This window comes from Kitasatospora sp. NPDC059146, from assembly GCF_042786665.1.
GTDB lineage: Bacteria > Actinomycetota > Actinomycetes > Streptomycetales > Streptomycetaceae > Kitasatospora.
Genome location: NZ_JBHZCY010000061.1, coordinates 1 through 52,809 on the forward strand (window position 1 = coordinate 1; position 52,809 = coordinate 52,809).

The window sequence follows — 52,809 nt, forward strand, 5'->3', positions numbered from 1 at the left end:
CGGACGAGGCCGACAGATCCGGTTGAGGACCCGAGGTCAGTCAGAGGTTGAGTCAGACCTGCCCGGGAACCGCTCATGAACATCCTCACTGTCAGATGTGCTCGATTCCCAAAGCCCCCTTGGTAGTTGTGTTGCTTTACCAATCGGTTCGGGGGCTTGGACGAAGATCGCCCCGGTTCGTATCCTCAGCCCGTTCCGTCATGTCCCCGGCACTCAGGGAGTGGGTGTGCGCGTCCGGCTGTTGGGCCGAGTCGAACTCCGTTCCGAGCAGGGGCGCCCCGTCGCCCTGGCGGGTGCGCGCCGCAGAGCGGTGCTCGCCCTGCTCGCGAGCGAACTCAACGACCACGTCACCGTCGAGCGGCTGCTCGACACGGTGTGGGAGGGCGCGCCGCCGCCCACCGCCCGCGCCGCCCTGCACGGGCACGTCTCCGCCGTCCGGCGCAGCCTCGGCGAGGGCCTCACCCTGCTCACCCGCGCCCAGGGCTACGTCCTCGTCGGGGACCCCGAACTGGTCGACGCCGAGCACTTCCAACGGCTGACGGCCGCCGCCGAGGAGACCGCCGACGCCGTACGGGCCGCCGCCCTCCTGCGTGAGGCCCTCGACCTCTGGGACGGTCCCGCCCTCACCGACTCCGGCTCGCTCACCCTGACCGCCACCACCGGCCGACGGCTCGACACCGCCCGTACCCACGCGGTCGAGCGGCTCGCCGATCGGCTGCTGAGCCTCGGCCGGGGCGCCGAGGCCCTCGACGACCTCCGGGCCGTCGTCACCGCCGACCCCCGGCGCGAGCCCGCCGCCGCCCTGCTGGCCCGCTGCCTCCGGCAGGCCGGGGACGGCCGTCTCGCAGATCCCGTCTCCATTCCCGCCCCCGTGCCTGCCTCCGTCCCCGCCTCCGGCCCCGCCGCCGGCCCCGGCGACGCCCTGCCCAGGTCCGGCACCGCCCTGGTCGGGCGCGCCGACGACCTGCGCCGCCTGGACGACGCCGCCTGCCGCGCCGACGGCCGGCCCGTGCTCGTCACCGGAGTCGCCGGGGCCGGGAAGAGCAGCCTCGTCCTGCACTGGGCCCATGCCAGTGCCGACCGCTTCCCCGACGGCCGGATCCACCTCGACCTGCGCGGCTTCGGCGAGGAGGAACCCCTCACCCCGGCCGCCGCCCTCGCCCTCCTGCTCACCCGCCTCGGCGTCCCGCCCGCCGAGGTACCCGAGGACCGGGCCCGGGCGGGCGCCCTGCTCCGGCGGCTGACCGAGGGTCGGCTGCTGCTGATCGTCCTCGACGGCGCCCGCTCCGCCGAACAGGTCGAACCGCTGCTGCCCGGCGCCCCCGAACCCGTCGTCGTGGTCACCAGCCGCTCCCGGCTCACCGACCTCGTCGTCCGCGAAGCCGCCATCCCGCTGCCCGTCGGCGGCCTGCCCGAGGACGAGGCCGTCGACCTGCTCGGCCGGATCGCCGGCCCCGAGCGGGTCGCCGCCGACCCGGCCGCCGCCCGCCGGCTCGCCGCGCTCTGCGACGGGCTGCCCCTCGCCCTGCGGGTGGCCGGCGCCCGGCTCGCCTCCCGGCCCGCCTGGTCCCTCGACGACCTCGTCCACGAGATGTCCGACCGGACCACCGGACTCGCCGCCCTCGCCACCGGCGGCACCCTCGGCATCGCGGCCGCCCTCGGCCGGACCGTCCGCGCCTTGCCCGCCGAGGCCCGTCGGCTGTTCACCCTGTCCGGACTCCACCCCGGCGGGACCCTCGACAGCGCCGCCGCAGCCGCCCTCGCCGGTGTCCCCCGGGCCCGCGCGCGCGAACTCCTCGCCGAACTGGACGCGGCCCACCTCGTCCAGGAGGCCTCGCCCGGCCGCTTCCGCGGCGACCGCCTGGCGGGCCTCTACGCTGCCGAACTCGCCGCCGAACTCCCCGCCCACGACCGGGCCGAGGCGACCCGCCGCCTCCTCGACCACGCCGTGGACGCGGCCGCCGCGGCCCTCGAACGCCTCACCACCGCCGTCCCCACCCCAGTGCCTCTCCGCGCGCGCCTTCGAAACCGCCGACCAGGCCCTGGAATTGGCCCGCGGCCTGGTCACCGGCCTGGCCCGGCAGCTGACCGAACGTCCGGGCCCGGACCGGGTGGCGGACGGCGGGCCGGAGCGCATCCTCGACCGGCTGAGCCGCACCCTCGCCGAAGCCTGCCGCGGACCGGCCACCGGGCCCGCCCCGACGGAGCCGCCCCACGGCCACACCCACACCGCCCCCGAGGGCGCTGAGGGCGCCGACCCCGGGGAGTGCGCCCTGATGGACCGCCTCCTCGCCGACCTCCTCCGCACCACCCCGGTGGTCCGACGCACCGAGCCCCCCGGTGCGGGCCCGGCCCCGGCCCCGGCCGTCCCGGCGGACGCGCGGGCACCGGGGCCGAGGCCGGGTCCGAGGCCGGGCTGAACCTCGGGTACGACGGCTCGCTACGGCCGTCCGCCCCGAGGCCACCCCTGGGCGTCGAAGACGGCGACCGGGTCGAGGTAGTCGCGCCAGTGCTTCACCTTGCGGTCCTCGACGGTCAGCACGGAGACGAAGTGGTTGTCGTAGGGCCGCCCCGTCGGAACCGACCTGCCGTGGACCGCGTACTCCAGCACCACCACCGAGGTCTCGCGGTCCCGGTGCACCCGGAGGCCGTCCGCGCCGTGCAGCTCCACGTAGTCGCCGTAGTCGCGGTACAGGTCGACGATCCCCTGGCGCCCCTCGACCCGCCGCGGGTACTCCGGGACGGTGATCACGAACTCGAAGACCACGTCCTCGGCCAGCAGGTCGTAGAAGTCCTCGCCGTCGACCAGGCCGTCCAGTCCCTCCTTGACGATCCGGAAGAACGGGCTGTTCGCCCCCACCAGGGGGGTGTCGTCACCGACGGTCCTGCTCATTTCGCCTCCGGGGGCCGGGTACGGGCGTGGTTCACGGCTCCATGCTCGCGGCTCGGGGGAGGTCTTCCCGGCGCGAATCGCCCGGTTTCCGGCGGGCGGCTCGCGCGGGCCCGCCGCGATCAGCGGCCTGGCCCGGCGCCCGCACGCCCGTGGCCGTCAACCGGTGGCGGGCGCCAGGTCGTGCACCAGGAAGTGGAGCTGCCCGTCGTCCGTGGACTCCGCCCACAGCCCGTCGGCGTCCAGCACGGACGCCGCGACCATCCGGGCCTCGGCGACCAGCTCGGGACGGTGGTCGAAGCCCGGCCACGGCAGGACGGGGAAGTCGTTCTCCTCGCCGTACCGCCGGACCCGCTCGATGTCGCCGAGGACCGCGCGCGGCAGCGAGTCGTTCGCCCAGGACCACAGCCAGGACTGCTGGGCGAGGCTGACGCTGCCGATCATCGTGAGACGGCCGGCGAGGAACACCTTCCCGGCGCGCGACCAGGTGATCCGCGCATCGTCCAACGACCAGTGGTACTGCACGTCACCCGACGGCCCGAAGCGGTCGACCATGAGGGCCTGCCGGGCGCGGGCACGTTCGCGGGCCGCGAGTACGACCTCCTCCCAGTCGGAGTGGTCATGCTTCGAGCGGTCGTTCACGGTGTCTCCTCGTACAGAACTTTCGGCGAGATCCTCTCATCCGGCGGGCGGGGGAGGAGGTGTCAGTGGTCTGCGGTTGACTGGTGCGATGGACGAACTCGCCGACCACCTCCACCGCGTCGACGCCCTGCTGGCCCGTCCGGCACCGGGCCTCGCCCGCCTGCCGGTGGCGACCGGTGGCGACCTGGACGCCGCCCTGCGCCGCCTGGTCGAGGCGCTGCGCCCCCGCTGGGGGTCCTCGCGCACCCTGGCCACCGGCGGCTTCGTCGACCCCACCCTCGACGAGGGCCGCGGGCTGCCGTTGGTCTCAGCGTTCCCCGGGGGCGTGGTCGACCTGTGCGGGTGGGCGGTGGGCGGGCGCTGGGTCGGCTGCGGGATCGTCCGGCCGGACGGCGGGAGCGGCGAACCGCAGCTCCTCGTGCTGACGGCTCCCCGGGCGGACCCGGCGGAACTCGCCCTTCCCGCCGACTACTTCGAGGAGGACGACCGGGCCGAAGGGTCGGGTGCCCGCTGGGTGCGACGGCTCGCCGCGGTGACCGGCCGGCCCCGGCCGCGGCAGTGGTCCGTCGACTGGCCGTCGGCCGAGGCCGGGCTCGGCACCGCCCTGCCCGCCGACTACCGGCACTTGGTGGAGCACTTCGGCCCCGGCACGTTCGCGGGTTTCCTCGACATCTTCCTGCCCGGTCCCCAGCCCGGCTCCGACGATCCCTCCTGCCTGGTGAGGAACGCCCGAACCCTCGCCGACCTCGCCGCCGCCCACCCCGACATCGCCGCGGTCTACCACCCCTACCGGCTCCACCCCGCCCCCGGCGGGCTCCTGCAGTGGGCCGGCTCCGTCCAGGCCGACCAGTTCTACTGGCTGACGGAGGGCCCGGACCCGGACCGGTGGCCGGTCATCGCCCGCAACGAGGACGGCGACCACGAGGCCCGCTTCGACGGCTCCACCGCCGAGTTCGTCCACCGCCTCCTCACCGACCACCGGCACCCCTTCTCCATCGCGGAGCTCCTCGACCACCGCGACTTCGAGCCGTACGAACCCCACTCCTCCTGCGAGGACGAGTGACGGACGCAGGCCCGCCGCCCCGGCCCGGGCGTGCCGTCAGGCCGGGAGGGCGTCGAGCCATTCGGTCAGCAGGCGGTTGACCTCCGCGGGCCGCTCCTGCTGGATCCAGTGCCCGCAGCCGTCGAGGAGGTGGGCGGCCGCCAGGCCGGGCAGGGTGGTGGGGAAGGCGGCGATCGCGTCGGCCAGCCAGGTCGTGGAGGCGTCCAGCGCCCCGCCGATGAACAGGGACGGCTGCTCGATCGGCGCGCCGCGGTACGGGGCGAGGTCCGCCCAGTCGCGGTCCATGGCGCGGTAGCGGTTGAGCGCCCCGGTCATGCCGGTGCGCTCGAACTCGCCCGCGTACACGTCGAGATCCTCCTCGGTCAGCCAGCCGGGGAGCGCGCCCCGGGGGAAGCGGTCGCGCAGGCGGCCGCCGGCGCGGGCCAGGAAGTGCGGGTCCGGCTCGTCCCGGCCCGGCATGGTGTCGGCGGACAGGGCCGCGTAGAAGCCCGCGAGCCAGCCCCGGAGGTCGGACTCCATCTCCGCCTCGGCCCGGCCGGGCTCCTGGAAGTACGAGACGTAGAACTCCTCCTCCTCGCCGCCCAGTTGGGCGAGTACCTCGCCGGGGCGGGGGCCGCCGGGCGGCGCGTAGGGGACGCTCAGCAGGGCGACGGCGCGGAAGGCCCCGGGGTGCAGCAGGGCGGAGGTGGCCGCGATCCCGGCACCCCAGTCGTGCCCGACGACCACCGCCCGCTCCTCGCCGAGGGCGCGGACCACGGCGACGTTGTCCGCCGCCAGGTCCACCATCCGGTAGGCGTCCGGCCCGGCCGGCGTGCAGGACCGGCCGTAGCCGCGCACATCGAGTGCCACGGCCCGGTACCCCGCCGCGGCGAGGGCCGGGAGCTGGTGGCGCCAGGAGTACCAGGACTCGGGGAAGCCGTGCAGGAGCAGCACCAGCGGTCCGCTGCCCTGCTCGACCAGGTGCAGGCGCCCGGCGGGCCCCTCGACGGTGCGGTGGTGCGGTTCGGCGGACGGCAAGGGGCGGTTCATCGCAACTCCTCGGTGAACGGGCGGGTGCGGCTGCCCACCGATCATGCGGCGCCGCGCCCGCCCGGCGCGAAGATCCTTGACATCCTGGCAAACTGGCAGGACAGGGCGTCGGCGAGGGTACGACCGGAGGGGGCGGGCAGCGGTGACGGACGACCGTACGGCCGACGTGCTGGCGAGCATCGGCCCCCGGCTGCGGGCCGCGCGCGAGCGGCGCGGGGCCACCCTCACCGGCGTCAGCCGCGCGACCGGGATCGCCCTGAGCACGCTGTCGCGGATCGAGACCGGCCGGCGCCGACCGACCCTGGAGGTGCTGCTGCGGCTCGCGCAGGAGTACGGCGCCTCACTCGACGAGCTGGCCGGCACCACTCCCGCTCCCCCCGCCGGCGCGACGACACGGCGGCGGCGCCCCGACGCCACCGACAAGTCCGTGCTGCCGCTGACCCGCTACGTGGGTGGCCTGCACGCCCACAAGCACGTCCTGCCCGCCGCCACCGCCGCCACCGCCGACGCCGACGCGCCACCGGCCCGGCCCCGGCAGTCCTCCCACGACGGGTACGAGTGGCTCTGCGTCCTGTACGGGCGGCTCCGGCTGGCCCTCGGCGACCAGGACCTGATCCTGGTCGCCGGTGACGTCGCCGAGTTCGACACCCGCACCCCCCACGGCGTCGCGAACGCCGGGACCGACGCCCCGGTCGAGTACCTGGTCATGTTCGGCCCCCAGGGCGAGGTCCTCCGCCCCCGCACCCCGCCCCTCGGCCGCACCACCCGCTAGCGGAGCGGCCTCCCGGCGGGCAGGTGCCGAGCGGGCAACGGCAGTTGCCGGCCCCGACCGGCAGGCGGGCAGGCGGGCGGGCGGGCAGGCGGATGCCGGGGCCGGGTGGGTTCGGTGCGATCATCCTCGGATGCGAGAGATCGACGAGTTGACCGAGGTGGACGATCCGGCGTGGCCCGAGCTGGCGGCGACGATCGCGGCGGTGGCCGTGCCGGTGGAGGTGCTGCCGGTCGACCAGGAGGAGGGGCGCCGCTGCCTCCTGCAGTTGCAGGTGACGGCGCGGTCGGTGCTCGGCGCCCTGGTCCTGAACACGGGCGGGCTGCTGCTGGACGACGGGTGGGTGCGGGTGTTCGGCGGCGGTGCGGCCGGGGACGGGGGCCTGCCGAGCCTGGGCCGGGTCAACGGGTTCCCGGCGGCCTTCGAGTCCGCCTGGCATCCCGCGGACGGTCTCGTCGTCGGCCACGACGCCGTGGGCGGGGTCTTCGCGCTGAACGGCCACGACCCCGCGGCGGCGGGCCGTCCGGGCGCGCCGGGGCAGATCACCTACTTCGCTCCCGACACCCTGGAATGGGAGGCCCTGGAGATCGGCCACTCGGCCTGGGTCTCCTGGCTGCTCTCGGGAGGTTCGGAGAGCTTCTACGACGGTGTGCGCTGGCCCGGTTGGCGGGCGGAGGCCGCGGCCCTGACCCCGTCCCAGGGGATCACGGTGTTCCCGTTCCTGTGGTCCGAGCAGGCCCAGGCGGACCTGGCGGCCACCAGCCGCCGGGCGGTGCCGATGCACGAGGTGCTCGGAGTGGCGGCCGACTTCGCCGGGCAGGCGGGGCTGACCGACCCGGGATTCCTCGGCGAGGTCTGAGGCGACGCGCCCACCTGCGCCGGCGGGCGTGAAGACGCCGCGGCCACATCCCCTTCGCACCGCACGAACCGCACGAGGAGCTGCACATGGACCATCGGGACGTCGACACGGCCCTGGCGGAGTCGCTGAAGGTCCTGGGACCGCATGCCGACGAGGACTGGACGGTGTCGGCCGGTCCGCTGGAGTGGAGCTGCTGGGAGACGGCGGCTCACATCGCGCACGACCTGCTGGCCTACGCGGGGCAGGTGGCGGCACGTCCCGCCGACTCCTACCTCCCGTTCGACCTGACCGTCCGCCCCACCGCCTCCCCGGCCGAGGTGCTCCGGACGGTCGCCGCCTGCGGCCGCCTCCTCAGCTCCGCACTGGCCGCGGCCGGTCCGACCTCGCGTGCCTGGCACTGGGGTCCCTGCGATCCCGGCTTCGCGGCCATGGGCGTCGCTGAAATCCTGCTGCACACGCACGACATCACCCAGGGGCTGGCCGTGGACTGGCAGCCGCCCGCACCGTTGTGCGCGGCCGTGCTCGGTCGGCTGTTCCCCGACGCTCCTCCCGGAGACCCCGTCCAGGTGCTGCTCTGGTGCACCGGCCGCCAGGAACTGGACGGCCTTCCCCGTCGAACCTCATGGGTGTGGAAGGCGGCGCGCTCCGACTGACCGCACCCACCCGGCGAGCCTTCTCGGTCACGGCACGGGCTGGTCGGTAGGGCGGCGGTCGGTAGGGCCGGTCGGTGGGGCGGCGGGCGGCGTCGGTGCGAGGGCACCGGCGCCGCCTTCGCGTTCCGGGGGCCCGGGGGCCGGACCCCGGGGTCATTCCTCGACCGGCAGCCCGGCCTCGCGGGCGAGCACACCCAGGGCCCGGCGGAGGGACTCGCGTTCGGCGGGGGAGAGGGCGGCGGCCAACTCGTCGTCGACGGCGTGCGCCAGGGCGGTGCACTCGTGGAGCAGGGCGCGGCCGTCCGCGGTGAGGGTGAGCGTCTGGCGGCGGCGGTCGGCGGGGTCGCGCTCGCGGGCCACCGCGCCCAGCGCCTGCAACTGGTCGGCCAGGCTGACCACCAGGCTCGGCGCCACTCCCATCACCTGGGCCAGCTCCAGTTGGGAGGCGGCGGCACCCGCGTCGAGGGTGGCGAGCAGCGCGACGTGCTTCGGCTTTAGGCCGCGGCTCTCGACGGCGGCGGTGAAGCGCGCGGTGGCGACGGTGCCCAGGGTGCCGAGGCGGAAGGCGAGCGAGGAGGTCAGCGAAGGGGGGTTGACGGCGTCCATGGCGGCGATAATATCTCCACAGAATCATTCAGGGCTCGAATCATTGGAGGTGCGCTTGATATGCGGGGGACGATGACGGACTCACCGCCGCTCGGGGCCGGCGCCCTGGCGCTGCCGCACCTGGCGACGGCGCGGCGGGCCACCGGGGGCGCACGATGACCGCGGTGCTGCGCACGGCCGACGACGCGCTCGCCTTCCTGCTCGAACTCGCCGTCTACGCCGCCGCCGTACGGTTCGCACTCACCCGGCGCACCACCCGGCCGGCCCGCTGGGCACTCGCCCTCGCCCTGCCCGCCGGGTACGTCGCGGTCTGGGCCCTGTTCGGCGCACCGGGCGCGCAGGTGCCGCTGCACGGGGCGGCCCGGGCGGTGCTGGACCTGGTCTGGTTCGGCAGCGCGGCCGTCCTGCTCCGGGCAACGGGGCTGCGCCGTACGGCGGTTGTCTTCGCGCTGGGCTACCTGCTGACCACGGCGGTGCACCTGGCGCTGAGCTGAGGCGGGCCGAGGTGGGCCGTGCCGTGCGGCGGGGCGACGGCCGACCGGGGGAGCGGTGAACCGGAGCGGGGCGGCGGGCCGTATCCCCCGGCGAGAAATCCCCGTGGGCGGCGGCGGACCCGGGACGGGCCGGGTGTCGGCCGGCCCTGACTCAGGAGAGCGACCGCCATGCCCAAACACCGGCTCAGCCGCCGTCGGCGGATCGCCGCCGCTGCCACCGTGATCGCGGCCGGCGGCGTCCTGATCGTCGCGCAGAACGACGCCCCGGCCGCCGCCACCGACCCGGTCGGCCTCAACGCCGCCTACGAGTACCTGGGTTGGGGCGACGCCCAGGACCCGGTCGCGGTGATGAAGGCGACCGGGCTCAAGCAGTTCACCCTCGCCTTCCTGCTCGCCGGCCAGGGCTGCGACCCGCGCTGGGACGGCAGCCGTCCGCTGACCGGCGGGGACGACCAGGCGAAGATCAAGGCGATCCGCGCGGCCGGCGGCGAGGCGGTGGCCTCCTTCGGCGGCTGGGACGGCGCCAAGCTCGGCGAGAAGTGCGCGGACTCCACCCAACTCGCCGCCGCCTACCAGAAGGTGATCGACGCCTACCAGTTGAAGGCGATCGACATCGACATCGAGTCCACCGAGCTGACCAGCGCCGACGCCCGGCAGCGAGTGGTCGAGGCACTCGGGGCGGTCAAGGCGAAGAACCCCGGCCTGCGGGTCTACGTCACCTTCAGCACCGAACTGAACGGCCCGGACGCCGACGGCGCGGACCTGATCGCCCGGGCCGCCAAGGCCCGCGTGGAGGTGGACGGTTGGGTGGTGATGCCGTTCGACTTCGACAGCCACCCCGGCACCATGGTCGACGCCACCGTCTCCGCCCTGACCGGCCTCCAGCAGGCCCTCGTCCACGCCTACGGCTACGACGCGGACACCGCCTGGCGGCACACCGGCCTGTCCTCCATCAACGGGCACTCCGACAGCAAGGACGAGGTGGTCGGCCCGGCGGACTTCCGCGCCATGCGGGACTTCGCGGCCGCCCACCACCTGGCCCGCTTCACCTACTGGGCCGTCAACCGGGATCGCCCGTGCGGCGGGGAGTTCACCGCGGAGAGCGCCTCGGTCTGCGGCGGGATCCAGCAGGACCCGTACGCGTTCACCAGGATCGTGGCCGGCTACCACGTCGACTCCACCCCCGGAGGACCTGTCGGCACCAGCTCCCACTGCCCGGACCCCGAGCCCGCCAATCCCGATCCCGCCACCGGCGTGACCACCACCGCGAAGCCCGCGGCCGACGGCGGGCCACCCGCTCCGACGGGCACCCGCAAGCAGACCCGGCGCGCGGCGACCGAGGCCACCGCCGCCACCGGGATGCCGGCGGACGACCACCAGCCGCCGGAATCGGGCGCCTCACCGTCGCCGACGGCCACCCGGCAGCAGGAGCGGCGCGCGGCGAGCACCGCCACCGCCACGGCCGGGGAACCGGCCGGTCCGACGGACGACGGCTCCGACGGGCCCACGGCGAGCCCGAGCGCGAGCCGGACCAAGCACGGGACGCCCAGGGCCACCGCCTCCGCCGCGTCCCCCACCGAGTCCCGCGCCACGAGCACCCGTACGGCCCCCGCGACGCCGACGGCGGACTGCACCACGGTCTCGGCCCCCGCGCCCGGCCCGACCACCCCGACCGGTACCGGTACCGGCACGGGCAATGGAACGGCTCAGCCGAGCCGGACGCCGGCGCCCACCGCGACCGCGACCGCCCCCGCCTCCGACACCGACCCGGCGCCGACCGACGAGCCCACCACGGCGCTCCCGGCCCCGACCCCGACCCAGTCCTCCGCCCCCACGACGTCCCCCAGTCCCGCCGCCCCCGCCCCGGCGCCCACCACCGAAGCGGCCTCCGGTACGGCCTCCGGCACGGGCTCCGGCACCGGCCAGGCCCTGGCCCACACCGGCGGCGGCGACGCCACCGGCATCCTGATGGAGGGCGCCGACGCCCTGCTGCTGCTCGGCGGCGCCTTCGGCATGGTCGGCACCCGCCGTCGCCGCGAAGGCGAGCGCGCCCGGTAGCGGGCACCGCCCCGGGCCGAGCGGCCGACCGCCCGGCCCGGGGCGGGGTGAGGGTCCGTGAGGTGACCGGGCGCATGGCGGCCCGCGCGGCGGAGGACGCGCGGGACGGTTTCCCGGGATGCGGGCCGGGACGTCACGGATTCCCCGGTGGCCGAGGGCTGCGGCGGACGCCGTCCTTCCGTCCGTCGGCCCAGCTCAACGGCTGCGCCCGTTGGGTGCCGTACCCGGGTGGCGGCTCGTCCCATCGGCCGGGCGGGTGCCGTGAGACGCGGCCGTCCGGCGGATGGGACGGCGTACCCCTCCCGTACGGGTGGCCGGGTGAGGCAGAGTTCTGACGAATCATCATGGATTTGGAGACCCCTGTGAACACCGTCCTCCCCACCCGGCGCCGCTTGTCGCTGGGCCTGGCCCTGGCGTCCGTGCTGACGGGCGTCGGCGCCTTCACCGCCTCGGCGGCCTCCGCCGCGACCGTGCCGGCCCCGATACCGATCACCTCTCCGTCCTGCCCGGCCAACCTCCAGAAGGGCGAGGTCGACGGCTGCGTCACCCAGCTCCAGCTGGAGCTCAACCAGACCGGCGCCCACCTCACCGTGGACGGGCAGTTCGGCTCGGGTACGGACACGGCGGTGCGCGACTTCCAGACCGCGCACTCCCTGGACGTGGACGGCATCGTCGGCCGGGCCACCAAGGCGGCCATAGACGCGGCCGCGGCGGCCGCCTCCGGCACGGTCGACCTGCGCACCCAGTGCGGGGACCTGCAGAAGGGCGCCACCGGCGCGTGCGCCAAGACCCTGCAGTCCATGCTGAACACCTTCAACGCGGGCCGCCTCACCGTGGACGGGCAGTTCGGCCCCGCCACCGACACGGCGGTGCGCAACTTCCAGGCCGCGCACGCCCTGGCCATCGACGGCATCGTCGGCACGGCCGTCAAGAACGCCCTCTACGGCAGCAAGCCCGTCCCGCTGCCCAGCGGCCCGATCGACTCCACCAAGGTCCTGAACGCGGCCAAGTCCTACCTGGGCGTCCCGTACGTGTGGGGCGGCGGCCACTCGCTGCGCGGCGAGGGCCCCGGCCCGTCGCTGGGCACCTGCGACGGCTACACCGGTTCGATCCAGCCCTGCCCGGCCGACACCACCGTCGGCGTGGACTGCTCGGGCCTGGTCCGCGCGGCCTTCTGGTTCGGCGCCGGCATCGACCTCGCCAACGGCGGCGACACCACCGAGCAGACCCTGGACAAGCACCTCACCCCGATCACGGAGTCCCAGCGCCGCCCGGGCGACGTCGAGTACTTCGGCAACGGCCCGCACGACACCCACCACGTGGTGATCTACGCCGGCACCGACTCCGCCACCGGCGCGGACATGATGTACGAGGCCAAGGAGACGGGCACCAATGTCCACTACGCCGGTCTGCGCACCGGCGGGTACTGGTACCGCGTGACCGCCTGACGGTCCGACGGTCTGACAGCAGGCCCGGACGGGCGCTCGCGCGGGTGACGGTTGCCGTCACCCGCGCGTCGCGTCACCCCTGGCAGGTGACCCGGATCGCGGCGGCCGCGAGGTGGGCGTGGGTGGCCCGGCCGGAGCCGGTCCAGTCCTGGCCGCGGTTGTGGAGGCGGACGGTCAGTGGTCCGGCCTGGGCGCGGAAGGTGCCGGCGTCCACCCAGCTGCCGCGGTGGGAGACCTGGTCGACGGTGAAGGACCCGAGGTCGGCGCCGGAGACGGCGGCCACCGTGTAGTAGGCGGGGGCGCCGCCGACCTGTTGGACCGAGGAGGAGTCCGGGACGTAGACGGCGACGGCGCAGGTGGCCGGGCCGGGGCCGGTGTCGAAGGTCCACAGGGCGTAGGTGCTGTTGTCGTCCTTGGCGCGGTCGCCGGACATCGGGACCGCGTCGTACCGACCGTCGCAGGAATCGCCGCCGTAGCCGCCGCTGCTGACGGTGACCCAGCCGTCGGCCCCCTGGCGGAACGCCCCGACCTCCTGGAACCGGGCGCCGGGGCCGGAGCAGCCGAGTCCGGCGACGGCCCGGTAGCCGGGGGCGGGCTGTGGGGCGGGCGGGGCCTGCGGGGCGGCCAAGGCGGGTGTCGCGGCTGGTGCGGCTGGTGCGGGGGTGGTGGCCGCCGGGGCGGCGGGCCGGGAGGCCTGGGCCGTGGGCGGGGCCTGGTGCGGGTCGTCGGTCGGGGACGGCGCGGCGGACGGGTTCCCGGTGGGCGTGCCGGTGGGGTCGGCGGAGCTGCCGGGCGTCGCGGTCGGCTCGGTCGGCCCGGTGGGTGCGGGCGTCGGGGGGTGGGCCCGGCCGTGGGTGCCCAGGGGCGAGCGGCCGGTCGGCGCGGCGGCCGTGGCCGGGTCGCCGCTGCCGCCGTCCGGCTCGATGAACGGGGCGACGAGCAGCAGGACCGCGCCGGTGGCCATCGAGGCGGCCATCGCGATCCGCCGGGCGTCCCAGCGGGACCGGTCGCCCAGCCGGCCGAGGCCGGCGGACAGCCGGGCGGCGAGCGTGGCGGCGGTGGGGTGCGGCGGGTCCGGTTCGCCTTCCTCTTCCTCGGCGATCCAGGGCAGTTGGAGGCCGGGGCCCGGAGTCGTGCCGTGCGGGTCCTCGTTCAACGGGGGCCTCCGGCGGGGGCGGTGAGGTCGGTGAGGTCGGCGGGGACGGTGAGGGCCTCGGCCGGGGCCCCGGCGGTGTCCGCCCCGTCCGGCAGCGGTGCCCGGACCCCGGTGCGGGTCGGGCCGGACGGTGGCCGGGCCGGGGTTCCGGCCGCTGCGGGCGCCGCCGCGCCGGCCGGGTGCGGCCGGGCGGGAGCGGGTGGGGGCGGGACGTGCACCGCGAGGAGTCCGGCCGTGACGAGGCCGGCGGCGGCCGCGCAGCAGATCACGGAGATCCGCCTCGGTGATTCGGTCCTGGTCACGTGTGCTCTCCCCGGGTGACGGTGCTCGCCGGGTTGCACGGCCGGCGGGCACCGACCGGTTCACGGCGCCGACCGGTTCACGGGGGTCGACCGGTTCACGCTGGTTCGAACCTCCCGGGCCCGCCGTCCGTGGTACCGGGTGGGGCCGGGCGACGAACCGGCGCGGACGGACGAGGGAGGACCGCAGCGATGGCCTGGTACCAGGGGCCGAGCCGGATCACGGTGACGGCGGTGGAGGGCGAGTGGCCGCAGCGGGCGGTGGTGACCGTCCGGGGCGCCGCCCCGGTGGAGATCCCGGCGACGGTCGGCGCGGTCCACCTGGTGGCGGCCGACAACTGGCAGCTGGCGCTGGAACACCGCTACGGCTCCGAGTGGTGCCCCAACATCCGTGCCGTACAGGGGCGTTGGCAGGAGATCCGGGGCGTGCTGACGCAGTCCGTGCACAGCCGTAACCGTGACCGGGCGGGCGACCGCCGGGACCGCAACCTGGTGCTGCGGATCGAGCGGGTCGAGCCGGACGGCGGCACGCCCGCACCTGCGGCCGGGCCGGCGCCGTCGGCGGCACGCCGCACCACGGCCTCCGGCGCGGCGGCTCCCGCGGCCTCGGGCGTACGGACGACCGTAGGCGGCTCGGCCCGCCCCACCACCTCGACGGCCTCCACCTCGACGGCCTCCACCGCGGCGACCGCCTCCGCCGGCGTACCCGCCGTACCCGGCCTGCCCGGCCGTCAGCCCGCGCCGTACCGGCCGTCCCGGGGCGTCTGAGCGCGTGCCCGTCACGGCGGCCCGCACTGCGCCAGCCGTTCCTTCACCCGCTCCACCTGCCGGGTCATCCGCCCCTGCTCGGCGGCGAGTTCGAGGGCGTGCTCCCAGTGGGCGCGGGCCTCGGCGGTCCGGCCCCGGTCGTACAGCACCTGCCCCATGACGTCCGCGAAGTCGAACTCGGCATGGGCCTGGTTGCCCTGGGCGCGGCCGAGTTCCAGGGCGCGGTGGATCTGCTCGACCGCCTCCTCGGAGCGGCCGAGCGCGCTCAGCACCTGGGCGTGGGTCTTGGTCGAGATCACCAGGTACGGGTCGGACTCGCGGCCGGCCAGCAGGGCGAGCGATTCGGTGATCGGTGCGAGGCCCTCCGCGGCCCGGTCGGCCCGCAGCAGGGCGTCGGCGAGGTTGTTGAGTGCCTGGGAGAGCGTCCGGTCGTCGCCGCCGGCCCGGGCCTCGGTGACCGTCTCGACGATTCCGGGGAGGGCCTTCACCGGGTCGCCGTAGTCGTCCAGGAAGCTGTTGCGCATGCTCAGGTAGCGGTGCCGCAGGACGGGCCGGCTCTCCGGGTCGGCGACGGCGACGGCGCGCGCGGACTGCTCCAGCGCCTCGGCCCGTCGGCCCAGCCAGCCCAGTGACAGGCTGTGGTTGGAGTACAGGTGCGGCCAGTCGGCGGCGGTCCCCGCGGCCTCGGCGGCGCGCAGCGCCGTCCGGGCGGAGTCCTCCCAGGCGCGGAACAGGCCGGCGTCCAGGTAGAGGTACCCGGCGTTCTCGACCATCCGGCAGGCGTACTCGGGCCGCCCCCACCGGCCGGCCAGGGCGATCAGGCCGCGGACGGCGGGCTCCTCGCCCCGGAACCAGTCGAGCGCCTCCGCCGAACTCGCGAACTCCTGAGCGCCGCACGGGGGTTGTGCGGACGGGCGGTGGTGCCGGGCGTCCGGCCGGGCCAGCACGAGGCCGGCCGCCGTCGCGGCGAGGTAGTGGTCGAACAGCCGGGCCAGCGCGGCGTCCCGGGTGGCGGCCGGCAGCTCCTCGGCGGCCTGCCGGGCGTACAGCCGGACCAGGTCGTGCCGCTCGAACCGGCCGGGAACGGTCTCCGCCACCAGGTGCGCCCGGTGCAGCAGTTCCAGGGCGGCGGCCGCCGCCCGCAGGCCGGTGCCCGCGAGCGCGGCGGCGGCCCGGGTGTCGACCTGCTGGCCGGGGTGGATGCCGAGCAGCCGGAACAGACCGGCGGCCGGGCCGGGCAGGCTGCGGACCGTCAGTTCCAGGGCCGCCGCCACGCTCAGCGCGCCCTGGGTGGCCAGCGCGGCCAGTCGGGAGCGCTCGTCGGCCAGTTCCCCGGCCAGGGTCGCCACCCGCCAGTGCGGGCGGGTGGCCAGCCGGGAACCGGCGATCCGCAGTGCCAGCGGCAGCCCCTCGCACAGCTCCACGACCCGCCGCGCGGCCTCCGGCTCGGCCGCCAGCCGGGGCCGTCCGGTGACCTCGGCGAGCACGTCGAAGGCGTCCCCGGCCGGGAGCGAGGCCAGCGGCAGCGCGCGGGCGTCCGCCTCGACGACCAGCTCGGTCAGCCGGTGCCGACTGGTCACCACGACCGCGCAGCCGGGCTCGACCGGCAGCAGCGGGCGGACCTGCCCGGCATCGCGGGCGTTCTCCAGCACGATCAGCACCCGGCGCCCGGCCAGCAGTCTCCGGCAGGCCGCCGCGGCCTCCTCCGGGGTGGCCGGCACGGCGCTCTCGTCGGCGCCGAGCGCCCGCAGCAGCTCGGCCAGGGCCTCCTCGGGACGCAGCGGTTCGGTCTCGTCGAAGCCCCGCAGGTTGACGGCGACCCGCCCGTCCGGGAAGGCCGGTCCGAGCCGGTGCGACCAGCTCAGCACCAGGGCGGTCTTGCCGACCCCGGCCGGGCCGGTGACCAGCAGGACCGGGCCGTTGCCGCCGTACCCGGGCCGGTGCGTTCGCCGGGAGCTCGCGCACTGCTCGTCCAGCCAGGCCAGTTCGCCCGCCCGGCCGACGAAGCGGCGGGGAGCGCGCGGCAGTCGGGCGGGGGCGGGCGCGGGTCGTTCTTCCGCAGCAGCAGCAGCAGCAGCAGCAGCGGCAGCGGCGGCGGCGGACCGGACCTGAGCCGCGGCCTCGCGCAGTGCCGGCCCCGGGTCGATCCCGGCCTCCTCGGCGAGCCTGCCGCGCGCCTCCTCGTACACGGCGAGGGCCTCGGCGCTCCGGCCCTCCTGGTGGAGGCAGAGCACGGTGAGGCGGACGAGTGATTCGCGCAGCGGGTGCTCGGGGAGTACGGCGGTGAGCTGTGACGTCACCGACCGGCCCCGGCCGGTGCGCAGCTCGTGCCCGGCGAGTTGCTCCAGCGCCTCGACCCGCAGGGTCTCCAGCCGTCCGGCGGCGGCTTCGCGCAGCGCGGCCGAGCCGCAGTCCGCCAGGGTCGGCCCGCGCCAGAGCGCGAGCGCCTCGCGCAGCAGCGGGACCGCGGCCTCCTCCCCGTCCGCGGTGCCGACGCGGTCGAGCAGGTGCTCCAGTCGGTGGGTGTCGATCAGCTCCGGGTCGGCGTGCAGGACGTAGCCGGGTGCGCGGGTCTCCAGCCGGAGCCCGCCGTCCAGCAGGGTGCGCAGCCGGGCGATGTGGCCCTGGAGCGCGGCCCGGGCGGTGGACGGCGGGGCGTGCTCCCAGGTGAGGTCGACCAGCCGCTCGACCGGGACGACCCGGTTGGCCTCCAGCGCCAGCGCGGCCAGCACGGCCCGCCGCCGGGACCCCCCGACGTGCACGGGCACGCCCCGGTCGCTCCGCAGTTCCAACGGTCCCAGCAGGAGAATCCGCATGCCGCACCCGTGTTCCCAGTCCGTCCCCGGCCCCCGGCTGCACCTTAGCCGGATCGCCCCTCGTCCCTCGCCCCTCGCCCCACCCGACCGGGGCCGGGGACCGCCGGGCCGAGGTGGTGGGAGGCGACACCCCCTACCAACCGGCCGGCCCCGCTGATCGGTTGCCTCCCGCTCACGGGAACTTCGGCGGCCGGTCCGTCAGTCGGCGGTCCCGACGGGCTGGGGCGCTCCGGAGCCCGGCCCGTGCAGGCCGTGCAGTCCGCGCAGGCCGCGCAGGCCGCGCAGCGCGCGCAGGACCGTGGCCCCGGCGATCAGCTCGGCGGCCGTGATCGAGTAGACCGAGCCGCGCTCGAACACGGCCGCGTGGTACGGGACCGGATCCGTCGGCATCATCGTGAGCAGGACGACGGCGCACACCAGCCCGACCGCGCCGCACCCGAGGACCGCCCGACCCGGCCACCGGGCCCGGCTGCTGCGCACCAGGTGCCCGCCCACCACCACCGCCAGCAGGTTGCCGCCGATGATCGCCATGCCCGCACCCAGGCCGTGCCAGGCCGTCGACCCGTCCCGGTCCGCCTCCGGCGAACCGTGCACCAGTCCGACCAGGACGATCCCCACCCCGTGGACCATGGCCAGGACCAGGTACGCCCAGCGCAACCACCCCGGCAGCAGGTGCTGCAGGACCAGGGCCGCGGCGACGAACAGCAGACCCTGCGCGATGAACCCGGCGTTCATCACCGCGTTCAGCGGCGAGCAGATCGTCCGGCCCTGCAACACCCCGCCGCAGGAGGGCACACCCAGATCGCTGATGAAGTTGTGCGCGTAGTCGTAGACCGGGTCCCGCCAGGCGGAGGCCGCCATGGCCTCGGCGACCACGTACTGGACGGCCGCGACCACGAGCGCCACCGCACCCGACTTCCACGCGACCGCCCTGACCTCGTCGTCGATCGCCATCCTCAAGAGCCTTCCGTGTCGGGCCCGACGGAGTTCCAGGAGCCGGGACCACGATCCTGGCGCACGGAGCGGCAGTTGCCGCGACGACACCCACGCGCCGGGTCCCCGACCTCCCTCACGTCCCGACTTTCCCGATTCCCGGTGGCGGCGCCTTCCGCGCGATTGACTGGGGGGACGGGCGAGACGCCGATCGGACGTGCGGCCGCCACGGAACCGCAGGGCGATGGTGAAGGAGAGGTGGCAGCGATGGCCGTGCAGGAACGCCCCGTCGTCGTGACCGGGTCGGGCAGCGTGCGGGGCGTCGTGGAGGGTGGCGTGGCCGCGTTCCGGGGCATTCCGTACGCGGCCTCCCCGGTGGGGGAGCGGCGCTTCGCCGTGCCCGGACCGCACCCGGGCTGGTCGGGCGTCCGCGACGCCGCCCGTCCGGGGCCGTCCGTGCCCCAGGGGCCGTCCCGGCTCGAAGCGGTGATGGGGTGGCGCGCCCCCGACTGGGACGAGGACGGCTGCCTCACCCTCAACGTGTGGTCGCCGGAGCCGCCGGGTCCGTCCGGCCCTCCCGCCGAGGGGTCCGCCCCGGGCGGCCGCCCGGTCCTGGTCTGGTTCCACGGCGGCGGGTTCAGCAGCGGATCCGGCGGCTGGGACTGGTACGACGGCCGGCACCTCGCCGCCGCCGGAGGCCTCGTCGTCGTCACCGCCAACTACCGCCTCGGACCGCTCGGTTACCTCCACCTCCCGGAGCTCGGCAGCGACAACCTCGGGGTGCGCGACCAGGCCGCCGCCCTCGCCTGGGTGCGGCACAACATCGCCGGCTTCGGCGGGGACCCGGAACTGCTCACCGTCGGCGGCCAGTCCGCCGGCGCCTACTCCGCCCTCCACCTCGCCCTCGCACCGCAGACCGGCCCGTGGATCGCACGGGTCGTCACCCAGAGCGGCCCGTTCGGCCTCCCCCCGCAGGACCCCGGCGAAGCCGCCGACCACGCCCGCCGCTTCCTCGGGATCCTCGGCCTGGACCGCCGCCCCGACCCGCTGGCCGCGCTGCGCGCCGTCCCGCCCGGGCAGCTGCTCACCGCCTACGGGCAACTCGCCCGGGACGTCGCCCGCCCGGGCAAGGTTGCTCCGCCGATGTACCCCGTCCTCGGCGGCTACGGCCTGCCGGTGACCTGGCAGCAGGCCCTGGCCGACGGCCGCCAGGACGGCAAGCAGCTGCTGACCGGCACCACCCGGGACGAGATGACGGCGTTCTACGCCTTCGACCCGGCCGTCCGCACCGCCACCGCCGAGCGGGCCCGCGCGATCGCGGCGACCCTGGCGGAGGACGGCGCCGAACGTTACGACCGCACGGCCGCCACCGTTCCACGGACGCCGGGCGACATCCTCACCGAGGTCGCCACCGGACTCCAGTTCCGTGACCGGACCCTCGCCATCGCCGACCACCACGCCGCGGCCGGCCACCCCACCTACGTCTACCGCTTCGACCGCACCCCGACCCCGGACCCGGCCCGCCTGGGCGCCACCCACTGCGCCGAACTCCCCTACCTCTTCACCACCTTCGACGCCTACCCCGACAGCTCCATGCTCGGCGACGCCACCCCCGCCGCCCGCACCCTCGGCCACGCCTTCTCCCACGCCGTGGCCACCTTCGCCGCCACCGGGCGTCCCCCCGCCGAGCACTGGCCCCCGTACGTCCCCGCCGACCCGACCACCGTCCGGCACTTCGGCTGATCCCGGGCCCCTCGAAGGCGCAGGCGAAGGGGGGCTTGAATCTCCCGTCGGGGGAGACGCCAGGCAAGGGGAATGGACGGCGACACGCCTCACTCGATCGGCGAGCCGGTTCGGCGGGCCAGTCTCACGGTCAAGGCCATTCGATTCCACTCCGATCGCGAAATCGTGACGCCGACGGCCCTCAAAGGCGTCGCCTCCGGCAAGCCCTCGGCCGAGGTGGGCTATTGGACCGCGGTGCATGCGTGCGGGCGGAGCGTGGCGCCCCGCGCCCTTGAGGCCCTCACCGGCGGGGCCTTCGCCACCTTCGGGAACGGCGGGCTGGCGCAGCTGGAACTCCCGCATCAGGTGGACAACTCCGTCTCGTGCCGGGTCGCACAGAAGAGCCGGTACGCATTCGACCGCATCCTGCTCGCGGCACCGCCCGCCTTCCCCCCTCGACGGCCATCTGCACATCCGGCGCAGGGACGGCTGTGACCCACCCGCTTTCCACGGATCGGCGCACCTCGCGTCCCTCCCGGAACCGATCCGCAGGCCTTGAGCATTACCGGCCGACAGGGCGTCACGAGGTCGAGAGCCCGCGCTCCTTCGGCGCACGGCCCTGGCCCCCGCCGCCACCGTGACGGCGCGCAGAGATGCCGGTTCCCGCATGCCGCTCGACAGCTGATGTCACAACAACCACTAACTCGCTGTCTCCATTCGTCAGCGACCACCCGGTCACGAGGGAGCGACAGGTGCGGTTCCGGGACGGCGGTGCATTCGATCCTCGCGGACGCTGAGGTCAGTGCTCGGGCGCCCGAACACCGAGTGGACCCAGAGCCGTCGAGCCGCCCGGAAAGGCAGCCGTTGGCGCGCAGGGCGAGCCTGGGGGCGGACCCGGGGGCTCAGCGGAGGGTGCGAATCATGACAGCGTAGAGCGGAGCGCCCTCGAACGGTCGGTGCTCGCCGACCTTCTCGTACGACCACCGCTCGTACATGTCCTGGACCCGGGGGTGGGCGACGTCGACGTAGAGCACAGCCAGCGCTTCGGCGCGTTGGGACGGCAGTGCCTCGTGGGCCTGCCCGGCGATGCCCACCGCCGGCCTGGTCGCGATAGGCATCGGCGTGGACGTCGATGAGCAGTTGGGCGTGGTCGGCGGAAGTCGGTCGGCCCCATAGCGGCGAAGCACTGTCGTCATGGGGATTCCCTGGGTCGTTTCCTCGCGCCACTACCCGTCGACGCGAGGAAACAGTCTCCGGAGGTTTCGATCAGGGCGTGGTGGGGCCAGGGGCGAAGTACTCGTGGAGCATCTCGGTGGTCCAGGAGGGCTGGTGGGTGTCGCCGCGGGGGCCGAACTCGTCGAACCAGGGCTTGACCTCGAGGATCGGCGTGCCGTCGACGGCGTCCAGGTCCTCCACGTGCAGGTCCAGGCCGTCGACCTTGAGGAGGCGGCAGCGGGAGGAGCCGAGCCAGTTGACGCGCCGCATGTTCCGGTGGCCGAAGACGCCGACCTCGGGCCACTGCGGGTTGTCGCGTGGGCGGCGGGCGCCGAAGTTCAGGTCGGTCGGGTCGGTGAGGTGGAAGCGGAAGATGACGTCGAGGTGGGAGAACGCCTCCAGCCCCTTCGTGGCCTCCGGTGGGAAGCGGTCGCCGTCGAGCCGGATGACGGCGCGGGTACCTCCCCAGTAGTCGTCGGTGGGCTCGGTGCGGCCCCCTACCACGTACCCGAGTGCCTCCACGGTGAAGACTTCGGTCACTGTGTTTCCCCTCCTGTGAACGGACCGCGCCAGGTCAGTGGATCAGGCTACAAGGGCCTGTCGGGCCCGTTCGGACAGAGCGGCAGCGCCGGGTACCCCGCGGGCCTGGTAGCGCCGCAAGGTGGTGCGCATGGCCTTGATGGAGTCGGTGTTGCGGGCGGAGGTGATGCCGTCCATCAGGTCGAGCGCGGCGCCCCAGGCGGATACGGCCTCGTCCATTCGGCCTTGTTCGTCGAGGGTGCCCGCCAGCTCATCCGTGGTGAGTGCGTGGATGCGCCGAAACTGGTCGGGGTCGCGGCCTGCGAGCGCATTGCGGCGGTGCTTCTCCGCGTTCTTGTGGTCGCCGAGCTCTGCGAGCGTTTTGCCGGTGTGGGAGCTGATGGTGGCGCCTGCCGGCCCGGCCGCCAGAGCGTAGTCGGCAACCGGGTCGTCGGTACGGGCCAGGGCGTCTTCGGCGGAGAGCAGGGCGGCTGCGGCCTTTTCGCCCTGGCGGGTGGCCCCGTAGGCGCGGGCGCTGGTGATGAGCAGCAGTGCCCGGGTCTGAGGGTCGATGCGGCCGGCCGACCGGCGGAGGGCCTCCTCGGCGAGGTCGACGCAGTGCTGAGGCTGTTTCAGGTTGAGTGCCTGGTGGGCGAGGGCTCGCATCATCCACGCGCCGTGACCGTGGAAGTCGGCCACGCACGCGAGCTGGTAGCCGAGGAGGTAGTAGCGCTGAGCGGCGCCCTCCTGGTTGAGGTCATGGTGCTTCCATGCGAGCAGGTAAGCCAGTTCGGCGACGGCGTTGAAGGCGTCGAGGCGTACGGCCGGGTCACTGTAGCGGCCGCTGAGCATGGGCGCGGCGGCGTCGGTGAGGTAGAAGGTGGCGGAAGACAGCCCGTGGCCACCTCCCAGCTGTTCGTCGGCGGCCCTGAATGCCTGGACGGTGTTCCGGACGGCTGCCACTTCGGCCTTTCCCACCCGGGCGCCGGGCTGGCGGGCACGCAGCGTACGGGCGACGGCTTCGTGGTCGTAGCTCAGCGGCAGAGCGACGGCTGAGGAGACGTAGACGGCCCGTTGAAGAAAGTCGCGGCGGCTGATGTTCATCATGGCCCTTCCCAAGTCAGCGGTAGCGGCGACCGGGTCGGTGGCCAGTGTCGGCAGCTCCTGCGGTTGAGCATCGCCGTACCCGATCTCGTCCAGTGTGACCAAACGCCCGACGATCTTGCTCAGTGCCTGTGCCAGGTATTCGGGGTTGCGCCCCCTCGGGCGCCGTTGGCCACCACACCACAGCGACACGGTCGCCTTGCTCGTGCGGGTATCAAGGTCACCGTTGAGCGCGGCTTGCTCGCGGTGGGCGCGGGCCACGACCTCCAGCTTCAATCCGTAGCTGCTGATGAAGTGCTGAAGAGCAGTGCTGGATGTCGTCATGAGTCACATCCCGGTCTTGGCTGTTAACCCTGTAAACCACTTTCCGTGGTGACGAGTGTACCGAGAGCCACTGCTTCGGTGTTGAACTGATTGTGCGCCTCGACGCAGCCGAACGTACCGTCAACCTGCGGAACTGGCAGGAGCCTTGGATGGTCGCGCTGCTGCGAATCCGATTCCGGTCGAGTCGAGGTGCCTTGGCAGAGGCAGCCGTACGGGCTGCCTCCACTATTGCCCTGGTCCTCTGGAAGTGAGGCGCCCCAATGAAGCCGACATCACGAACCACCACGGTGACGTTCCCCGCCGAACTGGCTCGGATCGGCGTCGTTCGCCGCTGGGTGGGGGCGCAGCTGCCGGAGCTCGGCCTGCGCCTGGACGATCCGTTGGTGGACGACGTCCAGTTGGTGATGTCCGAGATCGCGGCCAACGCCGTGGTGCACGGCTGCGACGGGGGCCGGTCGGACGTGGAGCTGACTGCCGCTCTGCGCCTCTCCCCGACCGGGGTGCTGCGGATGTCCGTCGCCGACCCCGGGCCCGGTAGGCCCGAGTCCCGGAAGGCGGGGGAGGGCGCCACCAGCGGCAGGGGTCTGCTGCTGGTGGCCGGGGTGGTCGACCGGTTCGGCGTCGATGAGGGGCCGGACGGCAAGGTGGTGTGGGCCGAACTCGACCTGCCCGAGGCGGCGCGGCCCGTCCCCGCATCGGTCGCGGGTAGGCAGGTCGAGTCGCAGGTCGTGGTGCTGTGCACCGGCGCCGCCGTGCGGGTTTGGCGGCCCCGGTCCGCCGTCGGTGTGCGGCCCGGTCAGCAGCCTGAGCTCGACCGGATACCGGCGGCGTAACCACCCCACCCGCCCATCGACTTCGTACCGGAGGACTGCGCCGTGAGCGTCGGACCGCGCACCAGAACGCTGACCAGGATCACCAGTGAGGGCCGCAGGCACGAGGTCGCGGCCGCCTACGCGGCCCTGACCCAGGTCTGCACCGACACCGGCGACAACCCCTCCCAGGCCGAGCTGGTCGGCGAACACCCGCACCACGCCTGGTGGTTGCCCGCCTCCAGGGCGCTCGCCCTCGTGCATGCCGACGCGGACGAGGCAGGGGCCCTGCTGCGCGGTGCCCGGCTGCTCCACGAGCACCGGGTGGCCGCCGTGGCCCCGGACTACGACCAGGTCCGGATCGCCCACGGACGCGCGGTCACCTTCTGGCGCAGCCCCGGGCACCCGCTGCGCGACGTCGCCGCGAGCGCGCGGCTCACCGCGGCCGTGCACCGGATCCGGCCCGGCGCGGCCCTGTGGCTGGAGGACCACGACCCGTTTGAGGGGCTGCTGGACGGCCTGGACGACGTCGCGCTGGACGACGCGAGCCAGTGGTTCCTGCGCGAACGCGCCGCCGAGCTGCGCGAGGAGTGGGAGCGCGCCGAATGGCCGACGCCGTCCACGGTCATCCTCGGCGCACGCGCCATCGCCCCCTGCTACGGCGACGGTTCCCACCCCCGGCTGTTCCCGCAGTACCCGTTGCGGTACGGACACCGGGAGTGGGACCTCGTCGCCGCCCGCTGGCACACCGAGTTGCTGCGCGGCCACCGCGACGACCTCCACGCGTACACCGCGGCCTACACCGCCTACGGTCGCGCAGCCCTTGCCCCGCCCTACGGCCAGATCGGGGCCTGGCCGGACTACCAGACCGTGCGGGACGTCGTCGTGCTCACCGCCGTGACGGACACCGTGCGGCGCGCCCACCTCGACACGCATCTGCGCAGGCAGGCCGCCCACCAGGTGGCCTGCCTGCGCGGCGCCCACCGGCCTCCCTGGACCTGGGGGAGGCGATGACCTTCCAGCCCGGCTCCGCCCGCTCAGCCCTTCGGCCCGCGCGGCTCCGTCGGCGGACCGTCACTGAACGAGAGAAGCAACCATGATCTTCACCCTGTCGGACGGCACCCGGGCCGAACTCCTCCTGCCACCGGCCGCCGACCTGCTCACTCAGGACCCGGGCACCATCCCCGTCCCGGAACGGCTGATCACCGACGGCTGGCTCACCCCCGTGACCGCCCAGCTCCTCCACCTCCTCGACCACGCCGACCCCCACGCCCTCGCCACCGCCTCCCACACCGTCCCCGGCCACACCCAGCTGCTCCTCGCCCACGCCCACCAGGACCAGCCCGCCCTGCACCTGTGCCTGCCCGACGGCACCCCCACCCCGCCCCGGGCCGCCGACCACACCGTCCTCCTGTTCCCCCTCGCGGGAATCCTGGACCTGGCCCTGTCCCGCCACCAGGACGACGCCGACCAGCGCCGGCCCCAGTACCTGCGCAGCCTCAACCCCGGCCAGCTCTGCGCCATCCACAGCGGTGCCACCACCGAACTGACCGCCCCCGCCCACAGCGTCCAGCTCGTCCTCACCCACCACCCCCTCGCCGCCCCCGACTCCCGACCGCTCACCCCCGCCGAGTACCAGGTCGCCGTGAAGGAGGCCCGTACCCGCCTCTCCCGGCCCGAGCCCCACGACTGCCGCAGGCCCGGCACCAGCCTCCAGGACATCCCCTACCTGCACCACGCCACCCTGGCGCAGCTCCACGCCCAGCAGGACGCCCTCCACCACCTCGCCGTCCACAAGAGCACTCTGTCCTACCTGACCACCACCGCCGTCCTCGACTACGAGCGCTTCGAGGCCAGCCGCACCACCCTGCTCCTGGACCGCATCGTCCTGGCCCTGGACACCTGGCGCGGCTTCGAGATCCGCCTCAACACCAACCCCCGACCCGCCAACCAGTGCCTTCCGCACACCCACGGCTACGCCTTCGGCGCCCGCGTCCTCACCGGCGGCTACCTCCACACCGTCTCCACCCGCACCGACGGCCGCGACACCGGCCCCTTCACCGCCGACCAGCTGCGCCCGGCCGTCACCACCACCGAACTGCCCGGAAGCTCCTACACGCTGGGCACCACCCTCGCGCACCAGGCCCTCATGCGCCCCGACACCACCACCCTGATGCTCCGCGGCCCCTACACGGCCACCGCCCACGCCGCCACCGACCTCGTCCCACCCGTCGATTCGTGGCCCCGGCCTGCCGACGGCGCCCCGCCCGTGCACTCGCGCCCCATGACCGACGCCGAACACCACGCCCTGTACCAGGCCCTCGCGGCGGACGGAGTCATCGAGCCCCTGCCGCGCGGCAACCGGTGAGCAGCAGCCGTGCCCGACGGCGCCCTTCCCGGCTTGGCAAGCTGGGGCACCACCAACGCCACCCGAGGCAAGGAGCCACCCGTGCACGCCGTCCTGACGACCGATCACCCCGCCTGGCAGCGCAACGCCACCACCGGCCACTGGTACCGGCCCCTGCGCACCGCCGGCGGCTGGTGGCTGGCCACGCTCACCCCGGCAGGCCTCGGCCTGGCCCGCGCGGGCGGTGCGGAGGACCACGAGCCCGCCGTCGTGACCACCGACCCGGGCGACCTGCCCGACGCCGTGCCGACCGCCCTGCGCACCGGCGTGCACGCCCTCGGGCCGAGCGTGCGCGTGGCCAACCCCTGGCTGTGGGACGCGATCACCACCGCGATCCTGCGCCAGGTCGTCCGCGCCGACCAGGCCCGCAAGCTCTACCGCACCTGGTGCGCCGTCCACGGCACCGAGCTGCCCGCCCACGGCTACACCCACCACACGGCACCCGGGCCCGACGCGGTGCTCACCCTCACCAACGAGCAGTTCGCCGCCGTCGGCACGACCTTCCACCGCACCGCGCTGCGCGCGGCCGCCACCGCCTACCTCGAACACCGCTCCCGCTGGGAGCAGTTGGACGCCGCAGCCCTGGTCGCCGCACTCGTGAACGTGCCGAGGATCGGCCCCTGGACGGCAGCCGCGGCCGCCGCGGACTTCACCGGCGACTTCTCGGTCTACCCGCACGCCGATCTCGCGGTCCGCACCTGGGCCGCCCGCATCGCCCCCGACCACCCCTGGCCCGCCGCCGACAAGCCGAAGAAGACCGAGGCCCTGTTCGGCGCGCACTGGCACCACCTGGCCGGCCACGACCCGCGCCACCTCCACACCCTGACCCTGTCGACACTCACCTGGGGGGCCCATGCCCGCACCGACCAGCTCGAAGGATCGGACCGGCACCACCCGTGACCCGGTCGCCGGTGCCGACCCGCACCGGATCCTCGACTGCCTGTTCGTCAACGCCCCGCTGCGCGACTACGACCTGCGCCCGCGCGTCAACGACTACACCCTGCCCGTCCTCGGCATGGGCTACCTCGCCACCCACGCCGCCCAGCACGGCTTCAACGTCGGCATCCTGGACGCCGAGGCCCACGGACTCGGCGTCCAGGACACCACCGACCTCATCAACGAACTGAGGCCGCGCTGGGTGGGCTTCAACCTCCTCGCCCCGACCTACGACCTCACGGCGAGGATCGCGGCCGGGCTCGACCCGGTGATCTCCCTGATGGCCGGCGGCCACCACGCCAAGGCCGACCCGCAACGTGTGCTCGCCGATCCGCGGTTCGCGCGGCTGGATGCCCTGCTGGTCGGCGAGGGCGAGACCCGGGTCACCGCGCTCCTCGGCGACGTCCACCGCCGCCGGGAGCTGCCGAAGGTGATGTGGCGCGACCGCCTCCTCGGCACCACCGCCACCGGCATCCCACGGAACGGTGACACCGCCCGCTGGCTCGCCCCCGACATCAACTCGCTCCTCCTCGACCGCCGCTACCTCACCCAGGACCCGTTCCAGGCCGACGACGGTCGCTGGGAGGCCAACCTCGTCTGCTCGCGCGGCTGCCCCTACGAGTGCGGCTTCTGCGGCGCGGCCGCTTCCATGAACCCCGAGGTCAGCATCCGTACCCGTACCCCCGAGAACATCATCGCCGAGATGCACCAGCTCCACGACCTGTACGGCTGCACCGCGTTCAGGGCCGTCGACGACCTGTTCCTCGGCGCGCGCCGCATCATCCACCCCGCCCTGGAGGCCTTCGCCGCCGAACGCATCGGTGAGAAGTACGTCTGGGACGCCACCGGGCGGATCAACGTCCTCGACCGCGAGGACGACACCGTCCTGGAACAGCTGCGCGCCAACGGACTGCGCGAGGTCGCGCTCGGCATCGAGTCCGGCTCCCCGCGGATCCTGCGGGCGATGGACAAGCGGATCACGCCCGAGATGACCCTCGACATCACCCGTCGACTCCTGGAACGCGGCGTCGGCGTCAAGGGCTACTTCATCCTCGGCTACCCCGGCGAGACCCGGGACGACGCGCTCGCCACCCTCGCCCACATCCGCGAACTCTGGGCCCTCTCGGACCGCTCGGAGGGCACCTTCCGGGCCTCCGCCTTCACCTTCCGTCCCTACCCCGGCAGCCCCGTCTTCCAGCGCCTCGTCCAGCAGGGCCACGACCCCGAGGCCCTGCAGACCTACCAGGACATCGACCTCACCGACCACGGCGCCGACGAGGCGATGCGCGGCCGTGACGAGTTCAACTTCGGCACCGGCCAGCAGTTCGGCGACGTCCCCCTCGCCCAGCTCCACGGCTGGCTCGCCGGCATCTCCCGCGAACAGCACCACCGCACCACCAGCACCCGTCAGGAGGTCGGGACGTGAGCGGCCTGCTGATCAGCGTCGACGGGCCCAGCGGACTGGGCAAGTCCACCGCCGTCGCCGCCACCGCCCGCGCTCTCGCCGCGTCCGGACACACCGTCCGCACCGCCACCGGCCCCTCGACCACCCCCTACGGCACCGCAGTACGCCAGGCCGCCGCGACGATGCGCGGCCGCGCCCTCGCCCTGGCCGTCGCCGCCGACCGCCTCCACCAACTCGACACCGACATCCGCCCCCACCGCGCCGCCGGCACCACCGTACTGATGGACCGCTGGATGGCCTCCACCCTCGTCCTCCAGCGTGCCGACGGCGTCGACGTCGACTTCCTCCTCACCATCAACCAGGGCGCCGACGTCCCCGACCTCGCGGTCATCCTCACCGCCGACCCGGACACCGTGCAGCGCCGCCTGGCCGTCAGAGGCACCCGGCACCGCTTCGAGCTCGACTCCGCCGCCACCGCCCGCGAACTCCGGCTCTACACCGAGGCCGTCCCGATCCTGAACCGCCTCGGCTACCGGCTCCACACCATCGACACCACCCACCTCACCGCCGAGCAGACCGCACAGGCCATCCTGGGAGCAGTCCCGGACCGATCGATCAACACCAAAACTCCGCAGGGAAGTGAGAGAGAGCATGAGTAGCAGCACAACCACCCCGCCGCCGGTGGTCGACGTCCACGTGATCGCCCGCACCCCCGACGGCAAGATCCTGCTGTCCCAACGAGGCGGCCCCTACGGCTACGGCCAGTGGCACGCCCCCAGCGGCAAGCTCGACCCCGGCGAGAAGCCGGCCCACGGCGCCGCCCGCGAACTCGACGAGGAGACCGGCCTCCTGGTCGACCCGGACCACCTCCGCCTCGCCTACACCGTCCTGCACCACCAGGACCCCACCACGCTGCGCCTCGGCCTGTTCTTCGTCGCCACCGAGTGGGAGGGCGAGCCCGTCAACCGCGAACCCGAGAAGTGCCTCGACCTGCGCTTCTTCGCCGAGGACGCCCTGCCCGAGGAACTGATCCCCTACCCGGCCGCCGGTATCCACGGAGCCCTCACCGACCCAGGCGGCCTGGCGCACCACAACTGGCCCTCCGCATAGGGGCGGGGGAGGCCTGGCGCACCCGGGCCTCCCCCGGAATACCACGATATGACGTGGTGCCGGACAGGGGGCGCACTGGTCGACGACTGCGATCGGCGGGACGCGTCGATCGCGGGGCACCGGATCACGCCGTGCTAGACCAGGGGTGGTAGTCGCTGCTGCGAGTGCATCGGCGCGTGCCTGGAGCGTGAGGGAGGCGGCGAATGCGCTCACCACGGCCGGCGGAACAGGAGGACATCATCCTCGGCGTTCCTCCGACGAGTGATCAGAGGACCTGGGACCGGCTCGCTGAGGAGGATGCCGCAGCGGCCGGTCTCGCAGGCAACTGGCTGGCGGGTGTTAGGGCTGATGGCGGGGCCACAGTGCAACAAGAAGCCTCGACGGCCAACTTTGCCCCACAGCCGGACGAGTTGCCGCTGTGGGACCAGTACAGCATCAGTTCCTCGGAGCCGGTCAAGGTGGCGGACCAGGCCGGGCTACCTGACCTCAAGGCGCAGCTCCGAGAGGTGGTCGAAGCCTGGACGGAGATCGTGCCCGAGGGCAGCCGTTCGGCCGACGATCTGAGGGCGGCCCTGGAAGCCGATGTCGAGGCACTTCAAGTCCGATGGCGGCACATCACCACGACTCCGGCCGCACCCGAAGCGGCGGTGGCGACGGGCGTAACGGGCTCCTCCACCGCTGGGCGTAGCGCCGAGGCCGTCAACGCGGCACTCCGCGCTGCCGATCGAAGCCATCCGGCCCTTCAAGGTCTGCGGGAATGGCGAGAGATCCGAATCGTGCGGGAAGCGGTCGCTCGACTGTGGCGGAACATCACGACGAAGGCAGGCGAGTGGGCCCACCGGCTCCTCGCCGACCACCGTGTTTCCGAGTTCCTGCGCAACGCATCGATCCACGCCTGCGAGCGAATCGCCCAACTGGCCCATCAGGGAGCGGACCTGCTGCGCCGGAGGCAGGGGGCACTGCCCACCGCCGCGACCCTGCTCGTCCTCGGCGAGACGGCGAGTGCCTACAGCACCTCTGCGCGGAGTCGGACCAGCCTTCCCACGGCCGTGGCACTGCTCTCCTCGGGCACCGCTCTGCAGTCCGCTCCCCGGAGCAGGCCGTCCTCCGGCACCGTCGACGTTCCCGACCTTCGCAGGATGGGTGAGGCGTTGGAGCGCCCGAGCCCGATGACTGTGCAGGGTCGGCGCGTCTCGGCGGACGCGGCGAAGGCCAGGTCGGGCCGTCAGGCCCAACGGCGGTCGGCTGCCGGCGTCGGGGAGCAGCCCGCACACCTGCGACCCGATGGAGTGGCCGTCCAGCAGGGGCGTCGTCCGAAGCAGAGGTGAGTCAAGTCAAAGGTGCGCCCGCTGTGTTCACCCGATCCGGTGAGTTTCACCACCCGACAGCCCGCGTCGATCCACAGGGCAGGGTGACCGCGTCCATCGAGCCGCCGCCCGTGGTTGCCTGACGTCGCACAGCGACCCGAGGAGGACCGAACTATGAACCCGAACTCCGCTACGGCGGAAGGCGTCGAGCTGGCAGCCGCTGCCGTTCTGAGGAACACCGCCGTTGCCGCGCACGCGCTCGCCGACCTGGCCGTGCGTGACGACCGCTACGACCAACTGGCCGCCCTGGCCGCGGCCTCCTACGCCACCGAAGCAACGATCTACCTACCGTTGCCCGACGGCGTCCCCGGCGACCTCGGCCGAGCGGCGGACCACGACCTGGTCGGTCGGCTCACCGCCCTTGCCGACGCCCTGGACTCGCTCGCCCGAACCTCGGACGACGTCCAGCAGCTGCGGGACCGCCACACGGCCGCCCTCCACACCCGCGACGCGGCCACAGCGCTGCGCAACGCCCTGCCGGTCGACCAGGGGCCCGTCGGCTGATGGACGTCACCTGGGGCGACTTCATCACGCTCGCGGCATCCAGGCTCGAGTACGCCCTGGCGGCGCTCACCCTCGCCGACGCCGAGAGCCGCAGCACCCCGGGCCAGCACGCCGCCCGCAGCGGCGCGCTGGCGGACGTCTTCCAACTGCTCCACCGCAACACCGATCGCTTCGGCCCGCACGCCCCCGACCCGCTCGGTATCGCGGAGGGCGACGTCTCCCGACTGCACAGCAACATGGACATCCTCGGGCGCTTGCTGCGGGACGAGTCCTTCTACGCCTGGTCCGAGCCCGACCCCGCGGCCTCGCACCTGACCGACGCCGTACGTTTCCTCCGACTCGCGGGTGACCTGCTCGCCAGCCATCACGGTCCGGACGGCGAAGCCCGCAGCCCGTACGCCGCCTACCTGGACAGCGGTGGGGTTGCGCGGCACGTCGTCGCGGAGACCGCCGAACTCGCCAGTGTTGCTGGGCGGGTGGCGGTACGGATCGGCCAGCTGTGCCCGCCCGATCGTCGGGTGGTCCGCAGCCACACCGTGGCCTACCGGCTCAGGGAACGCGCGGTGCTGATCGAGCAGGCGACCATCGGCATCCACCGCCAGCTCAGCTCGCCCCGCCCGTCCGTGCCGGCTCCCGGCCTTCTCCACCTTCCGGCTGCCGCGACCGTCCCGCCGTCCCCGGTCCGGCCGGGAGAACCGCAGGGGGAAGCGCTCCGGGCCGCCGGTGCGGGTCTGGAGTGGCTCGCCGCCCACGCGGCGCAGCAGGCGTCACGGAACCTACCGGACGCCACCGCCGCCGAGCTGTCGATCGCCTCCGACCACTCCGCAGTCGCGCACCTGCTCACCGCCCGTCTGATCGCTCACACCCGAGATCTGCTGAGCGCCGATCCCGTGGCCCGCGGTCTCCTCGACACGGCCGGAGGCGCCCTGCGCACAGCGGCTCAGGCCTGGCAACAGGCCGCGGCCGGCTGGAAGTCCGGCCTCGGGAGCGCACCGGCGACGGTGAACCCTCGCTTCGTACGGGAGGCCGAGTTCGCCGTGGTCCGGCTCGGCCGCACTCTCTTCTCCTCCGGCTGGACCCCGCGTGACGGCGGTCGGCGCACCCCCAGGGCCGCGGACGAGATCATCCGGGCCCCGGCCGACACGTCGCACCTGCTGGCCGTCGTCCACGCTGTTCCCGCTGCGGGCCAGGTCCTTGCCGAGCACGTCCCCCGCATCGCGGAGGCGCTGGTCCGGCGCGGAGCCCTGCTGAGCTCCGACCCCGCCCACAACCCGAGAGGCAGCGCGCCCTCGGACCAGATCAAGGAGGGCTGGACCAGGTGGTACCCGGCGTCGCCCGAGCAGATCCGCGAGGTCACCGAGGCGTACAACCGCGCCCGCCAGGCGTCCGCGGCCGCGCAGACCGCGACCGCCCGTGCGGCCGAGGCGGTCGGCCACCCGCTCGGACGGGCCGTTCTCGACGCCGATCGCCGGAACACGCTCGGCTTCACCGGCGACCCCTCCTACGACACCCGGCGTGTGCAGGCCGCCGCGGCGCGCGCCCGCAGCACGAGGGTGCCGGCGCGACCGTTGGAGCCGGCTCGGATGCCCGCGAACCGGGCGGCCGAGCTGGCGCGGGAGGTGGCCAGCGTGCAAGCGCACCGGAGGACCCGTTAGCCGTCGGGTCGGTTGTCGTCCTGAGTTGTGCACCAGGCGCTCGGTACGGTTCCGGGTAGCCGGTGCTCGATCCGGTGCTCGCCCTTGGTACAGCCCGAGAACGGGCCACCTGGTCCGCGCAGCGCCGCCATGCAGGGGCGGTAGTGGTCGCGGTACCAGGTGCTCGGACCGGTGTAACCGCAGACGGCGGGGTCGGTGAGTTCCTGCCAGGCCAGCCACAGCGCGTGCAGGGCGCCCACCGCGTCCCAGTGTTCGGTCCAGAGATGGCACCAGCGGGCCTCGGCCGAGGGCTCGCCGAGGCAGCCGGGGACCAGGACTCCCTCCACCCACTCGGCGAGCAGGCGCAGCTCCGCGTAGAGTTCCTCGCCTTCGAGGAGGAAGATGAACGGCGGGTAGCGCGGGTCGTTGTGCTCTTCCGGTGCTGTTTCTGGTTCCGCGCTGCCGGTGGCGATTCGGCCCGTTGCCTCCGCCGCGCTGCGAGCGACGGCTTCCACCTTGACGCGCATCGCGGCCAGTTCCGCCTTGAGGTCCTCGACATCCTCGGACATCGAGACCATGGTGGGGGTGTGCGCGCCCGAACTCGGGTGTTCAGCCACGGCGTTGTGCCTTCCGCTCCTCCCAGGCGAGATTGGCTCTCTTGGCGATGGCAGCCTCCTCGGTCTTCATGGCGGGGCCGAGGTGTGCCATGGCCTGCTCCTCGTACCAGGGCCGCAGGGCGATCTGGGCGACGGGCATCCCGGTGGCCAGCAGCAGGGCGGTGCCGCGCTTCATGGCGCGGATCTGGGCGGGTTCGAGGATCTGCTCGCGCTGTTCGCTGATCGAGGTGGAACCGCCGTCGCGGCTCCTGGTGTAGGAGCCGCGCGTCACTTCGTGGTTGCCGACCAGGGTGGCGATGTCGTTGACGAACCGGGGGTCGTCGAGGCCCACCCCGATGATCTTCTTCGTGCTGGCTCCCCAGAGGGCGTTCATGCCGGCCTCACCCCAGGCCCGCACGCCCTGGGCGTAGCTCTGGAAGATGCTGAGCGCGGTGATGCCGCGCGAGCCGAGGTGGCTGTAGAGGTCCGGAAGGTCGGCGATGGGACAGATGTTGGCGACCTCGTCGAGGACCGCGCGCATCGGCTCGGGCAGACGTCCGCCGTGGCGTTCGCCGGCCTCGGACGCCGTGGTGAACACGGCGTCGGTCAGGGCGGCGACGATGGCGGCGGCGGCCCCGGACTTCTTGCTGAGCAGGTACAGGGAGTCCCGGCTGAGCGCGAACTCCTCGGGTCGGAACCGCGGACGGTTCCGGTCCGGGAGCATCCAGGCGAGCACCTTCTCGTCGCGCAGCGCCGAGACCGCGGTACGGGCGTTCTGGTAGATGCCGGACTGCGTCTCCTCGGCGATGTTGATGGAACTGTCGACCTGCTCGGCCAGGACCTCCTCGTACCGGTAGAGGATCCGCAGGGGTGCCCGCTCCTTGGGGTCGGCCAGCCAACGGAGCACGTCCCGCACGGTGGCGCCGTCCCACCAGGCGGCGCGGAACATGCCGACCAGCAGGTCGCTGGCTCCCTGGGCCCAGAACGGGTCGGCGGTGTCGCTCTTGACCTGGGCGATGAAGTGCGAGGCGAGGCGCTCGGCGCGGTCGAGGGTCTCGGCCTCGGCGATGATGTCCCACCACCAGGCGCGTTCGACCTGGGCGATGCCCTGGGTGTCGAAGGTCCAGGCGTTGCCCGCCCGTCGGCGGGCGGCGAGCGTGGCGGCATAGACGTCGGGTTTGTTGCTGGTCACCAACAAGGAGGCCGGCGCCCCTTCGGCGACGGGGATCGCCAGCGTGCTCGACTTGCCCGCGCGAGGGGCCATCAGGGCGAGGTAGGTGTCCTCGTCGGAACCCCGCAGTTCGACGCCGGTGGGGAGGTGGTCCCCGAGGAGCACGCCGCGATCGCGCGGGGCGACGTCGCGTGCTCTGACGTCCCGGAGGGAGGCGCGCAGCCGGGTGGCGGTACGGGCGGCCCGCCTGGGGGCGAGATCGCGCACCTGGTGCAGGGTGGCGAGGTGGGAGGCGTTGTGGAACCAGCGCAGGGCGGCCCACAGACCCCAGACGACCCCGGCGACGACGGCCAGGTCGAAGAACGCGGCGCCGATCCCGCTGGCCGTCGCGGAGTGCGGCCAGACGGAGTGCCAGTCGCGCGTCATCTCGAAGACCGTGTACGGGCTGAGCGGAGGGGCGTCGGCCTCTGCGAGAACAGCCCCGACCGCGGCTCCCGCCCAGGTGGACGCGGACAACACCATCGAGCCGCCGACGAGGACTCCGCCTGCGAGCCACATCCGGTCGTTCTCCGTCATCATGGGCGGGCACTCCCAGGCTCGTTCTCCACCGAATCGGTGTGGTACAGCCGGCGCTCGGTCGCGGTGAGCTCCATGGCGGCGGCGATGCCGGGCCGCGTGCCCAACTTGATCAGGTACTTTCCGCGGCCCGGGTGGATCTGGTCGGAGGTGTCGAGACCGCTGCTGGTGGCCGAGGCCCAGGACTCGATCATCATGCGTTCCTGTTCGGTGAGGGCCCGTCGCCCCGAGACCCGGCCGAGTTCCTCGCCGGTGGAGCCGCCGATCACCCAGGTGTCGCACCTGTCCATCAGCCCTCGTGCCTTCGCCCGGTCCTCCTCGGTCGGGAGGGACTCGGAGTCGAGGGTCGAGTGCGTCGCGTAGATGCTGACGTCCTCCGTGGTCCGGTTCAGGCGGCTGATGGCGTCCATCGCGTCGACCAGGCCGGGGCCCGCGCGCAGCGCCCGCCACATCTCGTCCATGGGGAGGACGAGTTTGCGGCGCAGCAGACCGAGACTTCGCGCGCTGTCGATGGAGGAGTAGGCGTAGGCCCAGCTGGCGATCATCCCGGCGGAGACGACGTCGTTGCCCCGGGCCCTGAGGGCACTGATGTCGACGGAGACGGCCGGTGCGTTCAGATCGATCGGCGACGTGGTGGGTCCGTCGAACATCCCCTTGAGCGGACCACCGACCAGGTTGTCCAGGCCGGCCACGATCGAGCGGGTCAGATCGAGGTACGTGTCGCCCTCGGCGGCGAGCTTGGCCCGTAGCACCTCCGGGGCCTGCCGGAGGACGGCGGTGACGTCCGGAACCACTGGATCGGCGCCCGGGACGGCGTCCGCGGCGAGTTGGACGGCGGTGGTCAGCGCCGAACGCTCGATCTCGTTCGCCTGGCGGCCGAGCCCCACCCGGGTTGCCAGCAGAGCCCCAAGGGTTTCCAGACGGCGGCCGGTGAGGACGTCGAGCAGGGCTTCGCGTTCGGCAGCGGGCAGACCGGGCAAGCGGTGCTTGAGCGGCCCGGAGTCCAAGGGGTTGATCCGTTCGGTACCGGTGCCGATCCGCAGGACACTGCCGCCGAGTTCGCGGACCAGTACGGCGTACTCGCCCTTGACGTCGGCCGGAACGCACATCATGTGGCCGTACGCGACGTACACCAGGCAGATCCGTTTGATCAGGGCGGACTTGCCGACACCGGGCTGCGCCATCACCCAGACACCCGGGTTGGTGGTGAGCCTGCCGGTCCAGCCGGACGGGTCGATGCACACCAGCTCGCCGGTGAGGACGTCGCGGCCGACCGGGACTCCCCGTGCCGGCAGGCCCGCGCCCAGCAGGAACGGGTCGATCAGCGCGATCTGACTGGTGGGGCCGGTGTAGACGGCACCGGTGTCCTCCACCGCGACGCGGCCTGCGAACGGGCCGCCCCAGCCAAGCCGCGGCGCGTGGATCCGGCGTAGGGGTCCCAGGAACCGCGCCCGGCCCGTGGGAGTCTCTTCGTGGGCCCACCGAGGAGTGCGGAGCTGCGCCTTGTCCGGCATCGAGAACTCCTCTACTTCACCAGGGGGTTGTAACCGATGGGCAGTCCGGCTGCGAAGACGGCGGCCTGAGCACCGAACGCCGGTCGCATGCGGATCCCCCGGGTGCCGGCGACCGCGAGCTTGAGTTCCTGTTGGGCAGCGGGAAGCTCGGAGGGCTTGTCGGCGGTGACGGTGACCCACAGGGTCCAGTCGACGACCTGGGCCCCGCCGGCGACCTGACGGGCGGCCTGCTCGGCACGCTGGTAGTCCGCCTTCTGACTCCACCTGGCGCGGCCCTTCACTTCGGCGGTGGCCTGCGCCCGGTGCTCGGCGGCGGAGATCTCCCGCTCCAACAGTGCCTCGCCCTCGTGCGGATCCAGGACCCGGTAGCCCAGGGTGATCCGTCGGCGGAAGCGGCCCGGGGCCAGCAGCGGCAGCAGAGTGCTGTAGGGAATCGGGCGGCGGGGCATCTCCTGGAGCACCCAGCTGGCGGACACCGCGCCGTCGTGTGCATAGGACTCCACCCAGTCGTCGGCCGCGATCGGACCGCAATCGCCCCACTGCAGTTCGTCGAACTGCTCGTCCCGGGCGAGGGCCACGCCGGGGTCGTACGCGGAGCGGACGATCCGGCGCAGGTCGGTCGGGGTGGTCCGGCGGACGATGTCGGTGCCGGTCCCGCTCAGGTCCAGGGTGTCGACCACCCGAAGCGTCTCGCCGACCTGTTCGGCGAGGTCGGTCGGGGGGTTGGCGGTGGCACACGGATCGACGGTGACGCTGAGCCAGGAGGCGACCTGGGCGGTGGCACGCGGAGTGGTGCGCACCAGCTCGTCGATGACGTCCAGCGCCAGGCGGGGGGCGTCGGGTCGCCGTCGGTGCTGGACGTCGTCGGCCAGGGCCTCGCCGGCTCCGGGGGTGATCTGGATGGTGACCGAGGCGCCCTTGATCTGCTCGGCCGTCGACATGGTGTTGAGGACTTCGCCCCACGTTCGCAGCCCGGAGCGGACGGCACTGGTGGGGGCCATGAGGCTTCCCCTGGGCGCGAGCAGGGTTGAGACCGTCATCCGACCCGTGGTGCGGTCGTGGACGACGCCGACCTTGCGGCCGCTGGTCGGGTCGTGGGCGGCGATCAGTGACGAGCTCGCCCCTACCCCGGGCAGGTCGAGCACGTAGGGCTGGGGGAGGAGGACACGCCGGTAGGAGGTGGTCCCCGTGCGGTATCCGCGCTGCCACGCCAACTTGGCCCGGTAGTAAGCCAGCGCGGACATCCCGTGCCGGCGGACGGCGGCCAGGCCGACGACCGCCCCGGTCAGCGGAAGGGTGACGAGCAGGCTGGCCGGGTGGCGGACGCCGATGAGACCGTCTGCGGTCAGGACCGCTGCCGCACCGATCGTCGCTTCCTTCGACAGGTTCCCCATCCCGAAGGAGCGACGGGTGCGCAGGCCGCTCACCATCAGCCCGTCGGGTACCTCGTGGGCACTCACAGCTGTCCTTCCGATCCGTTCCCGATCTCACCCGCGCCGCGCTGTACAGCACTGTTCAGTCCGTCCAGGACCTGGATGGCGAGCGCTGCGCCACCCGCTGCGGCTGCGCCTGTCGCAACGCCTGAGCCGCACGAACCCGGCACGCCTTCGGCACCGGGCATGCCGTCAGGGCTCCCGGCTGGTGCGGGAATCCGGGCAGCCCCGTTGCGGGCCGCCTGGGCGAGCGCGTCGCCGCCGGTCGACGACTGCTCCTCGGCCCCCGCGCTCGTGGACATCGACCGCTCGACACGGCGGGCATGTTCGACCGCACTGGTCGCCCCGTCCCCGCCTTCGGCGGCCGGGCCTGCGGAGTCGGCGCCCTCGCTGCGCCCCCTACGGGCGGCATAACCCGCCGCAGCCGACATGGCGGCGACCGCTCCGCCCGAGCCCATGGCAGTGCCGACTTCGTCGGCGACCGGTCCGAAGATCCGCACCAACGCGGCCGGAGCGAGTGCCCCGAGCAGCAGCGTGGTCAGCCCGCGCAGCCATTCGACCACCGAGTCGGCATGGCCGAACTCGGCGAAGCCGGTGCAGATGATGACCGCGACCATCGGCTTGTACACGATGCCGATGAGGATCGACCTGATCAGCAGCGGAGCCCACTTGCGGGTGGTCTCGCCTCCCACCCGGCCGGCTCCGGCGATCGGCAGGAGCAGGCACTGGATCGGAATCGCCGAGTTCCGAAGGAAGATCAGCACGAGCTGGACGAAGCCGACCGGCACCAGGACCAGCAGGCCGCAGATCACGATGAAGGGGTTGACCACATGGGGAACCAGGACGTCGACGATGTGGCCGGTGGCGGTCCCCGTGTCGCCGAAGGTGCTGTCGACCAGCCCGTCGGTCAGCGTGTCCCCAGCCCTGAGCAGCAGTGCGACGCCCGCGACACCGCCCACGCACAACAGGCAGTTCTGCAGCCACCCGCTCAGGGCCTGCCCGAGGTGACGCATCTGCCCGGTGACGGCCATCCGCCCGATCTGCCACATCAGGCCGACCGCTGAGATGATCAGCCCGAGCCACACCAGCATGCCGGCCAAGGTCGCGTGCTCACCGAACAGCCCGGTGTCCTCCAGCCGCAGCGACGGCCCCTGGAGGGCGACCGTCAGTGTGAACTTCACCAGGGCCTTGACGAAGGCGATCCCGGCTTTGAGCAGTTCCCCGATGGTGGAGTTCCAGACGTCGGTCCACTCGGCCTCGATCGTCCGATCGACGGTCTCACCGATGTGCTCGCAGTGGTGGCCGTTGGTGAGGTAGTCGTAGGCGCCGACCACCCCGTACTCACAACCCGCCTGGGCGAGCGAACCGATGATTCCGGGCTTGTCGTCAGCGATCGCGGGCGGGGCGAGTGCGACGAGGCCGCACAGGGTGACGACAGCCAGCAGCACGGCGACCAGACGGTTCCTCACGAGGCCTGCCTGATCGCGGTCCAACCCTGCGCGTTGAAGGCGGGGTGGCCGGGGGCCGCGATCTCCGGCACCGAGTCCGGAGCCGGGGACGTACCGCCGGTGGGGTCGAGCTTCCAGTCTCCGTCCCGCCACACCACCCCGATGGTGCCCACCGCGTACGACACGGCCTCGGGCCTGGTCTCACCGGCCTTCTGGGCGGTGCGCAGCAGCAAGTGGGCGGTGACGGAGTCGGGTTGGGCCTGGACGAGCTTGAAGCCGACCAGGTGGGTTCGAACCCAGGCGCCGGCCGGCAACGGGCCCGATTCCGGCAGGCCCATCGTGGAGCGGGCGCGTGCGTCCGCCTTCGCTGCGCCCTGACGGATCCGCTGCTCCCTGGTCGGGGTCCGATCGGAGGCGGCCGTGTAGGTCCTGTAGAAGGTGAGCTGCTCGTCCACCAGGGTCGTGGAGCCCTCGACGTCGAAGCCGGAGGAGGCGACCAGCATGCCGATCGCGCCGTCGGTGCTGTGGGGGAAGCCGACCTCCCGACTGCCGACGGTACGGGTGCCCCGGGGCGCGGCGAGCCATCGCTGCGGTTCGGTCCACGTGGTCGGCAGGCTGTACGTCGACACCGGTAGCGGGGGCGCTGCGACCGTGGTGGCCGGGGGTTCGCTGGGCTGAGCCTTCGACGGCTGAGCATCGCCACCGGACAGGGCCGTGTAACCGGTCAGGCCGACGACGATGGCGAGCAGCGCCCCCGCGCTCCACAGGGCAGAACGTGAGAGGACTCCGTCCCTCCTTCGGGTCCGCACTGGTCAGCCCACGATGCCGTTGAGGATGCTGATCAGCGAGCCGGACAACAGGATCGCTGCGACTCCGGCCCCCATCCACTTGAACGGTTCGCTGCCGCCGCCGTGGCGGCTCTTCTCGGCCGTGGCGAGCTTGAACACACCGAACCCGGTGGCGAAGACGCCGGCGAGGACGAGGAGCCACAAGCCGTAGCCGAACAGGGTCGAGACCATGCCGTCCATGCCGGGGATCTTGGTCGGCTTGGCGGCAGGGATCAGGTCTTCCGCAACGAACATCTGTCACTTCCCTTCGAGCTGGGCGCGCAGCCGGGCAGCCGCGCGCGCCACGACGGCATCGGCCAGGGCGTCCTCCGCTCGCTCGACCGAGCGGAGTACCGGCAGGTACGGCAGGTAGGTGGTTCCGGCGAGGCGTCCGCCGAGCGCGCGGAGACGGTAGCGGGCGGCCGGCGCGGGACGGGCAGGAGCGTCGGCGACCACGACCAGCCAGGGCCTCGGCACCGCGCCCGTCGGCCAGCCCTGGACGATCACCTCGACCGAGGCGATGCCGTAGACGGTGCTCGGGGCGACGAGGACGGGCTGGACGCCGTACGGCACCGCTTCCCCCGGCCCGAGGCCACAGGCTCGTGTGCCCCGGCCGCCCTCGTCGTCGAGCATCCGGAGCACGACGGCGGAGGCGATGTCGTATCCGTGGACCGGCAGTACTCCGTACAGCGGGACGACGCGCGTGCGCTGAACGGGTACCACCGGATCGGCTGTCATGTCGCAACCTTCCCTGGCTGCTTGCGTTGGCAGATCGAACTCCTTCGGCCACAGAGGGTAGCGTAGTCATTCGACTGCATGGCGTAACGGAATCGGCCGTTCGGAAGGCACGCGCAGCCGCCCGTTCGGACCCATCCGTGCACGACTCAAGGGGATTCCGGTGAAGAATGTGCTGCTCGGATTCGGTGGGCTGCTCGTCCTCTTCCTCGGCGTGATCGGTGCGGCGCTTGCCCTGGTGGCGACGGCGGGGGCTGCCGAAGCGGATCGTGTGGCGGTGGACGGCGTGCCCGAGGCGTATCGCCCCTGGGTGTTCCGGGCCGCCCGCCAGTGCCACGATCCGGGGCTGACCCCGGCCCTGCTCGCGGCCCAGTTGTTCGAGGAGAGCGGCTTCCGGGCCGACGCCCGCAGTCCGGTCGGCGCCGAGGGTCCGGCGCAGTTCATGCCGGGTACCTGGGCGACCTGGGGGCGCGACGACGACCAGAGCGGTTCCGCGTCGCCGTACGACATCGGGGACGCGGTGATGGCACAGGGCCGCCTGATGTGCAGCTTGCTCGTGCAAGCGCGGGCATCGGGCATCGCCGACGACCCCCGGCGCCTGGCGCTCGCCGGCTACAACGCGGGCTGGGCTGCGGTCCAGGGCAGCCGTGGTGTTCCGCCCTACGGCGAGACGCAACGCTATGTAGCCGAAATCATGGGGAACTTGGGCCGCTTCGGCGGAGCCGGCCTGCTGTCGGAGATCTCCGGCAGTGGTGTCGGCCCGGCCGCCGCGAGGAAGGCCGCCTCCCAGCTCGGTGTTCCCTACAGCTACGGTGGCGGCAGCCCCGTCGGCCCGAGCCACGGCCACTGCGACGGCGAGGACGGCTTCCGCGGCGGCCAGTGCCTGGCCGACTCCACGCTCGGCTGGGACTGCTCAGCGCTGGTCCAGTACGCCTACTGGCCTGCCCGCCAGCTCCCCCGCACCGCCGCCGAGCAGTACGCCGCCACGGCCGACCACCCCGTCGCCCAGGCCGAACTCCGAACCGGCGACCTGCTCTTCTGGCGCCACGGCAACGGTCACGTCTACCACGTGGCCCTCTACCTCGGCGACGGGGTGATGATCTCCGCGCCGAAGACCGGGGACGTCGTCAAGAGGGCTCCCGTCACCGACATGCCCGCCTCCGACTTCGCGGGTGCCACCAGGCCGTAGAGGGTGTACGACGATTTCCCGCTGGCCGACGTACGCAGCTCCCTGGGGGTGGGAGGCTTTGGTCGAGAGCCGACGGATTCCCGCTGCCCGAGGATGAGCGCAGGGAAGAGACTGCTCCGTACAGCTTGGAAAGCGGTCAATGGCTCCTTGCAGCGGTGGAGTTGAAGGTCTCGCGGTAGGTGCGTGGCGGCACCCCGACGTGTGCCTTGAACAGGGTGCGGAAGTTGGCCGGGGTGCCCAGGCCACAGCGTCGGGCGATGGCTTCGACCGTCAGGTCGGTGGATTCCAGGAGGTCCCGGGCGAGGCCGAGTCTTGCGTCGAGCAGCCAACTCATGGGCGGTCGGCCGGTGTCGGTGTGGAAGCGGCGGATGAGTGTGCGGCGGGACATGCCGGCCTGGCGCGCCAACTGGTCGACGGTGAGCGGTTGGTGGAGGTGGCACAGGGCCCACTCGTACACCGGCATTGTGGTGCCGGAGGGGTCCGCGGTCACCGGCAGGTCGGCGAACTGGGCCTGACCGCCGGTGCGGTGCGGGGCGGTTACCAGGAGGCGGGCCCGCTGGTTCGCCAGACGGGCGCCGTGGTCGCGGCGGATGAGGTGCAGGGACAGGTCGAGGCCCGCGGCGACGCCGCCCGAGGTCAGCACCTGGCCTTCGTCGATGTACAGCGCGTGCGGCTGCACCGTCACCTGCGGGTACTGGCCGGCGAGTGCCGCGGCGTAGCGCCAGTGCGTGGTGGCCCGGCGGCCGTCGAGCAGGCCGGCGGCGGCCAGGGCGAACGCCCCCGAGCAGATGGACACCATCCGGCTGCCGCGGGCCGCCGCCTGTGCGAGGGCGGCGGTGACCGCGGCGGAGGGCGGGTCGGGCTCCAGGTACCCCGGGACGATCACGGTGTCCGCGGTCTCAAGGGCGTCCAGCCCGTCGATGACGGACAGCGCCGGGCCGCCGTGCATCGGCACCAGGCCCGGCCGTTCCGTGCACACCGTCATCGAGTACGGCCCGTCCGGCCAGCTTCCGAAGACCTGCAACGGGATGCCGATGTCGAGGGCGAGGACGTTCTCGAGCGCCACCACGACCACGTGGTGCTTGCCGTCGGAGGTGTGGGCTCCCATGGCACGATCCTATCCCTGGATGGCACTCGTGCCACTGACTGCCTCGCTCCGTCTGCGCCTACGGTCGGTTCATGACCACGGGAAACGCTCTCCTGCCGTCACCACCGGGTGCGGTGGTTGTGCACGGCCTCGACGGGGACGCCTCCGCGGTGAGCCGACAGGGGTGAGCACCATGAGGATCAAGCTGGATGGGGCCCAGGCCGCGATCGAAAGAGCCCGCGCCCACGCCGTGGCGATCGGCGTCCCGATGAACATCGCCGTCGTCGACGGCGGCGGACACCTGGTCGCGTTCGCCCGAATGGACGGGGCGATCCTCGGTTCGATCGAGATCGCGCTGGCCAAGGCGAAGACGTCGGTGCTGTTCGACGCCCCGAGCGAGAAGCTGTGGGAGTTCTGCGGGCCCGGCGGCCCGGCGCCCGCGACCGAGCACACCAACGGCGGGCTGATCCCCTACGCGGGCGGCCTGCCCCTGTACGACGGCGACGCCACCCTGATCGGAAAGAGAGCTGCCGTGACCACCGACGCACCCCTGCCCGTCTTCGAACGGCTCGGCCTCCCGGACACGGACCTGTCCCGGGACGCCTACGCCTGTGCGCAGCGGGCCACACCCGACTTCGTCCTCTTCCACAGCGTCCGCAGCTACGTCTTCGCCCGCGCCCACGCCCGGCAGCAGGGCCTGCGCGCAGGAACCGACTACGACGACGAACTGCTGTTCCTCAGCTGCGTCTTGCACGACATCGGGCTGAGCGAGGAGGGCAACGGCGACCAGCGCTTCGAGGTCGACGGTGCCGACACCGCGGCGGCGTTCCTCCGCGAACGCGGCGTCGAGGAACGGCGCATCGCCATCGCCTGGGACGCCATCGCCCTGCACACCTCGGAGGGCATCGCCGGGCGCAAGGGCCCAGAGGTGCGGCTGGCGCAGGAGGGCATCGGCACCGACATCCTCGGAGTCCGACGCGAGAGCCTTCCGGCCGGCCTCGCCGACGAGGTGCACGCCGTGCTCCCGCGCATGGACCTGGCCTACGCGCTGAGCGACGCGATCGTCGCCCAGGCCACCGCCAAGCCGCAGAAGGCGACTCCGCTGACCTTCCCGGGAGCAGTGCTGCGCCACCATCTGCCGTACGGCGCTCAGCCCACCTGGTACGACCTGATCGCCATGGCGGGTTGGGGCGACCGTCCCGTCGGCGCCGTCGCCCGGCGCCGTGCCCGGACGCCCGAGCAAGTCGGGGCCATGTTCACGGAGTACCTGGCGGCGGGTGACATCGAGGGCCTGCTCTCGCTGTACGAGCCGCACGCCCACTTCGTCCCCACCCCCGGAACCCACCTGGTGGGCACCGAGGCCATCCGGAAGGCCCTGCGACAACTGATCGACAGCGGCGCCCGACTCGAGCTCGAACTGCGCGAGATCCGGCAGGTGGACGGCATCGCCCTGGTGTCGAACACCGCCACGCTCACGGGCGCCGGCCCCGAACCGGTGATCTCCACGACCACGGAGATCCTCCGGCGCCAGCCGGACGGCGGCTGGGTCCACATCGTGGACGACCCGTTCTTCACCTGACCGCCTACGCCCCGCACCAGCCGCCCGCCGGTGGTCCAGGCCTCCTGACCGTCGGGCAGAGAAGCGCGTCGACCGGAACGGCTTCCAGCTGGGCATGCAGGGCCTGGGCTCACCTGGACCGTCCGGTACCAGGGCGAGGGACGGGAGCGCCGTGCGGAGCGGTGCCGGGGCCGGTGAGTGCTGTGCCACGCGTTCGTGAGGGAGGAGGTCCGGCGGCCGCTGACGAGGCCCTTGCCGCGCTGGTCACGACTGGGCCCGACGCGAGGTCGTCGTGCGTCGGGCGGTGCAAGGCCGCGACGGTGGCGTGGATCAGGCGGGCAGTGAGCTGGGAGACGGGGCCAGCCTCCCAGCCGCGGTCGCGCATCAGCCGGACGAGGTGGTCCGGGACGGACCGGCCGTCGTCCTGCATACGTGCCATCCGGGCGGCCAGCAGGGGCCACTGACGGGAGCCCACCAGCAGCCCCGCCGCGCGTTCACGGCCGGGCATCGCCTCGTGGACCCAGCGGACGAAGCGGCCGTTCTCCGCCTGGCTCACCCCCAGCTGCGCCAGCGCCCTACGGCGATTTCCGAGGTCGAGGTCCTTCGGCAGGTCCAGGCCCACCGTCAGCGGACCGTAGGAGAGCACGGCGTCCCGGCTCGGAGCAGCGCCCGATCGCTGAGGGGCGTTGAGCGTCCGGCCGACCGCACGGTCGACTCCCAGCCCCTCGGCGTAGGCCGCGGCCAGGACCCGTCGGACGTCGATGCCGTGGTCGTGGAGTTCCTGCATGGTCGCGGCGATCTCCGGCCAGATGGGGGAGGAGAGGACGGCCTCGCGCACCGGGCCCGCCGGAACGGTCGCACGCAGCACCCGCGCCCACTCCTGCGTCCGCCCCGCTGCGACCCGCGCCGAGTCGGCGGCGACCGCGTCCCGGACCGCGACGGCGATGTCCCCGACCTGCGGGAGGAAGTGATCGAGGTCGACACCGGCCTGCCGCAACGCGACCAACTGCTGTGCCATGGCGGGCCAGTCCGGACCGGACATCAGGGCCCACGCGACGTCCGGGACGAGCCTGGCCTTCACGTCCCCGGCCGCCTCGGGGAGGGCCTGGTCCACCGGCGGCAGCTGGCGTTCCCCGCCCGTCCTTCGCTGCGCCGCACGGCGGACCGCGTCCGCGACGGCGAGCACCAGCCGTACCGCCATCGTGGATGCCTGCACCGCTTCGCCGACGGCCTCGGCGAAGGGCTCGCCCGGGTAGGGCATGGTCATCGGGGTCTCCTGTCTGTCAGCGGCTCCGGGTGGGGCCGTCGGCTCCACGGCCGGGGGAGTGTCCTGCTCCGACGGTCGAACCTGGGATCGCCCGCGGAGGGTGCGCTGGTGCGGCGCCGGCCTGCGGAGCAGCAGCTGCTGGTCCTGCGTCCAACGGAACGCTGTGAGCGGCGGCCCAGCCGTCCAGCCTCCAGACGAGGACCTGGGCGACGGACTCGGCTGACCTGAGCTCACGTCGGGCGGCCACCGCGGCGAGGACCGAGACGGGGCTGACGCCGTGCCGCCCCAACGCGGACAGCCGCTCGCGCAGGGCGGGCCAGGCTGGGTCCAGGAGTACGGCCGACGCATGAGCGGGAACGGCCCGAGCCACGACCTCGGCCAGTGGCGACGGTCCCGTCCCACTCGTACGCGGCCGGGTTCCCGCACCGACCGACGATGCCCCGGTGACGAGTTCCACCGCCTCCCGTAGCGGCCGGCCCGTTCGGGCCGCGGCTTCGGCCTGGAGGCGGTAGCCCTGCTCCTCGTGCCACAGCTGCGCCGCCTTGACGGCTGTGGCCAGGGCGAGGAGGAAGCCCAGGAAGGCGACGGTGTCGTTACGGCCTGACGACCCTGCAGCGGACACGAGGATCCGGACCGAGGAACGCAGCAGCAGCCGCGCCTCCCCGTCGAGGTCGCGGTGGCCCGGTGCCCGTGCAGCCCGTTCGAACTCGGCTGCGGAAGCGCGCAGAGCCGGCCCGGTGGGGGACGGCGCGTTCTCGGCCACCACGACGAGGAGGTCGCCGAGAGCGGCGACGTCACCGGCACCCTGCCGTGGCCCGTCGGCGCCGAGTCGCCCGGAGACCACGTCGAGGTTGAGCTCGAGCGTCTGCCAGAGCATGTCGGGCGGGATTTCGGGCGCCGGGATCGGGACCTGCCAGCGTTCCCGGACACGGGGGAGCGACAGGTCGTAGGCCAGGCTCGAGCCCGCGAACCACACCGCGCGATCGCCCCGGTCCCGGTCGCCCGGGAGCGCGACCGCGTAGCCGGTGAACGCGTTGTCCTGCGCGCCGACGCGCTGGGTCACCCGCACTCCGGAAGAGCGGAGGCGTGCGAAGAAGTCGTCCTCGCCCGCGGCGGAGGCCGCTGCCGTACGGACGGTTCGTTCGAGTTGGTCGCGTGCGCTCTCCGGCAGGTGGCGGCGGGAGGCTTTTCGCGTCTCGCCCGTCGTGGGCCAGCGTTTCGCGGTTCGGTCCCCCGACGTCAGCGGACGTAGGTTCCATCGGGTCTCGAGCTGTCGGGCGAGCCGCTGCATCCGGACGATGTCCTGCCGCAGATTCGGTTGGATCCCGTCCTGCCGGGCCTTCGTCGCGACGATGTGGATGTGGTCGTCCGCGTGGCGGACCGCGACCCAGCGGCAACCCCACGGGTCACCGTGCGGGGCGATGCCGGCGGCGTTCATCATCGTCGCCGCGGCCTCGGCCCACTGCCCGTCCGTCAGGAGCGGATCCTCGGGAGCCGTGCGCACGGCGACGTGGTAGACGTGCTCGGCGGGGACGTTGCCCGGGAGGGCGTGCACCGGGGCGTCCAGCAGAAGTCCCAGGTCCCCCACCGTCGTGTTCGCCGACCGCGCGGGGTCGGGCACCCACGGTGCCCACGCGGCGACCATCCGAGGGTCCTCGTGCTCGTCCCGCTTTCCGGGACCGTAGAGGTAGAACAGAAGCCCCGCGGTGTCGTTCCCACCCTTCGCCCTTTTCGGAATCACCAGCGCGACGCTCGCTCCCGCATCACCTGGAGCGTCGCGCGATCTACCCGACGAACGGCCTCCTCGACGAGGTGCACGATCGGCTGGACACCGCCGTCTCCGCTCGGCCCGATCGACGCGCAGAGCCGCACCAACTCACCACGCGACCGGATCAGCTCGGCCAGCACATCCCGGGCGTCCGCCGACACCGGCACGAGCTGATCCTTGGCGACTGCCAGCGCCTTGCGGGCCGCCCACGCGGACACGGCCATGCCGTCGCGGTTCGCGGCCTCCCGCACGATGGTCAGCTCGACATCGTCGTAGGCGAGATTCACCCGGTTCGACCGGGGTGACCGGGTCTGCCGCTCCCGGCGCCGTCCACCCTGCGTGGCACTCACCCTCGCTGCTCCTCGGCTCTGTGAGGACGTTTTTCTCACGGATCCGGAGCGACCCCGTCCCTCGCCGGACTCCCGCTTCGCCACTCTGGTTCGTTGTCGAATTACCTGCTCGTAGATACGCCGGGGTGATGGTCGCGAATCACCGATACGGGTGACACCTGCGAGCGGGTTCGAGACCGTCGGGGACGGCGGTTCTACGATCCCCGGCATGACGAGAGATGACGAATTCCTTCGGCGGATGCGTGAGATCCAGGAGGGGCGCGAGAAGGCGATCGTGCCGCTCGCCGGCCTCATGGCGCAGCGCAAGCGCTTGCGCGACCAGCTGGCCGAGACCGAGGTGCCGTACGGCCAGGCGTTCGCGGCCGCGGAGGCTGCGGGCTGGAGTGCGGAGGAGCTTTCGCGGCTGGGCGCGGAGGCGCCCGTGCGCCGCCCGAAGGGGAGGCCTCGGAAAAGCGGTGCAGGTATCAAGACCGCCATCCCGGGACCGTTGTCCGGCAGCGCGGACGACGCGGCCACGACGGACGTTCCTGCCAGCTGAGGCTGTACCCGCCTGGCAGGCGGGTGCAGCGAGTTAGTGTTCGTTGTTCCATTGGCGGAGAGCCGATCGGATCGGGGCTTACTGATGGTTTCGGGGCGAGTTGAACTGTGCTCCTGTTGCGTCGCCGTTCGCCAGGTCAGTAGCGGAACCGTGGCTCAGAGCCGTCGATGCGCAAGATGCAGTTCCTGGCCCAAGAGGAGAACGTGGACCAGCCCTGGCCAACGGGCTTCCGGTTCGCCGACCGGACCCGGGCCCGTCACGCCGAGGTGCACACCCTGCTTGCCGCGGGCCACGGCAGACGCGCCGTCCAACGGCAGCTCGGCATGACCTACCGCATGGTCAAGGCCCTGGCCGACGCCGCGAACCCGGAGGAGTTCTTCCAGGGTCAGTGGCAGAACCGCCCATCCGTCCTCGACGACTACAAGCCCTACCTCGACGACCGCTGGAACGATGGCTGCACCAATTCCTGGAAGCTCTGGGAGGAGATCGTCCCGCTCGGCTGCAAGGGCAGCTACCAGCGCGTCAGTGCCTGTCTGCGGTAGAAGCGGACCTCGCCACGGCCGGTGCCGCCCAGCCGCCGTCGCCCCGTACCGTCGCCGGCTGGATCCTCCGGCAGCCCACGGCGCTCTCCGAGTCCGAGCAGCTCCAGCTCAAGACGGTCCTGGCCGGCTGCCCCGAGCTGGACGCCCTGACCCGGCACGCCCGCACCTTCGCCGTCATGCTGACGGAACGCCAGGGCGAACGGCTCCTGGAATGGCTCGCCGCGGTCCGCCAGGACGACCTGCCCAGCCTCTACACCCTCGCGTGTCCGAGACAGCAACCGGCGGCGTGGGCGCCGCCGACGACAGGCCCGGTTCGGGAGCACCGCGGGTGGCCCTGGTCACCGGCGCGGGGCGCGGCCTCGGCGCGGCGATCGCCACCCGACTGCACGCGATCGGGCTGCGGGTCGCCTTGCTCGACCGCGACGGAGACGCCGTGGCCGAAGTCGCCCGAGGGCTCGACCCCGGGCTGGGCAGCGCGCTGGCGCTGACCGTCGACGTGGACGACACCGCGGCGGTGGAAGCGGCGCTGGGGGAGGTCGCGGGAAGGTGGCACGCGCCCGACATCCTGGTCAACAACGCCGCCCGCACTGTGCCGGGATCGGTCTGGGACATCGCACTGGACGAGTGGGACGCCGTCATGACGACCAACCTCCGCAGCGTCCTCGTGCTGACCCGGCTCTGCGCGGCGCCGATGCGGGAACGCGGCTGGGGTCGCGTCATCAACCTGTCCTCCCTGGCGGGCCAGCAGGGCGGGACGCTCGCCGGCGCGCACTACTCCGCGGCCAAGGCCGGCGTCCTGGCGCTCACCAAGGTCTTCGCCCGGGAGCTGGCCCCGTACGGGGTCACCGTCAACGTAGACGCCGGGTACGTCACCGGCGCCACCTTCGACATCAACGGCGGGACACACATGCGCTGATGACCTGAGGGGCGTGGCTGGGTATTGGGGTGGAACACCCCCGTGGCAGACCGGGACGGCCACCGGACGGCGAGCCGGTCGGTGGCCTCCCGGGGCGAGACGGCAACGGGGGAGGGCTCACCGGCTCCGATCCGGGAGCAGGGCCCGTACGGCAGGTGAGGCGGTATGGCCGTGCGATGTTGGCCCGACCGGATGGCGGCTGTTCGCCGTTCGGCGTGCCGGGTCGTCGGCGGACCGGGCGGGTCCCGGTGCGCGGGTTAGGTTCGGGCCCGTGACCGGCAACGACGCGGTCCTGGCGCTGATGGTGGTCACGGCGCTGGGCTTCGACTTCACCAACGGCTTCCACGACACCGGCAACGCGACGGCGACCTCGATCGTCACCGGCGCGCTCCCGCCGCGCGTCGCGGTCGCGGTGTCGGCGGTGCTGAACCTGGTCGGCGCGTTCCTGTCGACCGCTGTGGCGGCGACCATCGCCAACGGCCTGGTCGCCAGCGGGCAGGTGACCCTGACCGTGGTGTGCGCCGGTCTGACCGGCAGCATCCTGTGGAACCTGGCCACCTGGTTCCTCGGGATCCCCTCCAGTTCCTCGCACGCGCTGATCGGCGGGGTGGTCGGGGCGACGGTGGCGGCGGCCGGGGTCTCGGCGGTCAAATGGCAGGGGCTGGTCTCCAAGGTGGTCGTGCCCGCCGCGCTGTCGCCGTTCATCGCCGGCGGGGTGGCCGTGGCCGGCACCCTTCTGGTCTACCGCCTCACCCGCGGCGTGCCCGAGGGCCCGCGCGGGCGCGGGTTCCGGCTGGGCCAGATCGGCTCGGCCTCGATGGTCTCGCTCGCCCACGGCACCAACGACGCGCAGAAGACCATGGGCGCCATCACCCTGGCCCTGATCGCCAACGGCACCCTGCCGACCGGAGCGCGGGCACCGGACTGGGTGGTCGTCTCCTGCGCGGTGGCGATCGCCCTGGGCACCTACGTCGGCGGTTGGCGGGTGATCCGCGCGCTGGGCAAGGGGCTGGTGGAGATCGAACCGCCGCAGGGGATGGCCGCCGAGTCGGCCTCGGCCGCCGTGATCCTCTGCTCCACCGACTTCGGCTACTCGCTGTCCACCACGCACGTGGCCACCGGGTCGATCCTGGGCTCGGGGATCGGCCGGAGGGGCGCGGCGGTTCGTTGGCAGCTGGCCCACCGGATGGCCACGGCCTGGCTGCTCACCCTCCCGGCCGCCGCAGCGGCCGGCGCGGTGGCCTACTGGGTCGCGAACGGGATCGGCGGAACGGCCGGGGTGGTGGTGATCCTCGTCGTGCTGGTACTGGCGTCGACCGCCTTCTTCGCCGCCTCCCGCTACCCGCCGGTGACGCCGGAGAACGTCAATGCCGCATGGACCGGTTCGGTGGCCCCGGAGCCGGTCAAGGCCAAGGACGAGGTGGGCCCGTGAACTCCTGGGTCAACCTGGACGCGCTGTGGCGGATCGTCGTGGTGGGGCTGCTCACCGGCGCCGGCCTGCCCGCGCTGTTCGCCCTCGGCCTGCGCCTGCTCAATCCGACCGGTGCTGAGGGTTCGGCCGACCGGCCCACCGCCGGGCCGGTCGGCTACGCCCTGGCCGGACTGGTCTTCGCGGTGGTGCTTGCGGCGATCGGCTGGGGCATCTCCGTCATCGTCAACCACCGCTGACAGTGAGGATGTTCATGAGCGGTTCCCGGGCAGGTCTGACTCAACCTCTGACTGACCTCGGGTCCTCAACCGGATCTGTCGGCCTCG

The 52,809-nt window shown here is 73.3% G+C and carries 50 protein-coding genes and 1 pseudogene; 28 read left to right on the forward strand and 23 right to left on the reverse strand.

Annotation, left to right across the window (positions count from 1 at the left end; translation table 11 throughout):
• The first annotated feature begins 226 nt into the window (after positions 1-226).
• Positions 227-2,248, forward strand: coding sequence for a BTAD domain-containing putative transcriptional regulator (locus ACFXPX_RS24415; RefSeq protein WP_380643255.1), 2,022 nt, complete (start codon positions 227-229; stop codon positions 2,246-2,248).
• Between the two features lie 192 nt (positions 2,249-2,440).
• On the opposite strand, the gene ACFXPX_RS24420 is transcribed toward ACFXPX_RS24415, so the two are convergent.
• Together ACFXPX_RS24420 and ACFXPX_RS24425 are read right to left on the reverse strand one after the other, a co-directional pair.
• Complete coding sequence (locus tag ACFXPX_RS24420; protein ID WP_380643257.1) at positions 2,441-2,893, reverse strand: nuclear transport factor 2 family protein; 453 nt, start codon at positions 2,891-2,893, stop codon at positions 2,441-2,443.
• 156 nt (positions 2,894-3,049) lie between these two features.
• Positions 3,050-3,532: a DUF6882 domain-containing protein gene (locus tag ACFXPX_RS24425; protein WP_380592356.1), complete on the reverse strand. Its 483-nt coding sequence runs from the start codon at positions 3,530-3,532 to the stop codon at positions 3,050-3,052.
• 88 nt (positions 3,533-3,620) lie between these two features.
• On the opposite strand from ACFXPX_RS24425, the gene ACFXPX_RS24430 reads away from it, so the two are divergent.
• The gene (locus ACFXPX_RS24430) at positions 3,621-4,595 is read left to right on the forward strand and encodes a hypothetical protein (RefSeq protein ID WP_380643259.1); all 975 of its coding nucleotides are present in this window, start codon (positions 3,621-3,623) and stop codon (positions 4,593-4,595) included.
• A gap of 36 nt (positions 4,596-4,631) precedes the next feature.
• Here ACFXPX_RS24430 and ACFXPX_RS24435 read toward each other — a convergent pair whose 3' ends face one another.
• On the reverse strand, positions 4,632-5,624 hold the full coding sequence (locus ACFXPX_RS24435) for an alpha/beta fold hydrolase (RefSeq protein ID WP_380643261.1): 993 nt from the start codon (positions 5,622-5,624) through the stop codon (positions 4,632-4,634).
• A gap of 142 nt (positions 5,625-5,766) precedes the next feature.
• Between ACFXPX_RS24435 and ACFXPX_RS24440 the strand changes: the two genes are divergently transcribed.
• From ACFXPX_RS24440 to ACFXPX_RS24450, 3 genes are all read left to right on the forward strand, one after another.
• The gene (locus ACFXPX_RS24440) at positions 5,767-6,396 is read left to right on the forward strand and encodes a helix-turn-helix domain-containing protein (protein ID WP_380643263.1); all 630 of its coding nucleotides are present in this window, start codon (positions 5,767-5,769) and stop codon (positions 6,394-6,396) included.
• 130 nt (positions 6,397-6,526) lie between these two features.
• Complete coding sequence (locus ACFXPX_RS24445; RefSeq protein ID WP_380521674.1) at positions 6,527-7,252, forward strand: DUF2625 family protein; 726 nt, start codon at positions 6,527-6,529, stop codon at positions 7,250-7,252.
• 86 nt (positions 7,253-7,338) lie between these two features.
• On the forward strand, positions 7,339-7,905 hold the full coding sequence (locus tag ACFXPX_RS24450; RefSeq protein ID WP_380643265.1) for a maleylpyruvate isomerase N-terminal domain-containing protein: 567 nt from the start codon (positions 7,339-7,341) through the stop codon (positions 7,903-7,905).
• A 153-nt stretch (positions 7,906-8,058) separates the two neighbouring features.
• On the opposite strand, the gene ACFXPX_RS24455 is transcribed toward ACFXPX_RS24450, so the two are convergent.
• On the reverse strand, positions 8,059-8,511 hold the full coding sequence (locus ACFXPX_RS24455; protein WP_375884116.1) for a MarR family winged helix-turn-helix transcriptional regulator: 453 nt from the start codon (positions 8,509-8,511) through the stop codon (positions 8,059-8,061).
• Between the two features lie 164 nt (positions 8,512-8,675).
• Between ACFXPX_RS24455 and ACFXPX_RS24460 the strand changes: the two genes are divergently transcribed.
• From ACFXPX_RS24460 to ACFXPX_RS24470, 3 genes are all read left to right on the forward strand, one after another.
• Positions 8,676-9,005 (forward strand): YrdB family protein, encoded by a 330-nt coding sequence (locus ACFXPX_RS24460; protein WP_380643267.1) that lies wholly within the window; start codon positions 8,676-8,678, stop codon positions 9,003-9,005.
• A 168-nt stretch (positions 9,006-9,173) separates the two neighbouring features.
• Positions 9,174-11,063 carry a hypothetical protein gene (locus ACFXPX_RS24465; RefSeq protein ID WP_380643269.1) on the forward strand — a complete coding sequence of 630 codons (1,890 nt, stop codon included), beginning with the start codon at positions 9,174-9,176 and terminating at the stop codon, positions 11,061-11,063.
• A 350-nt stretch (positions 11,064-11,413) separates the two neighbouring features.
• Positions 11,414-12,511: a peptidoglycan-binding protein gene (locus ACFXPX_RS24470; protein ID WP_380643271.1), complete on the forward strand. Its 1,098-nt coding sequence runs from the start codon at positions 11,414-11,416 to the stop codon at positions 12,509-12,511.
• A gap of 73 nt (positions 12,512-12,584) precedes the next feature.
• Here ACFXPX_RS24470 and ACFXPX_RS24475 read toward each other — a convergent pair whose 3' ends face one another.
• Complete coding sequence (locus ACFXPX_RS24475; protein ID WP_380643273.1) at positions 12,585-13,667, reverse strand: hypothetical protein; 1,083 nt, start codon at positions 13,665-13,667, stop codon at positions 12,585-12,587.
• On the reverse strand, positions 13,664-13,969 hold the full coding sequence (locus ACFXPX_RS24480) for a hypothetical protein (RefSeq protein WP_380521685.1): 306 nt from the start codon (positions 13,967-13,969) through the stop codon (positions 13,664-13,666). The genes ACFXPX_RS24475 and ACFXPX_RS24480 overlap by 4 nt, the downstream gene beginning before the upstream one ends.
• Before the next feature lie 189 nt (positions 13,970-14,158).
• Here ACFXPX_RS24480 and ACFXPX_RS24485 point away from each other — a divergent pair, with 189 nt between their 5' ends.
• Positions 14,159-14,734, forward strand: a complete 576-nt coding sequence (locus ACFXPX_RS24485; RefSeq protein ID WP_380643275.1) for a hypothetical protein — start codon at positions 14,159-14,161, stop codon at positions 14,732-14,734.
• 11 nt (positions 14,735-14,745) lie between these two features.
• Here the strand turns inward: ACFXPX_RS24485 and ACFXPX_RS24490 are convergent, their stop codons facing one another.
• Together ACFXPX_RS24490 and ACFXPX_RS24495 are read right to left on the reverse strand one after the other, a co-directional pair.
• Entirely contained in the window at positions 14,746-17,502 is a 2,757-nt protein-coding gene (locus ACFXPX_RS24490) for a BTAD domain-containing putative transcriptional regulator (RefSeq protein ID WP_380643277.1), read from the reverse strand.
• Positions 17,503-17,748: 246 nt separating this feature from the next.
• A complete protein-coding gene (locus ACFXPX_RS24495; RefSeq protein ID WP_380643279.1) occupies positions 17,749-18,504 on the reverse strand; it encodes a DUF998 domain-containing protein in 756 nt (251 codons plus the stop codon).
• A 246-nt stretch (positions 18,505-18,750) separates the two neighbouring features.
• Between ACFXPX_RS24495 and ACFXPX_RS24500 the strand changes: the two genes are divergently transcribed.
• The gene (locus ACFXPX_RS24500; RefSeq protein WP_380643281.1) at positions 18,751-20,226 is read left to right on the forward strand and encodes a carboxylesterase/lipase family protein; all 1,476 of its coding nucleotides are present in this window, start codon (positions 18,751-18,753) and stop codon (positions 20,224-20,226) included.
• A gap of 180 nt (positions 20,227-20,406) precedes the next feature.
• Positions 20,407-20,764 (forward strand): annotated as a pseudogene (locus ACFXPX_RS24505) (GNAT family N-acetyltransferase); the annotation flags it as partial.
• Between the two features lie 343 nt (positions 20,765-21,107).
• Here the strand turns inward: ACFXPX_RS24505 and ACFXPX_RS24510 are convergent.
• From ACFXPX_RS24510 to ACFXPX_RS24520, 3 genes are all read right to left on the reverse strand, one after another.
• Positions 21,108-21,323: an acetyltransferase gene (locus ACFXPX_RS24510; RefSeq protein WP_380521696.1), complete on the reverse strand. Its 216-nt coding sequence runs from the start codon at positions 21,321-21,323 to the stop codon at positions 21,108-21,110.
• Between the two features lie 148 nt (positions 21,324-21,471).
• On the reverse strand, positions 21,472-21,960 hold the full coding sequence (locus ACFXPX_RS24515) for a TrmO family methyltransferase (protein ID WP_380521699.1): 489 nt from the start codon (positions 21,958-21,960) through the stop codon (positions 21,472-21,474).
• 42 nt (positions 21,961-22,002) lie between these two features.
• Positions 22,003-23,367 carry a tetratricopeptide repeat protein gene (locus ACFXPX_RS24520; protein ID WP_380643283.1) on the reverse strand — a complete coding sequence of 455 codons (1,365 nt, stop codon included), beginning with the start codon at positions 23,365-23,367 and terminating at the stop codon, positions 22,003-22,005.
• Positions 23,368-23,654: 287 nt separating this feature from the next.
• Here ACFXPX_RS24520 and ACFXPX_RS24525 point away from each other — a divergent pair, with 287 nt between their 5' ends.
• From ACFXPX_RS24525 to ACFXPX_RS24570, 10 genes are all read left to right on the forward strand, one after another.
• The gene (locus ACFXPX_RS24525) at positions 23,655-24,200 is read left to right on the forward strand and encodes an ATP-binding protein (RefSeq protein WP_380592386.1); all 546 of its coding nucleotides are present in this window, start codon (positions 23,655-23,657) and stop codon (positions 24,198-24,200) included.
• Between the two features lie 42 nt (positions 24,201-24,242).
• Positions 24,243-25,190: a hypothetical protein gene (locus ACFXPX_RS24530; protein WP_380643285.1), complete on the forward strand. Its 948-nt coding sequence runs from the start codon at positions 24,243-24,245 to the stop codon at positions 25,188-25,190.
• A gap of 82 nt (positions 25,191-25,272) precedes the next feature.
• On the forward strand, positions 25,273-26,544 hold the full coding sequence (locus ACFXPX_RS24535) for a hypothetical protein (protein WP_380643287.1): 1,272 nt from the start codon (positions 25,273-25,275) through the stop codon (positions 26,542-26,544).
• Positions 26,545-26,625: 81 nt separating this feature from the next.
• Positions 26,626-27,483 (forward strand): hypothetical protein, encoded by an 858-nt coding sequence (locus ACFXPX_RS24540; RefSeq protein WP_380643288.1) that lies wholly within the window; start codon positions 26,626-26,628, stop codon positions 27,481-27,483.
• Complete coding sequence (locus ACFXPX_RS24545) at positions 27,437-28,945, forward strand: B12-binding domain-containing radical SAM protein (RefSeq protein WP_380643290.1); 1,509 nt, start codon at positions 27,437-27,439, stop codon at positions 28,943-28,945. The genes ACFXPX_RS24540 and ACFXPX_RS24545 overlap by 47 nt, the downstream gene beginning before the upstream one ends.
• Entirely contained in the window at positions 28,942-29,583 is a 642-nt protein-coding gene (locus ACFXPX_RS24550; protein ID WP_380643292.1) for a dTMP kinase, read from the forward strand. The genes ACFXPX_RS24545 and ACFXPX_RS24550 overlap by 4 nt, the downstream gene beginning before the upstream one ends.
• Positions 29,576-30,034 (forward strand): NUDIX domain-containing protein, encoded by a 459-nt coding sequence (locus ACFXPX_RS24555; protein WP_380643294.1) that lies wholly within the window; start codon positions 29,576-29,578, stop codon positions 30,032-30,034. Before ACFXPX_RS24550 ends, ACFXPX_RS24555 begins: the two co-directional genes overlap by 8 nt.
• A 203-nt stretch (positions 30,035-30,237) precedes the next feature.
• On the forward strand, positions 30,238-31,362 hold the full coding sequence (locus tag ACFXPX_RS24560) for a hypothetical protein (protein ID WP_380643296.1): 1,125 nt from the start codon (positions 30,238-30,240) through the stop codon (positions 31,360-31,362).
• A gap of 153 nt (positions 31,363-31,515) precedes the next feature.
• On the forward strand, positions 31,516-31,905 hold the full coding sequence (locus ACFXPX_RS24565; protein ID WP_380643298.1) for a hypothetical protein: 390 nt from the start codon (positions 31,516-31,518) through the stop codon (positions 31,903-31,905).
• Entirely contained in the window at positions 31,905-33,560 is a 1,656-nt protein-coding gene (locus tag ACFXPX_RS24570) for a hypothetical protein (RefSeq protein WP_380643300.1), read from the forward strand. Before ACFXPX_RS24565 ends, ACFXPX_RS24570 begins: the two co-directional genes overlap by 1 nt.
• Here ACFXPX_RS24570 and ACFXPX_RS24575 read toward each other — a convergent pair.
• The 8 genes from ACFXPX_RS24575 to ACFXPX_RS24610 form a co-directional block, all read right to left on the reverse strand.
• Positions 33,557-34,108 (reverse strand): DUF4913 domain-containing protein, encoded by a 552-nt coding sequence (locus ACFXPX_RS24575; protein WP_380643302.1) that lies wholly within the window; start codon positions 34,106-34,108, stop codon positions 33,557-33,559. The genes ACFXPX_RS24570 and ACFXPX_RS24575 overlap by 4 nt on opposite strands.
• Before the next feature lie 40 nt (positions 34,109-34,148).
• The gene (locus tag ACFXPX_RS24580) at positions 34,149-35,885 is read right to left on the reverse strand and encodes a type IV secretory system conjugative DNA transfer family protein (RefSeq protein ID WP_380643304.1); all 1,737 of its coding nucleotides are present in this window, start codon (positions 35,883-35,885) and stop codon (positions 34,149-34,151) included.
• Positions 35,882-37,255, reverse strand: a complete 1,374-nt coding sequence (locus tag ACFXPX_RS24585; RefSeq protein WP_380407674.1) for an ATP-binding protein — start codon at positions 37,253-37,255, stop codon at positions 35,882-35,884. Before ACFXPX_RS24585 ends, ACFXPX_RS24580 begins: the two co-directional genes overlap by 4 nt.
• 152 nt (positions 37,256-37,407) lie before the next feature.
• Positions 37,408-38,856 carry an SCO6880 family protein gene (locus tag ACFXPX_RS24590; protein ID WP_380643306.1) on the reverse strand — a complete coding sequence of 483 codons (1,449 nt, stop codon included), beginning with the start codon at positions 38,854-38,856 and terminating at the stop codon, positions 37,408-37,410.
• On the reverse strand, positions 38,853-40,298 hold the full coding sequence (locus ACFXPX_RS24595) for a hypothetical protein (RefSeq protein WP_380643307.1): 1,446 nt from the start codon (positions 40,296-40,298) through the stop codon (positions 38,853-38,855). Before ACFXPX_RS24595 ends, ACFXPX_RS24590 begins: the two co-directional genes overlap by 4 nt.
• A complete protein-coding gene (locus ACFXPX_RS24600; RefSeq protein ID WP_380643309.1) occupies positions 40,295-40,906 on the reverse strand; it encodes a hypothetical protein in 612 nt (203 codons plus the stop codon). The genes ACFXPX_RS24595 and ACFXPX_RS24600 overlap by 4 nt, the downstream gene beginning before the upstream one ends.
• 183 nt (positions 40,907-41,089) lie before the next feature.
• Positions 41,090-41,359, reverse strand: coding sequence for a hypothetical protein (locus ACFXPX_RS24605; RefSeq protein WP_380521738.1), 270 nt, complete (start codon positions 41,357-41,359; stop codon positions 41,090-41,092).
• Positions 41,360-41,362: 3 nt separating this feature from the next.
• Positions 41,363-41,842 (reverse strand): hypothetical protein, encoded by a 480-nt coding sequence (locus ACFXPX_RS24610; RefSeq protein ID WP_380521740.1) that lies wholly within the window; start codon positions 41,840-41,842, stop codon positions 41,363-41,365.
• A gap of 160 nt (positions 41,843-42,002) precedes the next feature.
• Here ACFXPX_RS24610 and ACFXPX_RS24615 point away from each other — a divergent pair, with 160 nt between their 5' ends.
• Positions 42,003-43,028 (forward strand): NlpC/P60 family protein, encoded by a 1,026-nt coding sequence (locus tag ACFXPX_RS24615; RefSeq protein ID WP_380643311.1) that lies wholly within the window; start codon positions 42,003-42,005, stop codon positions 43,026-43,028.
• Positions 43,029-43,164: 136 nt separating this feature from the next.
• Here the strand turns inward: ACFXPX_RS24615 and ACFXPX_RS24620 are convergent, their stop codons facing one another.
• Positions 43,165-44,136 (reverse strand): GlxA family transcriptional regulator, encoded by a 972-nt coding sequence (locus ACFXPX_RS24620; protein WP_380643313.1) that lies wholly within the window; start codon positions 44,134-44,136, stop codon positions 43,165-43,167.
• Positions 44,137-44,308: 172 nt separating this feature from the next.
• On the opposite strand from ACFXPX_RS24620, the gene ACFXPX_RS24625 reads away from it, so the two are divergent.
• Entirely contained in the window at positions 44,309-45,694 is a 1,386-nt protein-coding gene (locus ACFXPX_RS24625; protein ID WP_380521746.1) for a heme-binding protein, read from the forward strand.
• 109 nt (positions 45,695-45,803) lie between these two features.
• On the opposite strand, the gene ACFXPX_RS24630 is transcribed toward ACFXPX_RS24625, so the two are convergent.
• The 3 genes from ACFXPX_RS24630 to ACFXPX_RS24640 form a co-directional block, all read right to left on the reverse strand.
• Positions 45,804-46,940: a hypothetical protein gene (locus tag ACFXPX_RS24630; protein WP_380643315.1), complete on the reverse strand. Its 1,137-nt coding sequence runs from the start codon at positions 46,938-46,940 to the stop codon at positions 45,804-45,806.
• A gap of 16 nt (positions 46,941-46,956) precedes the next feature.
• Positions 46,957-48,585, reverse strand: coding sequence for a relaxase/mobilization nuclease domain-containing protein (locus ACFXPX_RS24635; protein ID WP_380521749.1), 1,629 nt, complete (start codon positions 48,583-48,585; stop codon positions 46,957-46,959).
• Positions 48,586-48,677: 92 nt separating this feature from the next.
• Positions 48,678-49,058, reverse strand: a complete 381-nt coding sequence (locus ACFXPX_RS24640; RefSeq protein WP_380521750.1) for a hypothetical protein — start codon at positions 49,056-49,058, stop codon at positions 48,678-48,680.
• A gap of 208 nt (positions 49,059-49,266) precedes the next feature.
• Between ACFXPX_RS24640 and ACFXPX_RS24645 the strand changes: the two genes are divergently transcribed.
• The 5 genes from ACFXPX_RS24645 to ACFXPX_RS24665 all read left to right on the forward strand — a co-directional run bounded on the left by ACFXPX_RS24645 (position 49,267) and on the right by ACFXPX_RS24665 (position 52,722).
• A complete protein-coding gene (locus tag ACFXPX_RS24645) occupies positions 49,267-49,596 on the forward strand; it encodes a hypothetical protein (protein ID WP_380521752.1) in 330 nt (109 codons plus the stop codon).
• A 167-nt stretch (positions 49,597-49,763) separates the two neighbouring features.
• Positions 49,764-50,138: a hypothetical protein gene (locus ACFXPX_RS24650; RefSeq protein ID WP_380521754.1), complete on the forward strand. Its 375-nt coding sequence runs from the start codon at positions 49,764-49,766 to the stop codon at positions 50,136-50,138.
• A 262-nt stretch (positions 50,139-50,400) separates the two neighbouring features.
• A complete protein-coding gene (locus tag ACFXPX_RS24655) occupies positions 50,401-51,054 on the forward strand; it encodes an SDR family oxidoreductase (RefSeq protein WP_380521756.1) in 654 nt (217 codons plus the stop codon).
• Positions 51,055-51,325: 271 nt separating this feature from the next.
• Positions 51,326-52,486 carry an anion permease gene (locus ACFXPX_RS24660; RefSeq protein ID WP_380643317.1) on the forward strand — a complete coding sequence of 387 codons (1,161 nt, stop codon included), beginning with the start codon at positions 51,326-51,328 and terminating at the stop codon, positions 52,484-52,486.
• The gene (locus ACFXPX_RS24665; protein ID WP_380521760.1) at positions 52,483-52,722 is read left to right on the forward strand and encodes a hypothetical protein; all 240 of its coding nucleotides are present in this window, start codon (positions 52,483-52,485) and stop codon (positions 52,720-52,722) included. Before ACFXPX_RS24660 ends, ACFXPX_RS24665 begins: the two co-directional genes overlap by 4 nt.
• Positions 52,723-52,809: the final 87 nt, after the last annotated feature.

Coding starts and splice junctions, on each gene's coding strand:
- ACFXPX_RS24535 (WP_380643287.1), top strand. CDS start 25,273: ATGATCTTCACCCTGTCGGACGGCACCCGGGCCGAACTCCTCCTGCCA.
- ACFXPX_RS24450 (WP_380643265.1), top strand. CDS start 7,339: ATGGACCATCGGGACGTCGACACGGCCCTGGCGGAGTCGCTGAAGGTC.
- ACFXPX_RS24485 (WP_380643275.1), top strand. CDS start 14,159: ATGGCCTGGTACCAGGGGCCGAGCCGGATCACGGTGACGGCGGTGGAG.
- ACFXPX_RS24500 (WP_380643281.1), top strand. CDS start 18,751: ATGGCCGTGCAGGAACGCCCCGTCGTCGTGACCGGGTCGGGCAGCGTG.
- ACFXPX_RS24520 (WP_380643283.1), bottom strand. CDS start 23,367: ATGACGACATCCAGCACTGCTCTTCAGCACTTCATCAGCAGCTACGGA.
- ACFXPX_RS24545 (WP_380643290.1), top strand. CDS start 27,437: ATGCCCGCACCGACCAGCTCGAAGGATCGGACCGGCACCACCCGTGAC.
- ACFXPX_RS24645 (WP_380521752.1), top strand. CDS start 49,267: ATGACGAGAGATGACGAATTCCTTCGGCGGATGCGTGAGATCCAGGAG.
- ACFXPX_RS24610 (WP_380521740.1), bottom strand. CDS start 41,842: ATGACAGCCGATCCGGTGGTACCCGTTCAGCGCACGCGCGTCGTCCCG.
- ACFXPX_RS24435 (WP_380643261.1), bottom strand. CDS start 5,624: ATGAACCGCCCCTTGCCGTCCGCCGAACCGCACCACCGCACCGTCGAG.
- ACFXPX_RS24605 (WP_380521738.1), bottom strand. CDS start 41,359: ATGTTCGTTGCGGAAGACCTGATCCCTGCCGCCAAGCCGACCAAGATC.
- ACFXPX_RS24565 (WP_380643298.1), top strand. CDS start 31,516: ATGAACCCGAACTCCGCTACGGCGGAAGGCGTCGAGCTGGCAGCCGCT.
- ACFXPX_RS24465 (WP_380643269.1), top strand. CDS start 9,174: ATGCCCAAACACCGGCTCAGCCGCCGTCGGCGGATCGCCGCCGCTGCC.
- ACFXPX_RS24570 (WP_380643300.1), top strand. CDS start 31,905: ATGGACGTCACCTGGGGCGACTTCATCACGCTCGCGGCATCCAGGCTC.
- ACFXPX_RS24630 (WP_380643315.1), bottom strand. CDS start 46,940: ATGACCATGCCCTACCCGGGCGAGCCCTTCGCCGAGGCCGTCGGCGAA.
- ACFXPX_RS24560 (WP_380643296.1), top strand. CDS start 30,238: ATGCGCTCACCACGGCCGGCGGAACAGGAGGACATCATCCTCGGCGTT.
- ACFXPX_RS24620 (WP_380643313.1), bottom strand. CDS start 44,136: ATGGGAGCCCACACCTCCGACGGCAAGCACCACGTGGTCGTGGTGGCG.
- ACFXPX_RS24580 (WP_380643304.1), bottom strand. CDS start 35,885: ATGATGACGGAGAACGACCGGATGTGGCTCGCAGGCGGAGTCCTCGTC.
- ACFXPX_RS24650 (WP_380521754.1), top strand. CDS start 49,764: ATGCGCAAGATGCAGTTCCTGGCCCAAGAGGAGAACGTGGACCAGCCC.
- ACFXPX_RS24455 (WP_375884116.1), bottom strand. CDS start 8,511: ATGGACGCCGTCAACCCCCCTTCGCTGACCTCCTCGCTCGCCTTCCGC.
- ACFXPX_RS24495 (WP_380643279.1), bottom strand. CDS start 18,504: ATGGCGATCGACGACGAGGTCAGGGCGGTCGCGTGGAAGTCGGGTGCG.
- ACFXPX_RS24445 (WP_380521674.1), top strand. CDS start 6,527: ATGCGAGAGATCGACGAGTTGACCGAGGTGGACGATCCGGCGTGGCCC.
- ACFXPX_RS24510 (WP_380521696.1), bottom strand. CDS start 21,323: ATGCCTATCGCGACCAGGCCGGCGGTGGGCATCGCCGGGCAGGCCCAC.
- ACFXPX_RS24555 (WP_380643294.1), top strand. CDS start 29,576: ATGAGTAGCAGCACAACCACCCCGCCGCCGGTGGTCGACGTCCACGTG.
- ACFXPX_RS24420 (WP_380643257.1), bottom strand. CDS start 2,893: ATGAGCAGGACCGTCGGTGACGACACCCCCCTGGTGGGGGCGAACAGC.
- ACFXPX_RS24625 (WP_380521746.1), top strand. CDS start 44,309: ATGAGGATCAAGCTGGATGGGGCCCAGGCCGCGATCGAAAGAGCCCGC.
- ACFXPX_RS24575 (WP_380643302.1), bottom strand. CDS start 34,108: ATGTCCGAGGATGTCGAGGACCTCAAGGCGGAACTGGCCGCGATGCGC.
- ACFXPX_RS24430 (WP_380643259.1), top strand. CDS start 3,621: ATGGACGAACTCGCCGACCACCTCCACCGCGTCGACGCCCTGCTGGCC.
- ACFXPX_RS24635 (WP_380521749.1), bottom strand. CDS start 48,585: ATGGTCGCCGCGTGGGCACCGTGGGTGCCCGACCCCGCGCGGTCGGCG.